The 56,055-nt window shown below is 71.8% G+C and carries 48 protein-coding genes (1 of these 48 only partly in view); 28 read left to right on the top strand and 20 right to left on the bottom strand.

Translation table 11 applies throughout. The annotated features are described in order from the left end of the window. Window positions 1–421: 421 nt before the first annotated feature. Entirely contained in the window at window positions 422–916 is a 495-nt protein-coding gene (locus tag AC5JJ1_RS19090) for a phosphatase PAP2 family protein (RefSeq protein WP_495786695.1), read from the bottom strand. 425 nt (window positions 917–1,341) lie between these two features. Further along, window positions 1,342–2,751 (bottom strand): sensor histidine kinase, encoded by a 1,410-nt coding sequence (locus tag AC5JJ1_RS19095; protein WP_495786696.1) that lies wholly within the window; start codon window positions 2,749–2,751, stop codon window positions 1,342–1,344. Window positions 2,752–3,429: 678 nt separating this feature from the next. Between AC5JJ1_RS19095 and AC5JJ1_RS19100 the strand changes: the two genes are divergently transcribed. Beyond that, window positions 3,430–4,518 carry a molybdopterin-dependent oxidoreductase gene (locus AC5JJ1_RS19100; RefSeq protein ID WP_495786697.1) on the top strand — a complete coding sequence of 363 codons (1,089 nt, stop codon included), beginning with the start codon at window positions 3,430–3,432 and terminating at the stop codon, window positions 4,516–4,518. A 340-nt stretch (window positions 4,519–4,858) separates the two neighbouring features. Here the strand turns inward: AC5JJ1_RS19100 and AC5JJ1_RS19105 are convergent, their stop codons facing one another. Continuing rightward, window positions 4,859–5,023, bottom strand: coding sequence for a hypothetical protein (locus tag AC5JJ1_RS19105; RefSeq protein WP_495786770.1), 165 nt, complete (start codon window positions 5,021–5,023; stop codon window positions 4,859–4,861). 578 nt (window positions 5,024–5,601) lie between these two features. On the opposite strand from AC5JJ1_RS19105, the gene AC5JJ1_RS19110 reads away from it, so the two are divergent. From AC5JJ1_RS19110 to AC5JJ1_RS19135, 6 genes are all read left to right on the top strand, one after another. Beyond that, a complete protein-coding gene (locus AC5JJ1_RS19110) occupies window positions 5,602–5,766 on the top strand; it encodes a hypothetical protein (protein ID WP_495786698.1) in 165 nt (54 codons plus the stop codon). 36 nt (window positions 5,767–5,802) lie between these two features. After that, window positions 5,803–5,937, top strand: a complete 135-nt coding sequence (locus tag AC5JJ1_RS19115; protein WP_495786699.1) for a hypothetical protein — start codon at window positions 5,803–5,805, stop codon at window positions 5,935–5,937. A 38-nt stretch (window positions 5,938–5,975) separates the two neighbouring features. After that, window positions 5,976–6,203 carry a hypothetical protein gene (locus tag AC5JJ1_RS19120; RefSeq protein ID WP_495786700.1) on the top strand — a complete coding sequence of 76 codons (228 nt, stop codon included), beginning with the start codon at window positions 5,976–5,978 and terminating at the stop codon, window positions 6,201–6,203. Between the two features lie 882 nt (window positions 6,204–7,085). Continuing rightward, window positions 7,086–7,523: a hypothetical protein gene (locus AC5JJ1_RS19125; protein WP_495786701.1), complete on the top strand. Its 438-nt coding sequence runs from the start codon at window positions 7,086–7,088 to the stop codon at window positions 7,521–7,523. Window positions 7,524–7,705: 182 nt separating this feature from the next. Next, window positions 7,706–8,722, top strand: coding sequence for a calcium-binding protein (locus AC5JJ1_RS19130; protein WP_495786702.1), 1,017 nt, complete (start codon window positions 7,706–7,708; stop codon window positions 8,720–8,722). Window positions 8,723–8,974: 252 nt separating this feature from the next. Further along, a complete protein-coding gene (locus AC5JJ1_RS19135; RefSeq protein WP_495786703.1) occupies window positions 8,975–9,082 on the top strand; it encodes a transposase in 108 nt (35 codons plus the stop codon). 1,429 nt (window positions 9,083–10,511) lie between these two features. On the opposite strand, the gene AC5JJ1_RS19140 is transcribed toward AC5JJ1_RS19135, so the two are convergent. From AC5JJ1_RS19140 to AC5JJ1_RS19155, 4 genes are all read right to left on the bottom strand, one after another. Beyond that, complete coding sequence (locus AC5JJ1_RS19140) at window positions 10,512–11,090, bottom strand: methyltransferase (protein WP_495786704.1); 579 nt, start codon at window positions 11,088–11,090, stop codon at window positions 10,512–10,514. Between the two features lie 90 nt (window positions 11,091–11,180). Then, on the bottom strand, window positions 11,181–11,528 hold the full coding sequence (locus tag AC5JJ1_RS19145; protein WP_495786705.1) for a methyltransferase family protein: 348 nt from the start codon (window positions 11,526–11,528) through the stop codon (window positions 11,181–11,183). 288 nt (window positions 11,529–11,816) lie between these two features. Then, entirely contained in the window at window positions 11,817–12,005 is a 189-nt protein-coding gene (locus tag AC5JJ1_RS19150; protein ID WP_495786706.1) for a hypothetical protein, read from the bottom strand. Then, a complete protein-coding gene (locus AC5JJ1_RS19155) occupies window positions 12,005–12,442 on the bottom strand; it encodes a DoxX family protein (RefSeq protein WP_495786707.1) in 438 nt (145 codons plus the stop codon). The genes AC5JJ1_RS19150 and AC5JJ1_RS19155 overlap by 1 nt, the downstream gene beginning before the upstream one ends. Before the next feature lie 297 nt (window positions 12,443–12,739). On the opposite strand from AC5JJ1_RS19155, the gene AC5JJ1_RS19160 reads away from it, so the two are divergent. From AC5JJ1_RS19160 to AC5JJ1_RS19170, 3 genes are all read left to right on the top strand, one after another. Continuing rightward, window positions 12,740–13,432: a hypothetical protein gene (locus tag AC5JJ1_RS19160; protein WP_495786708.1), complete on the top strand. Its 693-nt coding sequence runs from the start codon at window positions 12,740–12,742 to the stop codon at window positions 13,430–13,432. Window positions 13,433–13,941: 509 nt separating this feature from the next. Beyond that, on the top strand, window positions 13,942–14,931 hold the full coding sequence (locus AC5JJ1_RS19165; RefSeq protein ID WP_495786709.1) for an NADP-dependent oxidoreductase: 990 nt from the start codon (window positions 13,942–13,944) through the stop codon (window positions 14,929–14,931). Window positions 14,932–14,979: 48 nt separating this feature from the next. Next, window positions 14,980–15,177, top strand: a complete 198-nt coding sequence (locus AC5JJ1_RS19170) for a hypothetical protein (RefSeq protein WP_495786710.1) — start codon at window positions 14,980–14,982, stop codon at window positions 15,175–15,177. A gap of 288 nt (window positions 15,178–15,465) precedes the next feature. On the opposite strand, the gene gyrB is transcribed toward AC5JJ1_RS19170, so the two are convergent. The 3 genes from gyrB to AC5JJ1_RS19185 all read right to left on the bottom strand — a co-directional run bounded on the left by gyrB (window position 15,466) and on the right by AC5JJ1_RS19185 (window position 19,615). Further along, a complete protein-coding gene (gene gyrB / locus AC5JJ1_RS19175; RefSeq protein WP_495786711.1) occupies window positions 15,466–17,916 on the bottom strand; it encodes a DNA topoisomerase (ATP-hydrolyzing) subunit B in 2,451 nt (816 codons plus the stop codon). Window positions 17,917–17,980: 64 nt separating this feature from the next. Next, window positions 17,981–19,159: a DNA replication/repair protein RecF gene (gene recF, locus AC5JJ1_RS19180; protein WP_495786712.1), complete on the bottom strand. Its 1,179-nt coding sequence runs from the start codon at window positions 19,157–19,159 to the stop codon at window positions 17,981–17,983. 21 nt (window positions 19,160–19,180) lie between these two features. Beyond that, the gene (locus tag AC5JJ1_RS19185; RefSeq protein WP_495786713.1) at window positions 19,181–19,615 is read right to left on the bottom strand and encodes a TIGR02300 family protein; all 435 of its coding nucleotides are present in this window, start codon (window positions 19,613–19,615) and stop codon (window positions 19,181–19,183) included. 17 nt (window positions 19,616–19,632) lie between these two features. On the opposite strand from AC5JJ1_RS19185, the gene aroA reads away from it, so the two are divergent. The 5 genes from aroA (at window position 19,633) to AC5JJ1_RS19210 (ending at window position 26,266) form a co-directional block, all read left to right on the top strand. After that, window positions 19,633–20,982, top strand: a complete 1,350-nt coding sequence (gene aroA / locus AC5JJ1_RS19190) for a 3-phosphoshikimate 1-carboxyvinyltransferase (RefSeq protein ID WP_495786714.1) — start codon at window positions 19,633–19,635, stop codon at window positions 20,980–20,982. Beyond that, a complete protein-coding gene (gene cmk / locus AC5JJ1_RS19195; protein ID WP_495786715.1) occupies window positions 20,979–21,632 on the top strand; it encodes a (d)CMP kinase in 654 nt (217 codons plus the stop codon). The genes aroA and cmk overlap by 4 nt, the downstream gene beginning before the upstream one ends. Before the next feature lie 252 nt (window positions 21,633–21,884). Beyond that, window positions 21,885–23,603, top strand: a complete 1,719-nt coding sequence (gene rpsA, locus AC5JJ1_RS19200) for a 30S ribosomal protein S1 (protein WP_495786716.1) — start codon at window positions 21,885–21,887, stop codon at window positions 23,601–23,603. Between the two features lie 217 nt (window positions 23,604–23,820). Further along, complete coding sequence (locus AC5JJ1_RS19205) at window positions 23,821–25,431, top strand: tetratricopeptide repeat protein (protein WP_495786717.1); 1,611 nt, start codon at window positions 23,821–23,823, stop codon at window positions 25,429–25,431. 55 nt (window positions 25,432–25,486) lie between these two features. After that, on the top strand, window positions 25,487–26,266 hold the full coding sequence (locus AC5JJ1_RS19210; protein ID WP_495786718.1) for an enoyl-CoA hydratase/isomerase family protein: 780 nt from the start codon (window positions 25,487–25,489) through the stop codon (window positions 26,264–26,266). On the opposite strand, the gene AC5JJ1_RS19215 is transcribed toward AC5JJ1_RS19210, so the two are convergent. Beyond that, window positions 26,253–27,464, bottom strand: a complete 1,212-nt coding sequence (locus tag AC5JJ1_RS19215; RefSeq protein WP_495786719.1) for an MFS transporter — start codon at window positions 27,462–27,464, stop codon at window positions 26,253–26,255. The genes AC5JJ1_RS19210 and AC5JJ1_RS19215 overlap by 14 nt on opposite strands. 227 nt (window positions 27,465–27,691) lie before the next feature. Here AC5JJ1_RS19215 and leuC point away from each other — a divergent pair, with 227 nt between their 5' ends. Genes leuC through AC5JJ1_RS19235 form a run of 4 tightly spaced genes read left to right on the top strand, consistent with a single transcriptional unit; the run spans window position 27,692 to window position 30,553 of the window. Beyond that, window positions 27,692–29,107 carry a 3-isopropylmalate dehydratase large subunit gene (leuC, locus tag AC5JJ1_RS19220; RefSeq protein WP_495786768.1) on the top strand — a complete coding sequence of 472 codons (1,416 nt, stop codon included), beginning with the start codon at window positions 27,692–27,694 and terminating at the stop codon, window positions 29,105–29,107. 1 nt (window position 29,108) lies between these two features. Further along, window positions 29,109–29,714, top strand: a complete 606-nt coding sequence (gene leuD / locus AC5JJ1_RS19225) for a 3-isopropylmalate dehydratase small subunit (RefSeq protein ID WP_495786720.1) — start codon at window positions 29,109–29,111, stop codon at window positions 29,712–29,714. After that, complete coding sequence (bla, locus tag AC5JJ1_RS19230; protein ID WP_495786721.1) at window positions 29,711–30,367, top strand: class A beta-lactamase; 657 nt, start codon at window positions 29,711–29,713, stop codon at window positions 30,365–30,367. The genes leuD and bla overlap by 4 nt, the downstream gene beginning before the upstream one ends. A gap of 39 nt (window positions 30,368–30,406) precedes the next feature. Further along, window positions 30,407–30,553 (top strand): hypothetical protein, encoded by a 147-nt coding sequence (locus tag AC5JJ1_RS19235; protein ID WP_495786722.1) that lies wholly within the window; start codon window positions 30,407–30,409, stop codon window positions 30,551–30,553. A gap of 185 nt (window positions 30,554–30,738) precedes the next feature. Here AC5JJ1_RS19235 and argJ read toward each other — a convergent pair whose 3' ends face one another. Next, a complete protein-coding gene (gene argJ / locus AC5JJ1_RS19240) occupies window positions 30,739–31,974 on the bottom strand; it encodes a bifunctional glutamate N-acetyltransferase/amino-acid acetyltransferase ArgJ (RefSeq protein ID WP_495786723.1) in 1,236 nt (411 codons plus the stop codon). Between the two features lie 16 nt (window positions 31,975–31,990). Continuing rightward, window positions 31,991–32,911: a peptidylprolyl isomerase gene (locus tag AC5JJ1_RS19245; RefSeq protein WP_495786724.1), complete on the bottom strand. Its 921-nt coding sequence runs from the start codon at window positions 32,909–32,911 to the stop codon at window positions 31,991–31,993. Between the two features lie 244 nt (window positions 32,912–33,155). Between AC5JJ1_RS19245 and secA the strand changes: the two genes are divergently transcribed. From secA to AC5JJ1_RS19265, 4 genes are read left to right on the top strand one after another with little or no spacing between them, the layout of a single operon-like run. Further along, window positions 33,156–35,873, top strand: a complete 2,718-nt coding sequence (gene secA, locus AC5JJ1_RS19250) for a preprotein translocase subunit SecA (protein WP_495786725.1) — start codon at window positions 33,156–33,158, stop codon at window positions 35,871–35,873. 38 nt (window positions 35,874–35,911) lie between these two features. Further along, window positions 35,912–36,526: an RluA family pseudouridine synthase gene (locus AC5JJ1_RS19255; protein WP_495786726.1), complete on the top strand. Its 615-nt coding sequence runs from the start codon at window positions 35,912–35,914 to the stop codon at window positions 36,524–36,526. Next, complete coding sequence (locus tag AC5JJ1_RS19260; protein ID WP_495786727.1) at window positions 36,508–36,891, top strand: hypothetical protein; 384 nt, start codon at window positions 36,508–36,510, stop codon at window positions 36,889–36,891. The genes AC5JJ1_RS19255 and AC5JJ1_RS19260 overlap by 19 nt, the downstream gene beginning before the upstream one ends. Before the next feature lie 52 nt (window positions 36,892–36,943). Beyond that, window positions 36,944–37,585, top strand: a complete 642-nt coding sequence (locus tag AC5JJ1_RS19265; protein WP_495786728.1) for a hypothetical protein — start codon at window positions 36,944–36,946, stop codon at window positions 37,583–37,585. Window positions 37,586–37,588: 3 nt separating this feature from the next. Here AC5JJ1_RS19265 and AC5JJ1_RS19270 read toward each other — a convergent pair whose 3' ends face one another. Genes AC5JJ1_RS19270 through AC5JJ1_RS19280 form a run of 3 tightly spaced genes read right to left on the bottom strand, consistent with a single transcriptional unit; the run spans window position 37,589 to window position 45,131 of the window. Beyond that, a complete protein-coding gene (locus AC5JJ1_RS19270) occupies window positions 37,589–38,083 on the bottom strand; it encodes a YaiI/YqxD family protein (RefSeq protein ID WP_495786729.1) in 495 nt (164 codons plus the stop codon). Beyond that, on the bottom strand, window positions 38,080–40,029 hold the full coding sequence (gene pbpC / locus AC5JJ1_RS19275; protein ID WP_495786730.1) for a penicillin-binding protein 1C: 1,950 nt from the start codon (window positions 40,027–40,029) through the stop codon (window positions 38,080–38,082). Before pbpC ends, AC5JJ1_RS19270 begins: the two co-directional genes overlap by 4 nt. Further along, the gene (locus AC5JJ1_RS19280) at window positions 40,029–45,131 is read right to left on the bottom strand and encodes an alpha-2-macroglobulin (RefSeq protein ID WP_495786731.1); all 5,103 of its coding nucleotides are present in this window, start codon (window positions 45,129–45,131) and stop codon (window positions 40,029–40,031) included. Before AC5JJ1_RS19280 ends, pbpC begins: the two co-directional genes overlap by 1 nt. Window positions 45,132–45,422: 291 nt before the next feature. On the opposite strand from AC5JJ1_RS19280, the gene AC5JJ1_RS19285 reads away from it, so the two are divergent. Genes AC5JJ1_RS19285 through AC5JJ1_RS19295 form a run of 3 tightly spaced genes read left to right on the top strand, consistent with a single transcriptional unit; the run spans window position 45,423 to window position 49,993 of the window. Further along, the gene (locus AC5JJ1_RS19285) at window positions 45,423–46,550 is read left to right on the top strand and encodes an efflux RND transporter periplasmic adaptor subunit (protein ID WP_495786732.1); all 1,128 of its coding nucleotides are present in this window, start codon (window positions 45,423–45,425) and stop codon (window positions 46,548–46,550) included. A gap of 21 nt (window positions 46,551–46,571) precedes the next feature. Next, window positions 46,572–49,664 (top strand): efflux RND transporter permease subunit, encoded by a 3,093-nt coding sequence (locus AC5JJ1_RS19290; protein WP_495786733.1) that lies wholly within the window; start codon window positions 46,572–46,574, stop codon window positions 49,662–49,664. Then, entirely contained in the window at window positions 49,661–49,993 is a 333-nt protein-coding gene (locus AC5JJ1_RS19295) for a DHCW motif cupin fold protein (protein ID WP_495786734.1), read from the top strand. Before AC5JJ1_RS19290 ends, AC5JJ1_RS19295 begins: the two co-directional genes overlap by 4 nt. On the opposite strand, the gene AC5JJ1_RS19300 is transcribed toward AC5JJ1_RS19295, so the two are convergent. From AC5JJ1_RS19300 to AC5JJ1_RS19310, 3 genes are read right to left on the bottom strand one after another with little or no spacing between them, the layout of a single operon-like run. After that, window positions 49,994–51,433: an MDR family MFS transporter gene (locus AC5JJ1_RS19300; protein ID WP_495786735.1), complete on the bottom strand. Its 1,440-nt coding sequence runs from the start codon at window positions 51,431–51,433 to the stop codon at window positions 49,994–49,996. Between the two features lie 10 nt (window positions 51,434–51,443). Further along, window positions 51,444–52,448 (bottom strand): NADPH:quinone oxidoreductase family protein, encoded by a 1,005-nt coding sequence (locus AC5JJ1_RS19305; protein WP_495786736.1) that lies wholly within the window; start codon window positions 52,446–52,448, stop codon window positions 51,444–51,446. Then, window positions 52,448–53,407, bottom strand: a complete 960-nt coding sequence (locus tag AC5JJ1_RS19310) for a Bug family tripartite tricarboxylate transporter substrate binding protein (RefSeq protein WP_495786737.1) — start codon at window positions 53,405–53,407, stop codon at window positions 52,448–52,450. Before AC5JJ1_RS19310 ends, AC5JJ1_RS19305 begins: the two co-directional genes overlap by 1 nt. A 65-nt stretch (window positions 53,408–53,472) precedes the next feature. Between AC5JJ1_RS19310 and AC5JJ1_RS19315 the strand changes: the two genes are divergently transcribed. Next, a complete protein-coding gene (locus tag AC5JJ1_RS19315) occupies window positions 53,473–54,609 on the top strand; it encodes a CaiB/BaiF CoA transferase family protein (RefSeq protein ID WP_495786738.1) in 1,137 nt (378 codons plus the stop codon). Window positions 54,610–54,636: 27 nt separating this feature from the next. Further along, window positions 54,637–55,989 carry a tetratricopeptide repeat protein gene (locus AC5JJ1_RS19320; RefSeq protein ID WP_495786739.1) on the top strand — a complete coding sequence of 451 codons (1,353 nt, stop codon included), beginning with the start codon at window positions 54,637–54,639 and terminating at the stop codon, window positions 55,987–55,989. Here AC5JJ1_RS19320 and AC5JJ1_RS19325 read toward each other — a convergent pair. After that, window positions 55,981–56,055, bottom strand: the 3' end of a protein-coding gene (locus tag AC5JJ1_RS19325) for a fumarylacetoacetate hydrolase family protein (protein ID WP_495786740.1). The gene runs 702 nt beyond the window's last position; only the last 75 of its 777 coding nucleotides appear in the window; its start codon lies off the right edge, out of view; it ends in the stop codon at window positions 55,981–55,983. The two genes, AC5JJ1_RS19320 and AC5JJ1_RS19325, sit on opposite strands and share 9 nt — an antisense overlap.

A 56,055-nucleotide genomic window follows, 5' to 3' on the forward strand; every position in this document is an offset into this window, starting at 1 on the left:
GTCCTGCCGCAACGCATTCAGAGTACAGGAGTTCTTCATGGACGGGCTCTTAGGCACCTGGGGTCCCGCCGGTCCTGTGGCCAGGGCAGGAACCATCGGCCCGTAATCCCCCGCAACCATCGGTGTTCCGTTGTCGTTTGGTCGCCCACTGCGCAGAGCGTCGGACCTGACCGGGTCCACCGAACATTCCGGCGGGTTCGGCGCCGGTCCTCGGAGCCACCGGCGCCGATGGTCATCGAGCAGAAGGCGGCGCTGTTGGTCGACCATGTTATGAGGTCGCTGTAGGGGCAGCTCGGCATCGCTTCGATGGGTAGTTGGCCAGAAGCTCGCCGGACCGCCTACTTGGACACCTGCTCGGCGGCGGCAGGAAGTAGGACACGGCCGCCGGGTCGTAGGTCTGCGGCTGCCAAATCCGTTTAGCTCAGCCGCCCGCGCCGGGGCCTGACCCATCAGGCCAGCGCAGGCGATGCAGGACCGCCTCCAGCCCGACGCCGATCGCCAGGCCCGCGCCCACGTCGGTCAGCCAGTGCGCGAGCAGCACCAGCCGCGTCGCCGAGAGTCCCAAGGCGACGCTCCAGACGGCCGGGCGCCAGGGCGCCGAAACCCACCGGGTCAGCGCCGCTGCGATGGCGCCCAGGTGAACCGCGTGCCCAGAAGGGAAGGCGTTCCGCGGCTTGCCGGACCGCGGTACGCCGCGGCGTGGCTCGCCCACCACGCGGCGGTCCGGCCGCTCCTGGTCCACCAGCTGCTTCAGCAGATGCGGCAAGGCGGCGGACGCGGCGGTGGCGAAAGCCAGGTGGTCGGCCCGCCCGCGAGTGCCCGCGTCCCGGGTCAGCAGCCGGACGCCTATCCAGCCTAGGCCAACCATGCCCAGCAACAGCTTCTCATCCGCCGCCAAGGTGACGACCTGTGCCACGCGCTCCAGCGCGGGCGTGGCTACGCGCGCGCTGGAGCGCGCCAGCCTGAGGTCAGCCGCGGTCGGGGGGAGGGCAACCAGTCCATTTCTAGGCATGCCCGTGCTAACGGCGGAGGCGCGGCGGGCGTTCCGCCTCGGCATCCTGTGACGGTTTGGCGGCGGGAACGATGGCATCGCCCGGAGCACCCTAGCACGCGCGTCCAGTCTGGTCCGTAAGAGTGGTCCAGCACGCCCAGCTCTCAGGAGATGCGCGGTGCGCGTGACGATGGGGCGCTGTTGGGGACCAGACGTCAGTGAGTGAGATGGGCGTCGAACATCTGCATGGTGACACTGTCGTGCACGGGACGTCGCCGCCACAGGGACAGGCGCACATCTGCCTTGCCACGGCGGCCTCGGTTTCCTGAGCATTCCCCCGTATGGCAGCGTCAGTTGGCGGTGGCGGTGGCGTGGTGCGGCGTCTTCACCGTCACCATGGTGCCCTCGTCGGGTTTTGACCGCAGCGTAACCTCGGCACCGATCTGCTTTGAGAGCGAGCGGATGACCTTCGAGCCAAGCCCGCTGTCCCCAGCGTCGCCCGCAGTGCCAACACCCTGGTCCGCGACGTTGACGACAAGCATGCCGCCGACGGCAATGGCGTCCACGGTGATCTGCCCTTTGCGGTCTGGGTAGGCGTGGCGAAGCGCGTTGGTTACCAACTCGCTGACGATGAGGGCCAGCGGTATGGCGCGCTCCGCATCCAGTTTCAGGCCGCTCTCGGACCCGCAGCGCATCTCGAGCGCGGGGTTAAGCTGGCCGAGGCTGACGCAGAGGTCCCGCAGGGTGTCGCTGAAGTCGACCGTCCGCAGGTCCTTGCTCTGCTGGAGCGCCTTGTGCGACTGCGCGACCGCCTCGACGCGGCCGATGGCTTCGCCCAAAGCCTCGGCCGCTTCCGGTTCGGCAACCTGGGCGCGCTGCAGCCGCAGCAGGCTCACCACGAGTTGGAGGCTGTTCTTGATGCGGTGGTCGGCCTCGCGCACGAGCATGTCCCGCTCTGCCAGCGCCTCCCGCAGGCCGGCCTCCTGGCTCCGCAGGCGCTCTTCGACGAGGGCGCGGTCGGTGATGTCGATCAAGGTCCCGACCAAGCGGCGGCGCCCGCCGATGGAGACGACCCCGCCGCGCGACAGGATGCGCCGGTCTGGGCCGTCTGGCCGCGGCACGCGGTACTCGGCGGCGAAGGGGGCGCCGGTCGCCTCGGCGTCGCGCAGGGCTTGGCGGAGCGCGTCTTGATCATCCGCATGCACCGCCGCCTGCCACTCCTCCGCCGGGCGCTCGCGGCCATCGTCGGGGATGCCATGCAGGCCATGCGTGCTTCCGGAGGCGCGCACCCGCAGGGTGTGGAGGTCGACCTCCCATGTGCCGACATCGTCCAGGCCGAGCGCGGTGTCGAGCTTGGTCCCCGCGCTGTCGGCAGCGACGAGGGCGCCGCGCAGCCTGGACGTGATCCAGAGGATCAAGCCACTGGAGAGCAGGAACATCGCAAGGCTGACCACGTCCCCGGCCTCCATCGGCCCGAAGGCCCACCGGGGAGGCAGCCAAAGGAAGCAGGCGGCGGCGGCGCCTAGGATGACGACAGCGCTCCCGGCCGCAGCACCGCAGAACAGGCCAGCCAGCACAACGGCAGGAAACAGGGTCACGAACGGCGGGACGCCTGGAAACGGCAAGTCTATGGCACCACGTATCGAGAGAGCCGCCCCGAGGACTATCGAGGCGACGGCGTAGGCCCGACGGCTGCGGCTCCGGACGAGCCAGCGCGCCCAGGCGACGTCGGCCGGGCCGCCGCCTCCGGTGGCTCCCATCCGGTCTATGCTCGCTCCCGTCTCCCTCACCGATGTCTCCACGGCGGCCTATGTATGCCGAAGGATCTGGCCTCCACATGCGGCTTCGCCAGTTACAATACGCCAGCGGAAGCCTGAACGGCCAGTTCCGTTGCGCCGCACTTCCACCCCCTGGTGGCGCGACCCGCCGCCTGTCCTTGCGTTGGTGGTGGTTCGCCTTGTGCAAGCCCATTCTGGCCTGATCGCGGTCCTTCAGGGCAGAATGTGGCACCTTTTTTTATGCCCAGCCCAATCTTAAACCGCGACTTCCCCACTCCCGATGGACCGGGTCTATCAGGGACCGATTTGGATGCCCGACTTCGCAGGAAGGGACTGGCGATGTCGCCACTGGCGAGGTGTTTGCCTTTCCATACGGCAGTAAGGAGTATTACCAACTCTCACTGGATTACCGCATCGAATACAACTGAGGCACAGCCAAGTGGATGTCAGAAGACGACTGCATGCGCTCCAGCGTGACCTGAGACGGCAGAAACTTCACACCGTGGCCGAAGGCGTTAATCGGCCCCGGAGCATACTGTGAGATCGACTGACCGGGTTCGGCGCGACGCCTGCCGAACACGGCAGGGCAACCGAATGAGGGGCAGGTTTGCACCCTAACGCCTGCAGCGCGTTATCCCTGACGGCATCGAGGAGCGCCCCATGTCCACCTTCGACTGCAAATCAGACCTCATCGTGCATTCGACGGAGCCGTTCAACGCCGAGCCGTACCCGCAATCCTTGGTCGCCAGCTACATTACCCCGCAATCGATATTCTACGTCCGCAGCCACGGCGACATCCCGCAAATTGAGGGGGGCTCCTACCGCCTGGCGGTCAGCGGGCTGGTGAAGCGGCCGCTCGACCTGTCGATGGAGTTGCTTCGTCACGAGTTCCCCCGCCGAACCGTCACCGCCGTGATGCAGTGTGCGGGCAACCGCCGGGGTGAGTTGCTGCAGGTAGGGCAGGTGGCTGGCGACCCCTGGTCGATCGGTGCCATCGGCAATGCTCGGTGGACCGGCGTGGCACTCGCCGATGTGCTGCGGGCGGCTGGTGCCGAGGATGGCGCAAACCTGCATGTGGCCTTTGCCTGCCACGATCAGTGCGAAGGCGAAAGTGGAAGTTATCGTTATGGCGTCTCGATCCCCATGGCCAAGGCGATGTCACCCGAGGTTTTGCTGGCCTTTGAGATGAATGGCGAGGCGCTGGCGCCTGAGCACGGCTTTCCGCTACGCGCGGTGGTGCCGGGCTTTGCCGGTGTGCGTAGCGCCAAGTGGCTTTCCAGCATCACCGTACGGGACCTCCCGAGCGACGCCCCCCCGCAGGCTCACGACTACAAGCTGTTCCCGCCCGACATCCGGCAGGACACGGCGGGCAGGGCCACCGGGATCACCATCAACGAGATGCCGCTGAATGCTGCCATCGGCGAGCCTCGGGCCTTTCCCGACCTGGAGGCGGGCGCCGTTGTGCTGCGGGGCTGGGCGGTCGCGTCAGCCAGGCAGGTCGCGCGGGTCGATGTGTCGCTTAACGGTGGCCGGACCTGGCAGCAGGCGGAGCTGGAGCATGACCTGACGGCACCCTGGGGGTGGACCTTGTGGCGCCTACAGGCCGACCTGCCGCCAGGAGAGCACGAGTTGGCGGTGCGCGCCTGGGACAGTGCGGGCCAGACGCAGCCTGCCTCGCCGGACGATACTTGGAACTGGAAGGGCTACCTGAACGCTTCTTGGCACCGGCTGCGGGTCAGGGCGAGCTAGGTGGCTGGGCAGGCTGGACAACGCACGCCCCCAAGGTTGCCATCGAAGCAATCCGACGCCTAATGACTGGAGGGGTATGGGCACCTGGCCACTAAGCCCACAGGCATTGCTGGATGCAGGCTGACTTCTGCAGATAATCGGTATCGGCGGTGTCCTCGATGGTCGAGGCGATGGTGGGCTCCGCGGAGGCGTAATGCGTCGGCCGCGTTAAGTTCTATGTCCTCTGCATTCAAAGCCATCTGCTCTCAAACCCCAGCGCGGGAGCTCGGCCTGCTTTACGAATCCGCGCTTATGGCGGACGAGGACTGGATCTACTCCGCTTTAGTGGAGAGGCATTGGGTCAGGCAACGGCCAATTTCTCAAACTGTGCAGGGCTTGCAAAGTCAAGCGCGGGATGGCGGTGAATGGGGTTGTAGAAGCCATCGATGTAGCGGCCGATGGCAGCCGTGGCGTGGCCCTCCTGCGCGGCGCGCAGGATCCGAGACAGGTCGTCGTCGAGTTCCATCGGTTGCTCTTAAGGTGCTCGACACGCGCGCCGAGGCTTGCAGGGGCAGCCTCCACCAACGGCGGCACCAGCGCAAATCAAGCGCCGGGCGAGGATCCGTCCGGCCGACGCCGGGTCCGTGAGGCGGCCCGCGACGAGGGCATCGCGCGTGGGCACCCGCATGTGTTCGCGACACCGTGGCGGCGGCGATCCACGGATTTGTAGCCTCGCGCCACGTGGCTCCCGCGTGGCGCCGCGGAGGAGGACGCGGCCATGGGGACGAGGTTTTCTCCGCGGTTGCGGTCACGCCTGCGCCGAGTGGCTTGCCCGGCGGCCATGGCCCTGCCGCCAAGCCCTGGTGGCGGCGCAGCCGGTGGACCTCCGCTACCGGCTCGCGCAACCCGCCCACGCCAACGAGGATCCGGACGTCTTCGTGTCGGCGGGAGGGGCCGTGGCCCGCGATTGGAGGACGGCGGCGGGCCGCCGGGGAAACTGACCCGCCCGGCGACACCCCGGACCGAGGCAGGCAACGGCGCCGCCCAGGCTCCCGGGCCGCGGTTGGGGCGGCGCTGGATCGAGGCAAGGGCATGGAGGCGCACATGAGCGGCAAGCTGGTCACGGAAGATCTCGGGGCAGCGTGCATCAACGAGTTCGCTAGGCCACGCCTGCTCGTGGATCTCGCCTCGCGGCCCGACCTCTCAAGGCTGCGGGAGATCGTGTCCGGAGCGTGGCCGGGGAAGGAGCTCATCGCGGGCACGGTGTGAAGCTGCATCCGCTGGTCGCCCCAGCTCGGTCGGCCGATGACGCAGACGCTCGCCGAGGGGCTGAAGGTGAGGCACGGCATAAAGCAGACCTTCAAGAACGAGGTGGGCGGCAAGGTGGTCGACGTGAAGGTAAAGGCACCCCAGACCGGCGGCGCCGCGCCGCGCCGCTGACGTGGGACGGCGTCGATCCGGAAGGGAAGCTCTCGGTCTTGTTCATGACCCACGGCCGTTCCAGGGTGCCGAGCGCCATCTTGGGTCCCGTCGAAAACGCCAACAAGTTCGCGTTCGAGTTAGCGCCGGGCATCGAGTGGACCGGCCCGGACAAGTTCGCTATGGCGCGTCAGCTGGTCTTTGTCCCGGCGGAGGCAACCGTCATCCTTGAGAACGACGTCGCCATCCTGGATGTGGAGATCGGCGCGCAGCGGCTTGGCGGCTAAGGCCGGACGGGCCTCGCACCCGGCCGCGGGTCCAGCGGGGTGGCCAGCGCGGCCCCGGGTGGCCAGCCGACCCTCGTGCCGACGCGCGGGCGCGCGTCAGCGGAGGGCTGGCATGTCGACGAGGGCGACCGCGGACATCACGGGCGCGACGAAAGCCGCCAGCACACCGACAGCCGCCCATTTGGCCACTTTCCAAATGCCAAACCCCCGCGGAGCCGGGGGAGGCTGGCACGGTCCCTCTCCACGGCCAGGGCCACCGGGCGGAACCTGCCGCTCCTGGGAGCCGAGGTTCCGACCCGGCTCGCCCGCGCGGCCGGTCACGGCTTCCGGCGCTCGCTCCGGGCCTGGGACCGCAAATTGAACCTGGGGCCATGGCGACGGAGGCGATGGGGAAGGTGTCGGCCATCGAGCCCAACGTGCTCGACGCCATCCTCGCCGCGGGCGGGTGGAGCGTGAAGGCCGACAACAACGGCGGCGACGAGCGCCTGCCGGAGGAGCTGGTCCGCCGCCTGGTCGGCGGGGCTGGCCAGGGGTCGCCGACGCAGGAGTTCATGGAGCGCTGCGGCCTGCTGACGCTGACCCTGTCGGTCGCCGAATGGTGCGTCGCCTGGACGTCGGCCGGGGTGCCGCCGGATCCGGCGGATCAGGGGTGGAAGAGGCCGCCCAGCATCCGGGCCGGGAAGCACCTCATGAGCTACGCCCTCGGCGGCATCGGCCTGCCGCACATGGACGTCGGCGGCGCGGTGCGCTTCTTCCGGGCGGTCTCGGAGCGCGTCCCGGCGGCGAAGGCGGTTCTCGCCCGGCTTTCCCCCGGGCTTCCACTACGACACCGTCCGCGCCCGGGGCGGGACCTGCGCCGCGCACTTGGAGCAGGCGGTCATCATGGCCGACCTCGACGGCGTGCCCTTCAGGCATGGCGCCGCGGCGCTCGCCGCATCCGACTACTGCTCGCGCTTCAACGCGGCGGGCGCGCTCGACGCCGAGGCGTGGCAACGGCTCAGGCACTGGTGCCGGGTCGGCCTGCGCCGCCGGGACATCCAGGAGTGGGTGATGCTGGACTGGCTGAACGGCACCTTCGCCGAGGCGGTCAACGCGGTCCTCGCTCGCCCCAGCGGCACGCTGCGGGAGGCGACGGTCGTGGCCCGCATCCTGAACTCGTCGAGGGGTGCCATGAACGAGGCGCTGCGGGCGGCCGGGGACGAGACGGACCCGGAGCGGCGCATCGGGGCGGAGCTCGACGAATACGCCAAGGGCAGCGAGACCCGCGCTGGGCGCCGCGGCGTCATGCAGCGGCTGAAGACGGTCATGGCGGCCGTCTGAGGCGAGGCTCCAGGCCGGGCGGGGGCGCGCTGCCCCGCGCGTGCGGCATTCGCGCCGAACGGCGAGCCCACGCCAAGGTGAAGCGCCGGGTGTATGAACCTGAATATACTTCCCGCCTGACGGCGCCGAGTACTTCACTACAAGAACAACCGACCGTGTCGCCCGTCGGGAGGACCCAAGGAATGGCCAAGACATTGCCACGCCTGGTGCTTGGCACCGGGGCGGCGGACGCGCTGTTCGGCGGCGACGGCGAAGATGTCGTCCGTGGCCTGGGCGGGGACGACACCCTGGACGGCGGCGGCGCGAGCGATTTCGTCTCCGGGGGAGCCGGTGCGGACCAGCTTCGAGGCGGCGACGGCGACGATCTGGTTTCCGGCGGCGCGGGGAACGACACGGTCACCGGCGACAGGGACAACCGCGACACCTTCCCCGACCTCGAGCCCGGCACCGGCAACGACGTCCTGTTCGGCGACGCAGGGGACGATCTCGTCCTCGGAGGGCGCGGGAACGACTTCCTGTCGGGCGGCTCGGGAGACGACAACCTCCTTGGCGGGTCCGGCAACGACACGGTCTCGGGCGGCGCGGGCAACGACACCATCTACGGGGGCCGCCCGGCGATCGTCTTCGTCGACGGGGCCGAGCCCGAGGACGAGCCGGACGTGCTCCTGGGCGGCGCTGGCGACGACGACATCCGCGGCGGCCGGGGCGACGACGTCCTGCGGGGCGGGAGCGGCGCCGACGCGCTCGGGGGAGGTTTCGGAGTCGACACGCTCTGCGGCGGCCCGGGCTCGGACACCTTCGCGTTCGGGACGCGCGAGACCAACTTCTTCCAGAGCAGCCGGGGCGTCGTGGACACCGGCCTCGGCGAGGCCGCCGACGTCATCCAGGACTTCCAGCAGGGACAGGACAGGATTGACCTCTCGGAGCTGAACAGCTTCTCGTTCCGCTTCATCGCCATCGGCGACTTCGCTTACGAGTTCGTTGGCCGGGCCGCGTTCTCGGGCGACGCGCCGGAGGCGCGCTACGACATCGTGGACGGCCGGACCGTCGTCCAGCTGGACGGCGTCGCCCCCCTGGTGGTGTCGCTGCCCCAGCCCGGCAGCCCGGGAACCGTCGAGGTGCCGACGGACGGCGTCGCCGACGCCGAGATCGTCCTGGACGGGGTCTTCCAGCTCACGGAGGGTGACTTCATCCTGTAGCGCTGGCTGCGCCCGGGGCCGTCTCTCCCCACCGAGACCCCTCGGGTCCGCCCGCGTAGGATCCTTAGCTACCGCATCCAGATTGCTCCGGCGAGAACCACTTGCCCTTAAGCCTCGGTAGCGCCCGCAAGTGAGCTGCGCCCCTGAACTGGATCCGGGATTGGTGAGAGAGTTGGCCTCCTGAGGGAGGTCAGGGTGCCAGGGAAGCGTTTGAAGCCGGAACAGATCATTGGGGTGTTGCGGTAGGCCGAGGTGGAGCTGGCGCAGGGCCGGACGGTGGGGGAGGTTTGCCCCGGGCTGGGGGTATCGGAGGCAAGTTTCTACCGCTGGCGGCCCTCGCCTTTGGCTTGGCCGTCGTAGCCGTCTTCGGCATCCAGCTGGCCGCCAGAGAGCGGGACGTCACCGCGGCCGGACCCGCACGCTCCCGGCAGGCGGAGCTGGCTGCGCCCCGAATGGCAGCCATCGTGGCGGGGGTGAGGGAGGCTGGCGTGCCGCGCACGCCGCCGCAGACCGCCACCCGGGAGGCTTCGAGCCTGTCGCCCCGCGAACCCGGCCGCGACCACCACGATGCAAGGAATGCCGTGACCGACATGGACCGGCCGTCGGAGAGCCTCGTTGATGCGGAGACCTCCCTGCGCACCGGGGGCGAAGAAACACAGTGGACGGACGTTCAATCGCCGCCGACCTGCTTACCCATTGCGGCTGCGCGCGGGGCGGCCCAGAGCCACCATTGCCGCAGGTGCCAGCGCCACAAGGCGCCGAGCCGCAAGCGCCGCAGTGGTCGACGAATGGCCCGGCTTTGGTCGGACTCTCGGTGCCGCCGGTCGCGGCCCGTGCCGCGACTGCTCCACCAGGCCGAGCGGCGCCGGTATCAGACCTCCCTCCGATTGCGGAACCGGTTCGTGAACCCGCGCTGGAGGCGGCAAGCCTTGTTCAGAACCGGATGGGGATGGCGGACAGGGTGTCCGTCGTGGCGTCGGCACCCGCGTCCTTCCGGGTCTTCACCCATCAGTCCATGAACGCGAGGGGCGATGCAGCGGAAGCGTTGGTGCGTCGGCTCGGGCGCTAGGGCGTGTCCGTGGCGGGCATCAGGTCGGTCCGAGCCGCCCCTTCCGCACCCGAAATCCGCTACTTCCACAAAGCCAACAGGGCGGCAGCCATGGACTTGGCCCGGCAACCGGTGGGTCCAGCTTGGCACGTGCGGGATTTCCTGTCTTACGCGAAGCCTCCCCGACCTGGAACGCTGGAGATCTGGCTGCCGAACGGCATGGCCTTCGGTACGAATTGAAGGTGGCGCCTCCTCCTGCGGCCTCGAGGGGCATGTCTGGAAACGAGCCAGGCTTCGTGGAAGAGCGGCCCCGAAATCCTCGGCAACCCGCGCCGTCACCGCGCAAAGCCGCGTCACAGTTCTTGGCGGGCTCCCGTCACAGGCCGACAGACGAGAGTAGTACCCCAGAAGCTCCGGGGAGCGGTTTTGGCCAGGGCGCCTCCCGCCATCGTCCCGAGCGCGATCTGTAGTGAAGTTCCGCGCGATCCGTAGAGGAAGAGGCCGTAGCATTCTGAAGCCAGACGGCAATTCGGCTCCGAATTCTTGAAGATTCCAGAGAGCTTTTCGCGAACGGTTCCCGACTAGCTACGCCGGGTTAGCCAGTTGAGGCATCCGCGCCATACCGGCCGAGCCATGGCTCCAGCCGGGTTCGGCCAAGCCCCCGGCGGCACCTCGGCCCGACGCGTTCCGGTCGGGGTCTTCGCGGGGAGCGAGGCCGGGTTGCCGGGCCTCCCGACCGCCTTATGCCTGCAACTCGATCAGCCGCTCCTGCGACGGCGGCAGCGGCACCGCAGCTCCGGCATGCAGGCCCGCTTCCCGCGCCATCGCAGCGTACTCCGGCTCGGTGAACGCGTCGCCGTGCTGCGTCGTGGCTACCATCATGAAGGCGAAGCTGGCTGGGATCGGGGGCGTTGCCCGGTCCTCGTTCGGGATGAATTCGACGATGGCCGCGCGCCCGCCCGGGGCCAAGCTGTCGCGCACGCGCCGCAGCAGCGCCACGCACGTCGGGTGATCGAAGTGGTGCAGAATGTTCGCTAGCAGGACCAGATCGTAGCCGCCGCCCCAGTCCATGGCGAAGGCGTCGCCCGCCAACGTCCGGTGACGCCCGCCGACCCCGGCTCGCTCGGCGTTGCGGGCGGCCACGGCGACCACATCCGGCCAGTCAACCGCGACGACGCTAGCCTCGGGGCATGCCTGCGCCACGGAGATCCCGAACATGCCCGCGCCTGCGGCCACGTCGAGCACCCGCCGCGGCGGCGCGGGCCAAGTGGCGAGGTGGGCCGCCGTCGCCTTCGCCGCGGCGATGGTGAACGGGGTCATGCTCTCGGCAAACGTCACCCAGACGGGGTCTTCGGGGGTCGTGTTGGCCAACCCGTCCGAACCGCCGCGGCGGATGTATCCGACCGGGTCTTAGAGGAACAGTCGGAGGAGCTCTGGCCCGGCCAGGAAGCGGACGATGCTGGCCATGGAGTTCGGAGAGGCAGCGTCGATGAAGGTTCTGGCGACCGGCGCCTGGTGCCAGCGAGTGCCGGACTTCTCAAGAAAGCCGAGCACGGTCAGGTAGTCGCAGAGAATGCGCACCCCGCGAGGCGAGGCGTTGACCCGCGCGGCGATGATCTCGGCGTCGGCGCCCTTGGGTCCGATCGCCTCGAACAGGCCGATCTCGACGGCGGCCCTGATGGCCGCGGTCTTCTGGTAGCCAAGGACGGCGTCAACGAACGCCATCGGCGTGGGCGGTGGCGCGACCTCTTCAGCCATTGGTGCCTCCCGGCCCGGACGTGCTTGCTGCCCTCGGGCGCTGCCCGGATGGGCCTCCCCGGGCCGCCGCGGCCGAGCGAAGCCTAGCGGCGGCTGCGGCACCAACTCAATCACACAAGTGGCCGAACATCGGCCCGGCTGGCGGTCCCGGAGTGCCATGGCCAGTGGGTACCTCCAATTTGGCATTGACCAATAGTTCTCATCGGCTCCGCCGTCGCCGTCAGCCCGGTCGGGCCCGACCCTGGTAGATGGAGGTCAGCGGCTTCGGGCCCGGCAGGTAGCCGGTCTTCAGGTGAGCTCCAGCACCCGCCCCGAAGCGGAACGCCCGACCTGTTGGCGATAGGGCACGAGCTCCCGGTGCCGCATGGCGAGCGCCAGCAGCCGCGGCAGGACGGACCGTTCATAGGCGGGCGTGCTCGTGCTGCCTTGACCGGAATCCGGGGCCACCTTGGACGGCAACCCCGGCCGGACGAGCATCAGCTGACGATGGCGCCCCGCCCGACGGCGAGCGACTTCCGCTCCCTCGAGTAGTCGAGGCTCCAGACCCCGCCGCCCGCTGCGGCCATGTAGAGGAACACGAAGCAGTACAGGATGGCGGCGTCGCCGCCGTTCAACGCTGGGAAGAGGTTCCGCGGCGCGTGGCCGATAAAGTAGGCGAAGGCCATCTCGCCCGCGAGGACGAAGGCCACCGGTCGCGTGAACAGGCCGAGCAGCAGCAGCACGCCGCCGACAACCTCGATTACCGCCGCGAACCAGAGCAGCGAGAAGATCTCCGGTCCCATTCCGCTGGCGCGTGGCGGGAATCCGAACAGCTTCTGGGTGCCGTGCTCAAGGAAGATGAGCGCGGCGACGATGCGGAGAACGCTGAGCAGGCGGGGCGCCCATTCGGCGGCGAGGGTCTGGGTCTTCAGCAAGATGGGTTCCTGTTCGTTGCGGATGTCGTCGGCTAGGGCAGTCGAGCTTGCCTGCCTGGACCACGTTCTCTCCGAAAGCGGGCCAGAACGCCATGCGTCGCCCTTTAGCCGGGTTGCCCGCCCGGCAAACCAACCTGCCGTCGCTTCCGTAAACGTTCACCACAACGGCGAACCTGCCCCGGGGTCACCACCTCCCATCATGGCGAAGTAGCGACGAAGGCGGGTCGCCATCCAGAACGTATGCTCTAAGATCCTTTCTCGGGGGCTGCGCGCCGCCTCGATCGAAAATGGACGGCTATGGCCACCGTTAGATCCCTTGCCCGCATCGGCGCTGTCGCCTTTGTGGTCGGCGTGGTTCTGCTCCTCGTGTCCACGCTGCTGCACCCGCTCTGTGCCGACCCGGCCGACGCGCCTGCGGCCTTTGCTGAGTATGCCGCGGCCCCCCATTACGTCTGGACGCACCTCGGCCAGCTCGCAGGGTTCTGCGGCTTAAGCGCGGGCTTAGTGGCTCTCGCGGCCACGCTCGAGCCAGGATGGGCGGCCGCCTGGGGCCGCATCGGCGCGGCGGGCGCGGTGGCTAGCGTGGCGGTAGCCTCGGTGCTGCAGGCGGTGGACGGGGTGGCTCTCAAGGCCACGGTCGACCGCTGGGCGGCGGCCGAGGGTGCGGCGCACCTGCTCGCCTTCGAGGCAGCTCTCGCGCTGCGTCAGCTTGAGATTGGCCTTGCGGGCGCCTCAAGCATTCTGTCCGGCGTGACCCTGGGCACCCTCGGTCTCGCCGTCCTCCGGAGCGCCCGCTACCCAGCCTGGCTCGGGGTGGCTGGTCTCATCGATGCCCTTGGCCTGTTGATGGCGGGGGCTGCGCAGGCGTCCACGGGTTTCTCGAACGTGGCAATGGCGCTGAGCATGCTGTCGAGTTCGGTGCTCCTCGTGTGGGCGTGCCTTGCTGCATTCCTCATGTGGCGGTTGGCGGCTTCGGAGGGCGAAAGCTGAGACAAGACAGCGTGCATCACGACCGCGCCATGCTGAACCGAAAGTCGGCGAGGACGCTTTTCCCACAAGCCCGCCCGGCTGGGCAGCCCGCCACCTTGAAGCGGTATCCGAGCAGCCGCAAGGCGTTGAGCGTGACCAGCATCGTGGCGCCGGTGTCGGCCAGGACGGCGGGCCTGAGGCCGGGTCATGCCGACCACCCTCTGCAGGGGACCCTTGGGGTGATGGCCTTCACATTGGTTACGTGCCTGCTCGGCACCCTCTCATGACTGCCCAGGGCGGCCGCCAAGTCGGGCAGGGTCAGCCTGCCGTGTGCCCGCGAAACACGGAACCGGTATAGGGGATGCCGGGGTGGCCGAAACTTTGCTCCAACCCGGCTGGCGCGAGGCCATGCGTCGGGTCGATGGGATGGACCTCCATGTGATGGAGGCGGCTCTGGCGGCAGCTGAACAGGAAATCGTAAAAGCGCTTCAGTCCGCCCAAAAACCAAAGTTCACTTGAGGGGGAATGCAATGGCACGCGGCTGGTACCTGAAGTCTCGCCCAGAGGGCCTGCCGACCCTCGACAACTTCGAACAGCGGCCGCTGCCGCTTCCTCCGCTGGAGCCAGGGATGGTCAGGGTCCGGAATCTCTGGCTCTCAGTCGACCCGTACATGCGCCCCCGGATGACCGAGGCGAAGAGCTACGTCGCGCCCTATACGCTCGACGCGCCGCTGGATGGCGGTGCGGTCGGCGAGGTTGTCGAATCCAGGGCCGATGACTTCTCGCCCGGAGACCTCGTGTCGCATCGCTTCGGCTGGCGCGACGAGGCCGCGGCCCCGGCCGAGGCGTTCACGAAGCTGCCCGCGAGCGGACTGCCGCCGCAGGCCTACCTCAACACGCTCGGCATGATTGGGGCGACCGCCTACTTCGGGCTGCTCAGAGTGGCGGAGGCGAAGGCGGGTGAGACCGTATTCGTTTCCGCCGCGGCCGGAGCGGTGGGATCGACCGTCGTGCAGATTGCGAAGGTTAAGGGGATGCGTGTAATCGGGTCGGCGGGTGGCCCGGAGAAATGCGCGCTGGCCCGCGAGTTGGGTGCCGATGCGGCGATCGATTACAAATCGCCTGGTTTGCTCGCCGACAAGGTGGCAGCCGCCGCCCCGGAGGGCATCGACGTCTACTTCGAGAATGTCGGCGGCGAGCACCTCGATGCCGCGCTTGCGCAGGCCAGGGAGGGCGCTCGCTTCGCGATCTGCGGCATGATCGGCGCCTACAACAGCACCGAGCCGGTCGCGCTGCACAACCTGTTCCGCATCATCGCGGCGCGCATTCGCATCCAGGGCTTCCTCGTGAGTGATTTCCGCGACCGCTTCAGTGATTTTCAGAGGGACATGGGGCAGTGGATGGCGCAAGGGCGCATCTCCAGCCGTGAGACCGTGATGGACGGCCTCGAAGCGATGCCCATGGCGTTTCTGGCCCTGTTCTCCGGTCGCAACACGGGGAAGATGCTGGTCCGGCTGTGAGCGCGGCGGCGCCCCCGGTTCTGGGTCGGGCACCTGAGACAACGGCGCATGCGCCGCATCGATTCCCTGCGCCACGAGGAGCAGGCGGGCGGGGTCGTCCGATGCCCACCGCAGCAGGTCAGTGGCGTCGAACGGATCCTCGGAGAGAGCCCCCGCCACCGCGCGTCGGGCCTCGGCCTTCAGCTGCCGGGAGGGCGCGGCGAGCGCGGGAAGATCCTTGCCCTCCAGCCGTCTCCAGATTTCTGAGAAGAGATCGGAGGGCGTGTCTGTCATCGCATTCCAAGGAAGCTGCCGGACCGGCGCCGGAGGGCGGCAATCCGAGCTTGGGACGGCGCGGCGCCCCTCGGCCCGAGCCGCTGGCAACGGCGGCCACGCCCCGATCGCCATTCGGGTCGAGGTTGCGGCCTATGTTGACGAAGACCCAGCGTGGGCGCGCGGGGTTGTTGTCAAGGACAAAGTGGCGGACGGCGGTTTTGCCGCCCGCCAGGGACCGCTTTTCGGGAAAACGGACAGCTATTTGGGGTTCCTACAGCTCTAGACGTCCAAGTTCGCCACCTTCAGCGCATTGTCGACGATGAACTCCCGTCGCGGCTCGACCACGTCGCCCATCAGCGTCGAGAAGGCCTTCTCCGCCTCCTCCACGCTGTCGACCTTCACCCGCAGCAGGGTGCGGACCGCGGGGTCGAGCGTCGTCTTCCAGAGCTGCTCCGGGTTCATCTCGCCGAGGCCCTTGAAGCGCTGGATCGTCAGCCCCTTGCGGCCCTGCTGCAGGATCCGCTCGAAGGCCGCGACCGGTCCCTGCACCGGGGCGCTCGTGCTGTCGAGCTGCAGCACCGCCTCGCCACCGCCGAATTCGCGGGCGAGGGTCTCACGCCGCTCGTCCAGCCAGCGCGCCTCGGCGCTGCGCAGCGCGGCCGGGTTCAGCGCATGCCGCTCGGTCACGCCGCGGACGATGCGGGAGAGGATGAGCCCATCCGCATCCGCCGTCGCCTTCCAGCCACGCTCGCTCGGCAGCGCCAGCGCATCGAGCCGCGCGGCCAGCACCTGCGCCGCGGCCAGCGCCCGCTCTGGCTCCAGCGTCAGCGCGCCGGCGACGGCCGCCTGCTCGACGATGTCGCTCGGCACGGTCGCGGCTAGGCGGCGCACGCGGCTCGCCATCTGGCGCAGCACCTCCATCTCCGCCCGCAGCTCCGGCCCGGCAAGCTCCCGCCCATCGGAGAGCTTGAGCGTGGCGCCGGAAAGCGCCTTCTCCAGCAGGAAGTCCTCGAGCGCGCGGTCGTCCTTCAGGTAGCGCTCGTCATTGCCGCGCTTCGCCCGGTAGAGCGGCGGCTGGGCGATGTAGAGGTGGCCGCGCTCCAGCAGTTCCGGCATCTGCCGGAAGAAGAAGGTGAGCAGCAGGGTGCGGATATGGCTGCCGTCCACGTCGGCGTCCGTCATGATGACGATGCGGTGGTAGCGCAGCTTGTCCGCGTCGAACCCGCCCTTGGCCGGCTCGCCCGGGCCGATGCCGGTGCCGAGCGCGGTGATGAGCGTGCCGATCTCGGCGGAGGACAGCATCTTGTCCATCCGCGCCCGCTCGACATTGAGGATCTTGCCCTTGAGCGGCAGGATCGCCTGATTGGCCCGGTTGCGGCCCTGCTTGGCGGAGCCGCCCGCGCTGTCGCCCTCGACGAGGAAGAGCTCGCACTTGCTCGGGTCGCGCTCCTGGCAGTCGGCGAGCTTGCCGGGCAGGGTGCTGAATTCGAGCGCGTTCTTGCGACCGACCTTGTCGCGGGCCAGCTGCGCCGCCTTCCGCGCCGCGGCCGAGAGCACGACCTGCTCGAGGACCGCCTTGGCCTCCTTCGGATGGGTCTCGAACCAGTGGGAGAGCGCGTCGGCGACGGCCACCTGCACCACCGGCTGGACCTCGGAGGAAACCAGCTTGTCCTTGGTCTGCGAACTGAACTTGGGGTCCGGCACCTTCACCGAAATGACGGCGGTCAGCCCCTCCCGCATGTCGTCGCCGATGAGCTCGACCTTCTCCTTCTTCGCCAGCTCCTCGGCATATTTCATCACCACGCGCGTCAGGGCCTGGCGGAAGCCGGCCTGGTGCGTGCCGCCGTCACGCTGCGGGATGTTGTTGGTGAAGCAGAGCGCCAGCTCGCGCGGCGAATTGTTCCACCACATCGCCAGCTCGACGCGGATGCCCTCGCTCTCCTTGCTGATGGCGGCGATCGGCGGGCGGAACAGCGGCTCCTTCCCCTGGTCGAGCCACTCGACGAAGGCAGTGAGGCCGCCGCGGAACTGGAAGAAGACCTCCTGCGCCGGGACGTGCCGGTCGTCCTTCAGGGCGATGGCGAGGCCGGAATTGAGGAAGGCGAGCTCCCGCAGCCGCCGCTCCAGCACGGCGAAGTCGTACTCGACCTTGGTGAAGGTCCCGCTTGAGGGCTTGAAGGTCACCTCGGTGCCGGTGCGCTCGGCTGAGGGCCCGATGATGCGCAGCGGCTCGGTCGTGTCGCCATGCTCGAAGCGGATGAAATGCTCGGTCCCGTTGCGCCATATCTTCACCTCCATCCATTCGGACAAGGCGTTGACCACTGCGGCGCCGACGCCGTGCAAGCCGCCGGAGACCTTGTAGGAGTTCTGGTTGAACTTGCCGCCGGCATGCAGGCGGGTCAGCACCACCTCGGCGGCGGAGACCCCCTCCTCCTCATGCATGTCGACCGGGATGCCGCGCCCGTCGTCGCGCACGGTGACGCTGCCGTCGCCGTTGAGGGTGACCTCGACGCGGGTGGCGTAGCCGGCCTGGGCCTCGTCGACGGCGTTGTCGATGATCTCGAAGGCCATGTGGTGCAGGCCCGAGCCGTCATCGGTGTCGCCGATATACATGCCGGGCCGCTTGCGGACGGCCTCGAGGCCCTTCAGGACGGTGATGGATGCGCTGTTGTAATCGGCGCCCGACACCTCGGTCGGGGTGGATTCGGCGCGCGCGGCGTCATGGTTCATGCCGGCGGCAAGCTCCTCGATTCATCGCTGTGGGGTCGATACTCTATATAGGGATTCCCGGCGCTTACGACACGGGTAAATCGCTATCCGGAACGAGTACGCCGGGCAGGGCCCGGAAGCCCTCGGCCGTGCCGCGCAGCGGGGCGAAGATGGCGGCATCCGTGCCAGTGAGGAAGGCCTGGGCCGGCAGGGCCGCCAGCGCCTCGAACAGTGCCTCCCGCCGCCGGGCATCCAGATGGGCCGCCACCTCGTCCAGCAGCAGCAGGGGGGCGAAGCCGCGGGCATCGGCGATCAGCCCGGCATGGGCCAGCACCACGGCGATCAGCAGGGCCTTCTGCTCGCCGGTGGAGCAGAGCGCGGCCGGCAACTCCTTCGGCGCATGGGTGAAGAGCAGGTCGGCCCGGTGCGGCCCCTCGAGCGTCGCCCCCGCTGCCGCATCCCGCCCGCGGCTGGCCGCCCACCCTTCCCGCAGCCCGTCCTCCACGGCCAGCGCCGGCGCCCCATCCAGCGCCGCCGCGGCCGTGCATTGCAGGTCGAGCCGGGCGGCCGGGAAGGCGCCGGTGATGCCGCCCTGCAGCGCCGCGTTCAGCCGCCCGACCAGCCCCCGCCGGGCGGCGGCGGCGGCGACGCCGTGGCGCGCCATGGCATCCTCAAGCCCCGCGAGCCAGGCCGGGTCCACCCCCCTGCCCTCGCGCCGCTCCTGGGCCAGCAGCCGGTTGCGCTGGGACATGGCGTTCTCGTAGGCGGCGACCTCGCGGGCATGGTGCGGCTCCAGCGCCCAGACCAGCCGGTCGAGGAAGCGCCGGCGGTCGCTGGCCCCGTCCTGGAACAGCCGGTCCATCTGCGGCGTCAGCCAGACCAGCGCCACCCGCTCGGCCAGTTCCGCCTGGCTGCGCACCGGGGCGCCGTCGAGGCGGAAGGTGCGCCGCTCGATCGGCCCGCCCTCCGGCGTGCCGGTGCCGATGTCGAAGTCTTGGTAGGCCGCGCTGCTGAACCGCCCGGCGACGGCCCAGGGGAGCGGCCCCTCCCCGGCCTGCCGGGCGCAATCGGCCATGCGCGCCCCGCGCAGCCCGCGCCCGGGGCCGAGCAGGCTGATGGCCTCCAGCAAATTGGTCTTGCCGACCCCGTTCTCGCCGGAGACGATGACGATACGATATCGGAAAGAAACGGTCAGAGCCGGATAGGTGCGAAAATCCCGCAGCATCAGCCGGGTCAGCAGCAGGGCGGGCGGCGGCGCCGTCATGGCGCGCCGCCCGCGCCGGGCTCAGGTTTCCTCGTCGCGATCGCCTTCGACCTCGATCTCCTCGCCGATCGCATCGGCCTCGTCATCGAGCTCCTCGGCGTCCTCGACCGTCTCATCGGCCTCGACATCCTCCAGCTCGACATCCTCGGCATCGGCATCCGGCACGACGGCCCGCTTCTTGAGCTTGTCGTCCACCGGCAGGCTGCCCGCGGCGCGGCGGAGGCGCGGCTGCTCGGCCGGCTGCTCCGTGCCGCATTTCGGGCAGATGGCCGGTGCTCGGGTCAGGTCGTAGAACTTCGTGCCGCACGCGACGCAAACACGTTTGAGGCCCAGTTCGGGCTTGGCCATGGGGAAAGCCTCGTGAGGATCTGGCCGCCGGCACGCAGTGTTGGTGTGGCGGCTGCGCGCCGGCGGCTGAAAACGGGTCACGCGCATTGCCACGCGGGGCCGGGCCATGTCAAACGGCCGGGGCCATGTCCCATGACCTCCCTCCGCGGCCGCTCCGCGCCGGCGCCCCTCCGGCGCCGCTCTCCGGCACCCATCGCGTGCCGGGAGACAAGTCGATCAGCCATCGCGCGCTGATGTTTGGCGCCCTCGCCATCGGCACGACCGAGATCGAGGGGTTGTTGGAGGGCGAGGACGTGCTCCGCACCGCAGCCGCCATGCGGGCCCTGGGCGCGACGGTCGAGCAGCGCGGCCCCGGTGCCTGGCGCGTCGCCGGGCGGGGCATCGGCGGCCTGGTGGAGCCGGCCAATGTACTCGACATGGGCAATAGCGGCACCGCGGCCAGGCTGCTCTGCGGCCTGCTCGCCGGCCACTCCATTTTCTCCGTGATGACAGGCGATGCCTCGCTCCGCCGCCGCCCGATGCTGCGGGTGACCGACCCGCTCTCGGCCACGGGGGCGAGCTTCTGGACGCGGGAGGGCGGCCGCCTGCCGCTGGCCGTCCGCGGCGCCGCCGACCCGCTGCCGCTCGACTACCGCCTGCCCGTCGCTTCGGCCCAGGTGAAGTCGGCCTGCCTGCTCGCCGGCCTCTGCGCCCGCGGCACCACCCGCGTGGTGGAGCCGGAGCCGACCCGCGACCACACGGAGAACATGCTCCGTCATTTCGGCGCGACCGTCCGGGTGGAGGATACCGCCGAAGGCCGGGTGATCGAGCTCGAAGGCCAGCCGGAGCTGCGCGCCGCCCCCATCCTCGTCCCCGGCGACCCCTCCTCCGCCGCCTTCCTGCTGGTCGCGGCGCTCCTGGTTCCCGGCTCGCAGGTGACGATCGCCAATGTCGGCCTCAACCCGCTGCGGACCGGCCTCTTCGCCACGCTCCGTGAGATGGGCGCCGAGCTGCGCATCGAGAATGCGAGGGTCGAGGGCGGCGAGCCGGTCGGCGACCTGGTTGCCACCCATGGCCCGCTCCGGGCCGTTGAGGTGCCGCCGGGGCGTGCCCCCTCGATGATCGACGAGTATCCGGTCCTGGCCGTCGCCGCCGCCGCCGCCACGGGCACCAGCCGCATGCGCGGCCTCGCCGAGCTGCGGGTGAAGGAGAGCGACCGCCTCGCCGCCACCGCCGCGATGCTCGCCGCCAACGGCATCGCCGCCCGCATCGAGGGCGATGATTTGCTGGTCGAGGGGACCGGCGGCGCCATCCCCGGCGGCGGCTTGGTCGCCACCCATATGGACCATCGCCTGGCGATGAGCGCCCTGGTCATGGGCCTCGCCGCCCGCGCCCCCGTTGCGGTGGACGATGCCGGCTTCATCGAGACCAGCTTCCCCGGCTTCGCCGCGCTGATGAACCGCGCCGCCGGCGGCGAGGCGATCCGCCCCGCATGAGCCTCGTCATCGCCGTCGACGGGCCGGCCGCCGCCGGCAAGGGGACCCTCGCCCGCCGCCTCGCCGCCGCGCTCGGCCTGCCCTATCTCGATACCGGCCTGCTCTACCGCGCGACCGGCCGCCGCGTGCTCGACCGCGAGGCCGACCCGCATGACGCCGCCATCGCCGCCGCCGAGGCCACCGCCCTCCGCCCGGAGGACCTGGACCGTACCGATCTCCGCGGCCCGGCCGCCGACATGGCCGCCAGCACCGTCGCCGCCATCCCCGCCGTCCGCGCCGCCCTGCTCGACTGGCAGCGCGAGTTCGGCCGCCGCCACGGCGCGGTGATGGACGGGCGCGACATCGGCACCGTCGTCTTCCCCGAGGCGCCGGTGAAGCTCTTCGTCACCGCGAGCCCGGAGGAGCGCGCCCGCCGCCGCTGGCTGGAGCTGCAAGCCCGCGGCGTCGCGGCCGACCAGGCCCAGGTCGCCGCCGAGATCCTCGCCCGCGATGCGCAGGACTCCAACCGCCCCGTCGCCCCGCTCCGCCCCGCCGAGGATGCCCTCATACTCGACACCACGACGCTTGATGCCGAGGCGGCTTTCACCCGAGCATTGGCTATGGTGCGAGACCGGCTGAATCTTCTTGACGTCCGCGAGCTGAAAGCCTAGCCAAATCCGCCCGCGCGCTTGGAAAGGCCGCGGTGCCTGTGGCTGAGGGATTACCATCACGGTAACGTGGGGTGTCCGCCATCCAGGGCCGGGACCGGGCGGGCCGATACGCTGCCCAAGGCACAGGGTCGAACGCGCCTCCATCCGCCCGACAGGGACGGCCCGGCGCCCGATCAAGCCGTGCCCGGCGGATCGCCGGGGGCGCAGGACCACAGCCCGCCTCTCGCGGGCAGTTCGGGACAGACAGACCGCATGGCATCCGCCACAACCCTCGCGCCGGGCGCGGGGATCGAAGACTTTGCCGCAATGCTCGACGAGACCCTGGGCCCCGATACCGGCTTCGCCGGCTCGGTCGTCTCCGGCCGCGTCATCCGCATCGATGACGACTTCGCCGTCGTCGATGTCGGGCTGAAGAGCGAGGGGCGCGTCCCCCTCAAGGAATTCGCCCCGCAGGGGCAGAAGCCGGAAGTGCAGGCCGGCGACGTGGTCGAGCTCTTCGTCGAGCGCTACGAGGACCGCGACGGCTCCATCGTGCTCTCGCGCGAGAAGGCACGGCGCGAGGAGGCCTGGACCAACCTCGAGAAGGCCTACCAGGCCAACCAGCGCGTCAACGGCGTGATCTTCGGGCGCGTCAAGGGCGGCTTCACCGTCGATCTCGGTGGCGCCGTGGCCTTCCTCCCCGGCTCTCAGGTCGATATCCGCCCGGTGCGCGATGTCGGGCCGCTGATGGGCAGCCCGCAGCCCTTCCAGATCCTCAAGATGGACCGCGCCCGCGGCAACATCGTGGTCAGCCGCCGCGCTGTCCTTGAGGAGACCCGTGCGGAGCAGCGCTCGGAGCTGATCCAGGGCCTAAAGGAGGGCATGATCCTCGACGGCGTGGTCAAGAACATCACCGACTACGGTGCGTTCGTGGACCTCGGCGGCGTCGACGGCCTGCTGCACGTCACCGACATCGCCTGGCGCCGGATCAACCACCCGTCCGAGGCGCTGACCATCGGCCAGCCGGTGAAGGTGCAGGTCATCCGCTTCAACAGCGAGACCCAGCGCATCAGCCTCGGCATGAAGCAGCTGATGTCCGACCCGTGGGATGGCGTCGCCATCAAGTACCCGGTGAACGCCAAGTTCAGCGGCCGCGTGACGAACATCACCGACTACGGCGCCTTCGTGGAGCTGGAGCCGGGCGTCGAGGGCCTCGTGCATGTCAGCGAGATGTCCTGGACCAAGAAGAACGTCCATCCGGGCAAGATTGTCGCCACCTCCCAGGAAGTGGACGTGCTGATCCTCGACGTGGACGAGCCGAAGCGCCGCATCTCGCTCGGCCTGAAGCAGGCCCAGGGCAACCCGTGGGAGCTCTTCCTCGAGGCCCATCCGCCGGGCTCCGTGGTCGAGGGCGAGATCCGCAACATCACCGAGTTCGGCCTGTTCATCGGCATCGGCCCGGAGATCGACGGCATGGTCCACATGTCCGACCTCTCCTGGGAGGAGGCCGGCGAGGCGGCGATGGCCAAGTTCGAGAAGGGCCAGGTTATCAAGGCCAAGGTGCTCGACGTGGATGTCGAGAAGGAGCGCATCTCCCTCGGCGTGAAGCAGCTCGAGGCCGACCCGGCCGCGGAAGTGCTCGACAAGGTCCGCAAGGGCGATGTCGTCACCTGCGTGGTCACCCAGGTGCAGGCCAACGGCATCGAGGTCCGGGTCGAGGACGTCCTCACCGGCTTCATCCGCCGCGCCGAGCTGGCGCGTGACCGCGGCGACCAGCGCCCCGACAAGTTCGCCGTGGGCGAGAAGGTCGATGCCAAGGTCACCGCCGTGGACCGCGCCGCCCGCCGCCTGGCCCTGACCATCAAGGGCAAGGAGATCGAGGAGGAGCGCGAGGCGATGAAGGAGTACGGCTCCACCGACAGCGGCGCCTCGCTCGGCGACATCCTCGGCGCGGCCATCCGCCGCCGCCGCGAGATGGCCGGCGAGGAGTAGGATCCGGCCTGCCGCAAGGCGGGAGGACGAGACAGGCCGGCGGGGAAAACCTCGCCGGCCTTTTTCATGTTGCAGCGAAGGGTTCGGCGACTCCACACGGATGTGATGGCAGCTTCCCGATTTCGCTAACGGGCCGCCAAGGGCAAGGATTACGGATTCCCCCTAGCGGCGGCGCCAGGACGCTGCGCCCGGCCGCCAAGCAAGAAGGGAGGAAGACATGTCCCGTCGCCTCGCTGCACGCCTTGCCCTGCTGAGCGGCATCGCCCTTGCGCCCCTGTCGGCGGCCGCCCAGCAGCACGACCACAGCCATGCCGGCACCCCGCCCGCGCCGGCGACGCTGGGCGAGATGGATTTCCCGATCAGCTGCGCGCCGGCGGTCCAGGCCGGCTTCAACGAAGCGATGAAGCTGCAGCACTCCTTCTGGTACCAGGCCGCCCGGCAGGGCTTCGACCAGGTGCTGCGCCAGGACCCGGATTGCGCCATCGCCCGTTGGGGCCGCGCCCTCACCCTGCTGAACAATCCCTTCACCCCGCCGGTCGCGGCCAATCTGCGGGAAGGCCGCGAGGGGCTGGAACAGGCGCAGCGCATCGGCACGCAATCCGAGCGCGAGGCCGGCCTCATCGCCGCCCTGATGCAGCTTTTCGCCGGCGATGACGGCCCCGGCCACCGGGCCCGCATCGGCCAGTACGAGCAGGCCATGGCGCAGCTGCACGAGCGCTTCCCGGACGACCCCGAGGTGGCGATCCAGTATGCGCTCGCGCTGGACATGGCGGCGCCGCCGACCGACAAGACCTATGCCCGCCAGCTCCGGGCCGCGGCCATCCTGGAGCGGGAGGCCGCCCGGCAGCCGAATCATCCCGGCGTGGTGCACTACCTGATCCACACCTACGACACGCCGGCCCTGGCCAGCCGCGGCGTCGCCGCGGCGGAGCGCTATGCCGCGCTGGCCGCGGATGCGCCGCATGCGCTGCACATGCCGTCCCACATCTTCACCCGGGTCGGCCGCTGGGAGGACTCGATCGAGACCAATCGCCGCTCCGCCCAGACGGCCCGAGCGCGGGAGGAGACCTTCGACGAGATCCACGCCATGGACTACATGGTCTATGGCTACCTCCAGACCGGCCAGCCCGGCGCGGCGCAGCGCGTGGTGGCGGAGCTGCGCCGCCTCGACCACTGGATGCCGGACCGGCCGATCGGCGGCTTCGCGCTGACCGCCATGCCGGCCCGGTTGGCCCTGGAGCGGGGCGACTGGGAGGGCGCGGCCAGGCTCGGCACGCGCCGCTTCGGCGTGCCCTATGTCGATTCCATCACGCATTTCGCCCGCGCCTTCGGCGCCGCCCGCGCCGGCCGGCCGGATGACGCGACGGCGGATGTCGAGGCCCTGAGGGCCGCCGCCGCCGCCCTGCAGGGCCGCGACGCCTATTGGCAGGAACAGGTAGACATCCACCGCGTCGCCGCCGAGGGCTGGGTCGCCTTCAGCCGCGGCCAGCAGGACCAGGGCCTTGCCCTGCTGCGCGAGGCGGCCGAGCGCGAGGGCCGCACCGAGAAGCACCCGGTCACGCCGGGGCCGCTGATGCCGGCGCGGGAGCAGCTGGCCGAGATGCTGCTGCTGATGCAGCGCCCGGCCGAGGCGCAGCGCGAATTCGAGGCGGTGCAGCAGACCGAGCCGCGGCGCTTCCGGGCGGTGAACGGGGCCGCCATGGCGGCCGAGCAGGCGGGCGACCGCGAGGCGGCCCGGCGGCATTACGGCCAGCTGCTGGAGATCGCGGCGCGGGCCGAAACCCCTCTGCCGGAGCTCGACCGGGCCCGGGCCTTCCTCGTGCAGTAAGGCGGAGCCGGGCGGGCGGCTTTCATCGGCCGCCCGCCCGGTGCAAGCTCGGCCCATGTCGAACCCCCTCCTCGTCGAGCGCTCCGGCGCCATCACCCGCCTCCGCTTCAACCGGCCGGAGCGGCTGAACGCCATCGATGCCGCCATGGCCGCCTGCCTCCGCGAAGCGGTGGACGCCCTGCCGCAGGACCCGGACCTGCGCTGCGTCGTGCTCTGCGGCGCCGGGCGGGCCTTCATGGCGGGCGGCGACATCGCGGCCTTCCAGGGGCCGAAGGCGCTGGCCGAGATCCGGCACATCCTGCAGCCGATGCATGAGGCGGTGGCGGGGCTGGCCGCCCTCCCCGTCCCGGTCCTGGCGAGCGTCCAGGGCGCGGCAGCGGGCGGCGGCCTGTCGCTGGCCCTCGGCGCCGACTTGGTGATCGCGGCGGAGGATGCGCGCTTCGCCCTCGGCTACCTCAAGCTCGGCACCGTGCCGGATTGCGGCGGCAGCTGGGTGCTGCCGCGCCTGCTCGGCCTGCGTGGGGCGATGGGGCTGGCACTGCTAGGCGACGAGCTCGACGGGCGGGCGGCGCTCGCCGCCGGCATGATCAACCGGGTGGTGCCGGCCGGCGAGCTGGAAGCGGCGACCGAGGCCCTGGCGCAGGAGCTCGCGGCCGGGCCGACGGCCGCCTTCGGCCGGGCCAAGGCGCTGTTCCGCGCCTCGGTCGGGCGGGACCTCGGGACGCAGCTCCAGGCGGAGGAGGAGGCCTTCCTCGCCTCCGCCGGCACCGCGGATTTCGCCGAGGGCGTCGCCGCCTTCCTCGGCCGGCGGAAGCCGGGCTTTACGGGGCGGTAGCCACCGGCCGCTTGAAGCGCCGCTCGCCGACGAAGGCCATCGCCATCGTCGCCAGGATGAAGCAGACCGAGGCGGCGAAGACCAGCAGCGGCCGGCCATGGTCCATCAGCGCGCCGTAGATCATCGGCCCGACCGCGCCGCCGATGTTGAAGCCGGTCGTCACGATGCCGAAGACCCGCCCCACCGCGCCGGGCGGCGCCGCGGCGCGCACCAGCATGTCCCGCGAGGGCATGATCATCCCGGAGAAGAAGCCGGCGAGCCCCATCACGCTCACCAGCACCACCGGCCCGAGCGGCACCAGCCCCACCACCGCGATCAGCGCCCCCGTCAGCCCGAAGCCGAGGGCCGCCACGTCGCCATGGCGCGTGGTGCGGTCGGCGATGACGCCGCCCGCCAGCACGCCCAGGGCGCTCAGCAGCAGGAAGGCGCTGAGCGCGACATTGGCGGCGGCGAAGTCCACGCCCCGGCCGTTCACCAGCGCGACGACGGAGAAGTTCTGCACGCCGCCGAGCGAGAGGGCGAGAAGGGTGAAGAAGACCGTCAGCATGATGACGGCCGGCGTCAGCACGGATCCGGCCGGCGCCTCGGCCGCCTTGGCCAGGGCGGCGCGGGGGGCCGCCGCCTCGTCCCTGGCCAGGGCGAGCGGCAGGGCGGCGAGGATCGCAAGCCCGCCGGCCGCGCCGAGCGCCGCCTCGAGCCCGGCGAGGCTCGACAGGCCGAGCATCAGCGCCGGCGCCATCGCGCCACCGAGATAGCCGGAGAAGGTGTGGATCGAGAAGGCGCGGCCGATCCGCGCCTCGCCGATGGTGCGGCCGAGGATCTCGTAATCCGCCGGGTGGTAGACGGCATTGGCGAGGCCGAGCAGCGCCGCCGAGGCCAGCAGCACCGGGTAGCTCGGCATCGCCGCCAGCAGCACCAGGGCGAAGGCGCCGAGGCCGAGCCCTGCCACCAGCACCCGGCGCGAGCCGTAGCGGTCCACCGCATAGCCGAGCGGCGCCTGGGTCACGCCGGAGACGATGTTGTAGAGGGTCAGCGCCAGCGCCAGCTCGACGAAGGAGACGTCGAGCCGGTCCCGCAGCAGCGGGAAGAGCGGGGGCAGGACGAGCTGGTGGATATGGCTCACCATATGCGCGCCCGAGACGAGGATGAGCGAGCGCTTCTCCGGCCTGGTCCAGCTGGCAGCTTGCATGGCGGGCATGTCCCCGTTTCCCTGGCCCTCAGATGGGGCCGTGGCGCAGCATCGCCAGGATCGGCGGCGGGGGAAAGGGCCGGCTCGGCAGGGCTGCCCCTACCGCCGCGCATCGCGCCGCGGGGCCCTTCCTGTGGCGCGCCGCCATGCCCGCAGGCGATGCCGGCCCCGGCGATCCGCACTGGACCGTCCCCCTCCCCCGCCGCAGGATCGCGGCAAAGCCTGCGGGGGAGCCCATGGCCGGCGCGCCGAGGACGATGTTCGAGAAGATCTGGGAGCGCCACCGCGTCCTCGAGCGGGAGGACGGGCAGACCCTGCTCTATGTCGACCGCCACCTGGTGCATGAGGGCGGCGCCGCGGCCTTCGAGGCGCTGCGCCGGCGCGGGCTGAAGCCGCGTGCGCCGGAGCGCATCTTCACCGTGCCGGACCACTACGCGCCGACCGACAGCCGCCGCCTGGGCGACATCCGCGACCCGCGCCACCGCGCGATGATCGAGCTGCTGGCGAGCAACGCCGCCGAGCACGGCATCCGGCATTTCGCGCTGGGCGGGCCGGAGCAGGGCATCGTGCATGTGATCGGGCCGGAACTCGGCCTCTCCCAGCCGGGGATGCTGATCGTCTGCGGCGACAGCCATACCAGCACCCATGGGGCGCTGGGGGCGCTCGCTTTCGGCATCGGCAGCACCGAGGTCGCGCATGTACTGGCGACGCAGACGCTCTGGCAGCGCAAGCCGAAGACCATGCGCATCACGGTCGATGGCCGGCTCGGCGAGGGCGTCTCGGCCAAGGACGTGATCCTGGCGATCATCGCCCGGATCGGCGCGGCGGGGGCGAACGGGCATGTGATCGAGTATGCCGGCAGCGCCATCACCGGCCTTTCGATGGAAGGGCGGCTGACGCTCTGCAACATGTCGATCGAGGCCGGCGGGCGGGCCGGGATGGTGGCGCCGGACGAGGCGGCCTTCGCCTATCTCGCCGGCCGCCCCTACGCGCCGCAGGACTGGGAGGCGGCGCTGGAACGCTGGCGGGCGCTGCCGGGCGACCCGGGCGCCGCCTTCGATGCCGAGGTGGCGCTGGATGGCGGCGCCATCGAGCCGATGGTCACTTGGGGCAACAGCCCGGAGGATGCGCTGCCGATCAGCGGCGTGGTGCCGGGCCCGGAGGCCGCCGCCGATGCCGAGCGGCGGGAGGTGATGGCCCAGACACTCGACTATATGGGCCTCGCCCCGGGGATGCGGCTGGTGGGCCTCTCGGTCGATCGGGTCTTCATCGGCTCCTGCACCAATTCGCGGATCGAGGACCTGCGCAGCGCCGCCGCGGTCGCCCGCGGGCGGCGCGTGGCCGAGGGGGTCGAGGCCTGGGTCGTCCCCGGCAGCGAGGCGGTGAAGCGCCAGGCCGAGGCGGAAGGGCTGCACGAGGTCTTCCGCGGCGCCGGCTTCGCCTGGCGGGAGGCGGGCTGCTCCATGTGCGTCGGGATGAATGGGGACATCGCCCGGCCGGGCAGCCGCGTCGCCTCCACCAGCAACCGGAATTTCATGGGGCGGCAGGGCCCGGGGGCGCGGACGCATCTGGTCAGCCCGGCCATGGCCGCCGCCGCCGCCGTCTCCGGCCATTTCACCGATGTGCGGCGGCTGCTGGCGGGGGGCGGCTGAGATGGAGGCCTTCAGCCGGCTCACCTCGGCGGCGGTGCCGCTGCCGCGGCCCAACATCGACACCGACCAGATCATCCCCGCGCGCTTCCTCTCCCGGCCGCGGGATGTCGACCATGGCGCCTTCCTCTTGCACGATGCCCGGCGGGTGCCGGGCATCGGGGCGCAGGACCCGCACTTCCCGCTGAACCGGGAGGAGTGGCGGGGGGCGCGGATCATCGTCGCGGGGCGGAATTTCGCCTGCGGCTCCTCGCGGGAGGCGGCGGTCTGGGCGCTCTTCGATACCGGCTTCCGCTGCGCGGTAGCGCCTAGCTTCGGCGACATCTTCCGCAGCAACGGGATGAAGAAGGGCCTGCTGCCGGTGGTGCTGCCGGCGGAGGCGGTGGCGGCGCTCGCCGCGCGGGTCGAGGCGGCGCCGGGGGCGGAGGTCACCGTCGACCTTCGGGCGCTGGAGGTCACCTTCCCCGACGGCGCGGTGCATGGCTTCGAGGTCGATCCCTTCGCCCGCCACTGCCTGCTGGAGGGGCTGGACGAGATCGGGTTGACGCTGTCGCTCGAGGATGAGATCGCCGCCTTCGAGCGGCGCTACAGGCGGGAGAACATGCGGTGAGGCGAAGGGCGGTACTGGCCGCGGCGGCGGCGCTGGCGATGCCGGCCGCGGCGGCGGAGGGCCTGGCGGCGCTCGAGGCGCGGCAGGGCGGGCGGCTCGGCGTCGCCATCCTCGATGGCGGCACCGGGCGGGTGACGGCGCATCGTGGGGAGGAGCGGTTCGCGCTGTGCAGCACCTTCAAGTTCCTCGCGGCCGGGCTGGTGCTGGCGCGGGTCGACCGGGGCGAGGAGCGGCTCGACCGGCACATCGCCTATGGGCGGGAGGCGCTGGTGCCCTACTCGCCGGTGACCGGGCCGGGGGCGGAGGCGGGCGGGCTCACCATGGGGGCACTCTGCGACGCGGCGGTGACGCTCAGCGACAACACGGCGGGCAACCTCATGCTCGCCAGCTTCGGCGGGCCGGAGGGGCTGACGGCCTGGCTGCGCGGGATCGGCGACCCGGCGACGCGGCTCGACCGGTGGGAGCCCGAGTTGAACCTGGTGCCGGCGGGCGAGGCGGGGGACACGACGACGCCGCTCGCCATGGTCGGGACGATGCGGCGCCTGCTGCTCGGCGAGGCGCTGTCGGCGGCCTCGCGGGAGCAGCTTGCGGCCTGGCTGGTCGGGTGCAGGACGGGCGATGCGCGGCTGCGGGCCGGGCTGCCGCCCGGCTGACGGGTCGGCGACAAGACGGGGACGGGGCCGGCGCCGCTGGTGCCGACCTGCGACGTCGCCATCGCCTGGCCCCCGGGGCGGGCGCCCATCCTCGTCGCCGCCTATCTCGAAGGTGCGCGGGGGAGCAATGCGGCGCGGAATGCGGTGATCGCCGAGGTCGGGCGGATCGCGGCGCGGGTGGCTTGAAATCTTGAGGGATGCGCCAGGCAAGGCGTTGTATTCGCTGCAAAGCCGAGGCGGCTTTGAGGTTTTGAAGGACTGAGGACCCGTCGCGCGCAGGGGGCACGGCCGGGGCGCAATTCGCTCCTAGGCTGATCTTCCTGGTACCAGGGCGGGGGTCCGCAGGCAAGGATCCCGTGGCGGGGCGGCCGTCAGCTCCGGTAGGAGCCGTTGATGTCGATGTAGCCGTGGGTCAGGTCGCAGGTCCAGACGCGGGCCTTGCCGCGGCCGAGGCCGATATCGACGGTGATCTCGATCTCGCGGCCCTTCATATGGGCGACGACCGGGGCCTCGTCATAGCCGGGGACGACGCCGCCCTCCTGCGCCATCCAGGTGCCGCCGACGGCGATGCCGAGCTTGTCGCGGTCGGCCGGCTCGCCGGACTTGCCGACGGCCATGACGATGCGGCCCCAATTGGCGTCCTCGCCGGCGATGGCGGTCTTCACCAGCGGCGAGTTGGCGATGGCCATGGCGATGCGGTGGGCGGACCGGGCGCTGACGGCGCCGGTGACGTCGATCCGGATCAGCTTCTGCGCCCCCTCCCCGTCGCGCGCCACCTGGAGGGCGAGGTCGAGCAGGACCTCGTCCAGGGCGCGGGCGAAGTCGCGCAGCGCGGCGCCGCCCTCGGCCGGGACGCGCGGGTGCCGCGCCTGGCCGGTGGCGAAGAGCAGGACGGTGTCGCTGGTCGAGGTGTCGCTGTCGACCGTGATGCAGTTGAAGGAGCGCGCCGAGCCCTTGGACAGCAGGGCCTGGAGGGCGGGGGCCGGGATCTTGGCGTCGGTGGCGAGGAAGCTCAGCATGGTCGCCATGTCGGGGGCGATCATGCCGCTGCCCTTGGCGATGCCGGCGATGGTCACGGTCGCGTCGCCGATGGTGGCGGTCCGGAGCGCGGCCTTGGGGAAGGTGTCCGTCGTCATGATCCCCCGCGCGGCATCCGGCCAGCGCTCCGGGGCGAGAGCGGCGTGCAGGGCGGGAAGGGCGGCGGTCAGGCGCTCATGCGGCAGGGTCTCGCCGATGACGCCGGTGCTGGCGAGGAAGACCTCGCGCGGCTTGCAGCCGACCAGCGCCGCCGCGGCCTCGGCGGTGGCGGCGGTCGCGTCGCGGCCGGCCTTGCCGGTGAAGACATTGGCGTTGCCGGCATTCACTACCAGCGCCCGCGCCTTCCCGGCCTTCAGCGCAGCGCGGCACCAGTCCACGGGCGCGCCCGGGCACCTGTTCCGGGTGAAGACGCCGGCGACGGTGGTGCCGGGGGCGAACTCCATCATCGTCAGGTCGGCGCGGCCCTTGTAGCGGATGCCCGCCGCGATGACGCCGAGGCTGACGCCGGCGACCGGCGGCAGCTCCGGCATCGGTTGGGCAAGCGGAGAGACGGGCAGCGGGCCGGCCATGGGCGTGGGCTTTCCCTCAGCGGCGTTGGGGTTGCGGGCGGGCCGGCGCGGCGGCGGGCGGCGAGGCTGCGGGAGGCGCCGCATTATCCAGCATGGAGGGGGCGGGCTGGTCCATCCGCTCCACCTTGGCGGCGTCGCGGGCGCGGGCGACCACTTGCTGCACCTGCTCCTCCAGCATCTTCTGGCGGAGTTGGTTGCGCGTCTCCTCGAAGCCCGGGACCGGGGCGGAGCGGCGCTCCTCCGCCTTGATGACATGCCAGCCGAAGGAGGTACGGACCGGGGCCGGCGTCACCTGGCCGGCCTGGAGGCCGAAGGCGGCCTCGGCGAATTCGGGGACCATGTCGCCGCGCTTGAAGAAGCCGAGGTCGCCGCCGTTCTGGGCACCCGGATCCTTGGACCGGCGCTTGGCCACATCGGCGAAGTCGGCGCCGCCGGCGAGCTCGGCGATCACCGCCTTCGCCTCGGCCTCGGTCTGGACGAGGATGTGGCGGGCATGGACCTCCTCCTCGCCCTGGCGGCGGCCGGCCTCCTGGTCGTAGCGGGCGCGGATGGCGGCGTCGGTGACGGCCGGCGTCACCTCGCGGGAGAGGTAGGCCTGCTGCAGCTCCTGCTCCTCGGCGCGGCGGATGCGGCGCTGCACCTCGGCATCCTTGTCGAGGCCGGCCGTGCGGGCGGCGTTGGTCAGCACGCGCTCGGTGATGGCGCGGTCGACGAGCTGGCGGACGACCTCGGGGGGGAGCATCTGCATCAAGGCGGGGCCGGGCATGGCGCGCATCTCGGGCGGCAGCACGTCCTGGGCGGTCGCCATCACATCCGAAAGCCGGACCGGGCTGCCGTCCACCCGGGCGAGGACCGGGTCTTCCGCCTGTGGGGCCGGCTGGGCGAGCGCGGCGACGGGCAGAAGCAGGGTGGCCGGGAGGAAGGGGCGGAAGGTCATGCGGCAGGGGGGCTCCGGAAAGGCGGCGGACAATGCCGGATGCGGGATGGGGGGGCAAGCGCGCCAGCGTTGACCTGGACGCGCCGCTTGCCTATCTGTTCCGCGCGCCGGGGTCGCGCCCCAAGGTCGTACCAAGGACGCTGCCCGAGGCCTCGGCCTCGGCCCCATCCGGCGGCCCCTGGAGCCACGCCACCGCCGAGGCCCGCGCGGCCACCCCGCGCCATCCCGGAGACACCAGGTCCGCATGTTCGCCCGCATCGCCCGCGCCCTGTTCGGCACCACCAACGACCGGGCGCTGAAGCGCCTCCAGGCCCGCGTGCCGGAGGTCAACGCGCTGGAGCCCGCCATCGCCGCCCTGTCGGATGCGGCGCTCCAGGCCAAGACCGCCGAGTTCCGCGAGCGGCTCGCCCGCGGCGAGGAGCTCGATTCGCTGATGCCGGCGGCCTTCGCCACGGTGCGGGAGGCGGCGAAGCGGGTGCTCGGCCTCCGGCATTTCGACGTGCAGCTGATCGGCGGCATGGTGCTGCACGAGGGCAAGATCGCCGAGATGAAGACCGGCGAGGGCAAGACGCTGGTCGCCACCCTGCCGGTCTACCTCAATGCCTTGTCGGGCAAGGGCGTCCATGTCGTCACCGTGAACGACTACCTGGCGAAGCGCGACAGCGAGTGGATGGGGCGGCTCTACCGCTTCCTCGGCCTCTCGACCGGCGTGATCGTCCACGGGCTGAACGACGAGGAGCGGCGCGCGGCCTATGCGGCCGACGTGACCTACGGCACGAACAACGAATTCGGCTTCGACTACCTGCGCGACAACATGAAGTACCGGCTGGAGGAGATGGTCCAGCGCGACTTCAACTATGCGATCGTCGACGAGGTGGACAGCATCCTGATCGACGAGGCGCGGACGCCGCTCATCATCAGCGGACCGTCGGACGACAGCTCCGACCTGTACCGCCGGGTGGACGAGGTGGTGAAGCGGCTGGTCGAGGACACCGCCACCTTCGACAAGGACGAGAAGCAGCGGACGGCGAACCTCACCGAGGAGGGGTCCGAGCGCGTCGAGCGGATGCTGGGCGAGGCGGAGCTGCTGGAGGAGGGCAACCTCTACGACTTCCACAACGTCACGCTGGTCCACCACGTGAACCAGTCGCTGCGGGCGCATGTGCTCTTCGCCCGCGACGTGGACTACATCGTGCGCGACGACAAGGTCGTCATCATCGACGAGTTCACCGGGCGCATGATGGAGGGGCGGCGCTACTCGGACGGGCTGCACCAGGCGCTGGAGGCGAAGGAGCACGTCACCGTCCAGCCGGAGAACCAGACCCTCGCCTCCATCACCTTCCAGAACTACTTCCGCCTCTACCCGAAGCTCTCCGGCATGACCGGCACGGCCTCGACTGAGGCGGACGAATTTGCCGAGATCTACAAGCTCGAGGTGGTCGAGATTCCGACCAACGTGCCGGTGGCTAGGCGCGACAGCGACGACGAGGTCTACCGGTCGGCCACCGAGAAGTACGAGGCGGTGATCAAGCTGATCGACGAGGCGCGGACGCGCGGCCAGCCCTGCCTGGTCGGCACCACCAGCATCGAGAAATCGGAGCTGATCGACGCGCTGCTGAAGAAGCGCGACATCCCGCACAACGTGCTGAACGCGCGCTACCACGAGCAGGAGGCGACGATCATCGCCCAGGCCGGGCGGCCGGGCTCCGTCACCATCGCCACCAACATGGCGGGGCGCGGCACGGACATCCAGCTCGGTGGCAATGCCGAGATGCTGGCGCGGCAGGAGACGGGTGCCACCGAGGGGCCGGACTACGAGGCGGCGCTGGCGCGGCACAAGGCCGAGGTCGAGGAGGCGCGGGCCAAGGCCAAGGCGGCCGGCGGGCTCTTCGTCATCGGCACGGAGCGGCATGAGAGCCGGCGCATCGACAACCAGCTGCGCGGCCGCTCGGGCCGGCAGGGCGACCCGGGGGCGAGCCACTTCTTCCTCTCGCTCGAGGACGACCTGATGCGCATCTTCGGCAGCGACCGCATGGGCGGGATGCTGCAGAAACTGGGGCTGAAGGAGGGCGAGGCGATCGTCCACCCCTGGATCAACAAGGCGCTCGAGAAGGCGCAGAAGAAGGTCGAGGCGCGCAACTTCGACACGCGCAAGAACCTGCTGAAATACGACGACGTCATGAACGACCAGCGGCGCGAGGTCTATGCCCAGCGCCGCGCCTTCATGCAGGCGCCCGAGGTGGTCGAGACGGTCGCCGAGATGCGGCGGGAATGCATCGAGGCGATGGTCTCCGCCGCCATCCCGGAGAATGCCTATCCCGAGAGTTGGGATGTCGAGGGGCTCGAGGCCAAGGTGCGCGACCAGCTCGGTCTCGAGCTGCCCGTCGTCGCCTGGGCCAAGGAGGAGGGCATCGACGAGACGCAGGTCCGCGAGCGGATCGAGGCGGCGGCTGAGCAGCACTATGCCGCCAAGGCCGCCAATATCGGGCCGGACCTGATGCGCGTCGTCGAGAAGTCGCTGCTGCTGCAGATCTTCGACGCGGTGTGGAAGGAGCACCTGCTGGCGCTCGACCACCTGCGCCAGGGCATCGGGCTGCGGGCCTATGGGCAGCGGGATCCGCTCAACGAGTACAAGTCGGAGGCCTTCGCCCTCTTCAACGCCATGCTGGCCGACATGCGCGAGCGGGTGACGAGCGTGCTGATGCGCCTCGAACTGCAGCCGAACGCGCCGCCGCCGATGCCGGAGCCGGTGCGGGTGATGGACCTGCGCCACCCCGAGCCGGCCATGGGCGAGATGGCGATGGCGGGCGGCGGCTTCGAGCCGGCGCCGCTGCTCGCCCCGCCGCCGGTGGCTGAGGGCGTCAACCCCTCGGACCAGGCGACCTGGGACCGCACGCCGCGCAACGCCCCCTGCCCCTGCGGCAGCGGCAAGAAGTACAAGCACTGCCACGGCAAGGTCTGACCGACCCGGCGGCGCGGCTGCTCCATCGCGACGAGGCCGTGCTGATCCTCGACAAGCCGGCGGGGATTCCGGTGCATGCCGGGCCGCGTGGCGGGCCTTCGGTCGAGGACTGGCTGCCGGCGCTGGCCTTTGGCAAGCGGCGCATGCCGCAGCCGGCGCATCGGCTGGACCAGGACACCGCCGGGTGCCTGGTGCTGGGGCGGACGAAGCCGGCGCTGGCGGCGCTCGGGGCGCTGTTTGCCGCGGGGCGCGTATCCAAGACCTATTGGGCGGTGGTGCGGGGCGGGCCGGAGGCCGAGGCGGGCGAGGTCGACGCGCCGCTGCTGAAGCGCAGCACCGCCCGGGATGGTTGGTGGATGGCGGTCGATCCGGCCGGGCAGCCGGCGCGGACCGGCTGGCGGGTGATGGGGCGCGGGCCGGGCATCGCCTGGCTGGAGCTGGCACCGCGGACGGGGCGTACGCATCAGATCCGGGTGCATTGCGCGCAGCTCGGCTGCCCGATCCTCGGCGACGGGCGCTATGGCGGGGGCGAGGGGCGGATGCATCTGCTGGCGCGGGCGATCGCCCTGCCGCTCGACCCGCCGGTGGCGGCCACGGCGCCGGTGCCGCCGCATATGCGCGAGGCGATGGCGGCGTGCGGCTGGCGAGCGTGATCCCGCTGGTCCTTCTGCTGGTGCTCGCCGGGCCGGCGGCGGCGCAGCGCAGCGGCTGCGGGATGGGGCTCGGGCTGGAGGCGTTGCGCGGGGCGGAGGCGGCGCTGCGGGCGGGCGTTGCGGCACCCTCGCTGCTCGGGGGACGGGCGGCGGCGGCGGAAGCGGCCGGGGCGCTCCGCGAGGCGGCGGGGCGGCTCGGGCAATGCGGCTGCGGGCAGGCGGCGGGTCACGCGCAGGAGGCGGAAGGGCTCGCCGAGGCGGCGCGGGCCGGGGACAGCCTCGATGCAGTCCGGCGCGGCCTCGACCGGGCGCAGTTCTCGGCCCGGCTCGCACGGGAGAGGCTCGACCGGCGCGGCTGTTCCTGAACGGGGGCCGTGGAGCGGCGTTGAGGCGGAGATGCGGTCAAGGATCGAGCCTATGCCAGTGACCTCTCCCCGGAACCGATGGATCGCCATCGGCGCTTGCCTGGCCCTGCTGGGTGGCCCAGCGGCCTTCGCCCAGGGCGGCGGCGGCGGTGGCGGAGGCGGGAGCGGCGGCGGGGCTGCGGGCGGTGCCGGCGGGGCGGCCGGTGCCGGCATGAGCGGTGGCATGGGCGGCGGGACGACCGGGGCGCCGGGCCAGAGCATGGGGCAGCGCGGCAACAACCAGCAGGGCAATGCCAATCTCGGCAGCGGAGGGACCGGCGGAAGTGCCGGCGGCAGCGCGGGCCAGGGCAGTGCCGGCCAGGGCCGGGGCAACGGGAGCTTCGGCAACGCGCAGGGGCAGCAGGGCCAGAACCAGGGCTTCGGCAATGGGCAGGGTCAGGGCCAGTCGAACCAGAGCCAATCGAATCAGGGGCAGCAGAGTCAGGGCCAGCAGAGCCAGGGCCAGCAGAGCCAGAACCCGACGGCCGGCCTTCGCGGCCGGGTCGAGCAGCAGCAGCGGGCTGCGGGCGTCAGCGGGCCGCCGGAGCATGAGCGGCGGCAGCTGGAGGACCTGAACGCGCTCTCCCGCCAACTCACCCCGCCGGGCACGCCCGTGCCGGCGCCGCATGTCGAGGGCACGCCGCGGGGGCGGTAAGCCTTATTCGAAGGAGACCCAAGGGCGTGAGGCCGGGGCGGCGGCGTCGCGCCGGGCCGCGGCGATCTCGGCATCGAGCGCGGCGAGGAAGCGGGAGCGGTCGGCCTTGGTGAGCGGCGCCGGGCCGCCCGTCACCTGGCCCATGTCGCGCAGGCCCTGCGAGATGGCCCGGCCCGCCAGCGCGCCGCCGATATTGTCCGTCGTCCAGGGGCGGCCCTTGAAGGACAGGGCGCGGGCACCCTTCGCCAGGCAGCGGCCGGCGAGCGGGATGTCGGCGGTGATGCAGACATCGCCGCGGGTGGCGCGCTCGGCGATCCAATCGTCGGCGGCGTCGGCGCCCTCGGGGACGAGCACCATCTCCACATTCGGCAGGCCGGGCGGGCGGACGGGGCGGCTGCCGTTGGAGACGACCTTCACCAGCAGGTTCAGGCGCGCCGCGACGCGGAAGGCCTCCTCCCGCACCGGGCAGGCATCGCCGTCGATATAGAGCACCGTCACCGCACCCGCACCTCCGCCCGCGCCGCGCTGCCGGCGGCATCCAGCACCGTCACGCGGTAGAAGCCGGGGCCTTCGGGCACCCAGGCGGCCTCCCGCTTGGCCGGCTCGGCCGGCAGGGGGCGACCATCGACGAGGAAGGTCAAGGGGCGGCGGCCACCCGTGGCGCGGAGGGTGACATGCCCCTCCCCCTCCTCCAGCACGGCGCCGGGCGGGGGGAAGGTGAGGCGGAGGCGGTCCAGCATCTCCGCCATGGGGGGCGCGGCGGCGCGGACAGGGAGGCCCCCGCGCGGCGCGGGCGGCAGGCGCTCGAAGATGCGGGCGAGCAGGGGAAGCGCGGTGCGAGCGCCCGTCGCGCCGGGCAGCGGCGTGCCATCGGGCCGCCCGACCCAGATGCCGGCGACGTGCCGGGCATCGAAGCCCATCGCCCAGGCATCGCGGCCGCCCCAGCTCGTCCCCGTCTTCCAGGCGATGCCCTGGGGGCCGCCGCCGGGGAAGGGATTGACCAGGATGGCGGCGGCGAGGCCGGCGGCGCGCGGGTCGAGGACGCGGCGCGGGATGGGGTCGGGCCCCGGCTGCGGTCGAAGGGGCGCCGCCTCGCCGCCGCTGCCGAGCGTGGCGTAGAGCCCGGCCATCTCCCGCAGCGTCACGCCGAGGCCGCCGAGGGCGAGCGGCAGGGAGGGGTCGGCCCCCGGCGGCAGGCGCGGCGTGGCGCCGGCTGCCTTCAGGGCGGTTGCGAAGCGGAGCGGGCCGAGCTCGCTGAGCAGCGCGACGGCAGGGAGGTTCAGCGAATGCCGGAGCGCATCAGCGACGGTGATGCGGCCGGCGAAGCCGCCGTCGAAATTCTCCGGCGCATAGCTGCCGAAGCGGCGCGGCAGGTCGGCGAGCAGCGTGTCGGGCGCGGCGATGCCGGCCTCGAAGGTCAGCGCATAGAGCACCGGCTTCAGCGCCGAGCCCGGCGAGCGCACGGCGCGGGTGAGGTCGAGCGCGCCCGCCCGCCTCTCCGCCCCGAAGGCGCCGCCATGGAGGGCACGGATCTCATGCGTGCCGATCTCGGCGACCAGGATGGCGAGGGAGGCGCGCTCCGGCAGGCCGGCGAGGGCCGTCGCCGCCACCTCCTCCACCGCGCGCTGGAGGGGGAGGTCGATGGTGCTCGGGATGCGGTGGGCCGGGTCGCCGCGGGCCAGCTCGCGCACCAGGTGCGGGGCGAGGCGCGGCATGGGCTGGCGGGCGACGGGGACCGGCGTGGCGAGGGCGTAGTCGGTATCGGCCGGGGTGATGCCGGGGGCGCCGGCGGCGCGCGCCGTCAGCAGGGCATTGCGGGCGAGGCGGGCGCGCTCCGGATGGCGATCGGGGCGCGTTGCCTCCGGCCGGCGGGGGATGGCGACGAGAAGGGCGGCCTCGGCCGGGTCGAGGCGGCGGGAGGGGCGGCCGAACCAGGCGAGCGAGCCAGCGCGGACGCCCTCGATATTGCCGCCCATCGGCGCCAGGGTTAGCCAGATGCCGAGGATCTCGTTCTTCGAGAAGCGGGCCTCGAGCTGGAGGGCGCGAAGGACCTCGATCGCCTTGCTGCGGAGCGTCCGCGGGCGCGGCTCCAGCAGGCGGGCGGCCTGCATGGTGAGTGTCGAGCTGCCGGAGAGGATGCGGCCGGCGCGCGCCCATTGCAGGCCGGCGCGGGCCAGGGCCAGGGGATCGACGCCGGGATGCCAGCGGAAGCGGCGGTCCTCCGCGGTAACCAGCAGGTCGATCAGGTGGGGCGGGACATCGGCGGTGGAGGTCGCTAGGCGCCAGGTGCCGCCCGGGGCCGGAAGGGTCGAGAGGGTGCGGCCGTCGCGGGCCAGCACCTCCTGCCCGACCGCCTCGAGGCGGGACAGGTCGGGCGGGAAGGCGCGGTCGAGCGCCCAGGCCCCGCCCGCCAGCAGCGCCAGCGCGGCGAGCCAGCGCCGCATCACTCGGCCGGTAGCACCGCGATCCGCCCGGTATTCTGCCGGGCGAAGACCTGCGGCCGGTACATGTCCTCGACCTGGGCGCCGGGCAGCTCGAACCGCCCGGCGGTGACCGCGCGGAGGCGGACGGCGATGCGGAAGTCGGGCGCCTCCGGCGTCAGGTCGAGGGCGGCGGCCAGGCGGTCATCGAGGGCGGGGGTCGCCGCCGTCTCGGTGAGGGTGCCAAGCCAGGGCATGCCCGCGACCTCGCCGGCCGAGAGGCGGCCGACGATCTCCCAGCCCGCCGGCAGGCCTTGCTGGAGGATGGCGCGATGCGCCTCCCTCGTCTCGGCCCGGCCTTCCAGCAGCAGGACGAAGACGGTGTTCTGCTTCAGCGTGTCGAGGTTCAGCGGCTGGCCGGCGAGGTCGAAGAAGCGGCGGGCGATGCGCATGCCCGCCCGCCCGGCCGGCGCCGGCTGGGCCGGGATGCCGGTGACGGAGAGGCTGGCCCAGACCGGCGCGTCGGAGAGGTTGCGCGCCACGCCCGGCGCCTGGAGCGCGACGGCGAGGATCGGCGCCGGGGCCTGCGGCGTGCCGTTGACGGCGACGCGCACCGGGCGGCCGTCACGGCCGAGGGCGGCGGCGGCGGTGACGCCCCAGGCCTGTTCCTGGGTATTGGCGGATTGCGGCGTGAGCTCCGGCCCGGGCAGCGTGCCCTGCAGGGCCGAGAGGCGCTCGGGCAGCAAGCCGCTTTCCTTCAGCAGGGCAGCCAGCGCCAGGGCATCACGGGCTGCGCTGCCGTAGTCATAGGCCCAGGCGCGGCGGGCCGGCGTCGCCAGCGCGGCAGCGAAGGCGGCCTCGGCGCGCGGGCGGTCGCCGGCCCGGGCGAAGGCGGCGCCGAGCTGGGCCTTGGCGAGCGGCGTCGGCAGCTGGTCGAGATCCTCCAGCAGGCGGCGGGCGGCGCCGAGCCGGGGGCGGCTGGCGAGCGACAGCACGTAGAGGCGGTAGGCCTGGGCGGCGCGCTCCTCCGGGTTGTCGGCCGAGACGTCCTCGGCCTGCTCGGCAATGGCCTTCAGCGCATCCTCGAGCGCGGCCTCGGGCACCGCGGCGCCGGCGGCGCGGGCGCGCAGCAGGGCCTCGGTCGCGTAGGCGCCGGTCCAGTACTGGATCTCGCCCTGGGCGGACCAGAGGCCGAAGCCGCCATCGAAGCGCTGCTTGTTCAGCACCCATTCGACGGCGCGCTGCAGGCGGGCGGCGCGCTCCTCGCCCGCCAGCCCGTCCACTTGGCCGGCGGCGAAGGCGAGGAGCTGGGAGGAGGATTGCTCAAGGCAGGCGAAGGGGTAGCTCTCCAGCAGCTTCAGCATGCCGCCGGCGTCGTAGCGCGTCGGGCCGCCGAAGCTCGCCGCCGCGCGCCAGGTGCCGGGGAGCCAGCGCTCGGCGGCCAGCGCCAGCGGGCGCTCCTGGTTGGCGGGGATCTCCTGCGCCTGGACCTCGGTGGTGACGGGGCGGGAGGAGCGGATGGTCATGCGGGATTCGCGGCTGGCGGTGAAGCCGCCGGGGCCGGCGACGGTGAGGCGCAGCACGCCCTGGCCGGCGCCGGTGGCGCGGAGCGTGCTCGTCGGCAGCGCGCGGGCGCCGGCGGCGAGGCGGGCCGTCAGGCGCTCCGGCCCGGCGAGGGCGATGGCGCCCTCGGCGGAGAGGGTTGCCGTCACCTCGCCCTCCGGCAGGTCGAGATTGCTGAGGAGGACGGGCAGCCGCGCCTCGTCGCCGGGGGCGAGGAAGCGGGGCAGCAGCGCCTCGGCGATCACCGGGTCGCGCACGGTCAGCGGCTTGCTCGCGGCGCCGATGCGGTTGCCGGCCCAGGCGACGGCCATCAGCCGCAGCTCCCCGGCGAAGTCGGGGATGTCGAGCGTGACCGTCGCGCTGCCGTCGGGGGCCACGGCGACGGGGCCGGAGAAGAGGGCGACGGTGCGCTGCGGGATGTCGATGGCGCCGACCGAGAATTCGTCGCCGCCCTGACGGAGGACGGCGAGCTCGCCCTCGGCGGGCGGGATGAGGCGGCCGTAGTCGTCGCGGATGTCGACGGCGAGGCGGCGGCGGCCCATGAAGTGCGGGACCGGGTCCGGGCTCTCGAAGCGGGTCAGGCGGAGGATGCCCTCGTCCACGGCGGCGAGGGTGAGGGTGGCCCCCTCCCCCGCATTGGCGAGCTTGATGGGGATGGCGAGGCTCTGGCGGGGGGTGATGCGCTCGGGCGTGTCGATCGAGACCTCGATGCGGCGCGAGCCGGGATCGACCTGCACCCAGGCGAGGCCGAGGGCACGGCCGGGCTGCCCTTGGCGGGTCTCGCCGGGGCGGAAGGCTGTCACCGTGACATAGGCGCCGGCGCCCCAGGCGGCATCGACCGGCACCTCCACCTCCGTCCCGCCCTCGGCGAGCTGGATCTCGCGGATCGAGACCAGGCGGCCGGTCAGCACCGCGAGGCTGGCCGGGCCGGAGAAGGGCGGGGTGATGCGGATGCGCGCCGTCTCGCCGGGCGCATAGGCGCGGCGGTCGGCGGCGACGTCGACCTTGTCGGGCACCTCCGGCGTCTCGCCACCGGCCCAGCCGGAGCGGAAGCGGATGGAGGTGATGGCCATGCCGCCCGGCTCCGCCACTTCCAGCCGGTAGCGGCCGAAGGGCAGGCGGCGGGCGAAGCGGGCGGGGGCGGAGGCCGGCACGGCAAGGTCGGCGCTGTCCACAGGCTCGTCGCGCCAGACCGTCTCGTAGCGGGGAGTACCGCCGCGGGTGACGATGCGCCAGTCCGGGCGCTCGCGCACCAGCCGGGCGCGGAGGCGAGCGGCGACGGGCCGCGCCTCCGGGTCGAGGGCGACTACCTCGAAAGCTGCCTCGGCGCCGGCATCGATGGCGAGGTCGGCGAAGAGCGGCTTGACGCCGATCATCCGCCCTGGGCCGCGCACCGCCAGGGTCAGCGAGGTGCGGGAGGCGCGGCCGCCCGGCTCGTCGATGGAGACCGAGAGCTCGGCCTGCAGCGGGCGCGTGGTGTCCGGCGCGCGCGGCAGGGAGAGGGCGAGGCTGCCGCGGCCCTGGTCGTCCAGCGCCTCGATGTCGAAGGGGATGAGGTCGGGGGCGAATTGCTCGTCGACCAGGCCGAAGAGGTAGTCCTTGTGCTGCGGGAAGGGCGAGCGGAGGGCCTGGAGGCGAAGCTCCGCGCTGCCCGTCAGGCCAGCGGCGGGCGCGCCGTAGAGAAAGCGGGCGTTGATGGGGAGGTTCAGCACCTGGCCGGGGATGAGGGGGCCGGCTGCGGGGCCGGCCTTCACCTCCAGCCGCTCGGGGACGAAGGCATCGACGCGGAACTCGGCGCGGCCGATGGGTGGGTCGTTGGGGTCGGCGAGGACTTCCAGCGTCCACACGCCGGCCGGGGCGCTGCTGCCGATCGGGATGGGCCAGAGGATGGCCGCACCCGGCGTGCGGTTGGGAACCGCCTCGGCATAGACGCTGCCGTTCGGGCGGCGGAGGCGGAAGCGGGCGGGCAGGTCGAGCGGGGCGCCGCCCCCGTCGCGGATGAGGGCCGCGGCCTGCACCGTCTCGCCCGGGCGGTAGATGCCGCGGTCGAGCCAGGCGAAGGCGTCGATGGCGCCGGGATGCTCGGCCCCCGTCGCGCCGCGGTCGGAAAGGTCGAAGGCGGCGCTGTCGAGGTCGAGCTGGACCAGGTCGTCGCCGCGCACGGCCTGCAGCGCCTTGGGCGCCATCGGGCCGGTGCCGCGCAGCAAGGGGGCGGCGAAGCGGACGAGGCCGTCCGGCCCGGTCTCGGCCTCGCCCAGGATGTCGTTGTTGCCGGCGAGCAGGCGGACCTGGGTGCCGGGCCGCGGCTGGCCGGCGCCGAGGCCCCTCACCTGCGCCGCGAGCCCCTGCGGGCTGCGCCAGGCGGTGATGCCGAGATCCGTCACCATGATGGGCAGGCCGGCGGCGCGGGCGCGGCTGCCGTCGGCGGGCTTGACCACCAGCGTGTAGAGGCCGGGGCCGGCGGCGCGGAGGGCCTCCGGCAGGGGGATGATCTGGCGCTGGAGGCGGTTGGCCTCGAAGCGGGGCAGCTCGACCCGGCCTTCCCAGACGGTGCGGCCCCAGGTGTCGGGGATTTCCTCCGCCGTCCAGCTGTCGAGGGCACTCCCCGGGCTCCAGCTGCGGCCGAAGGGGACGAGGTTGCGCTCCGTCACCCGCACCACCCGGAGGCTGAGCGCCGAGAGGTTCATGGTGCTGAAGCCGATGCGCGGCGCCTGGCCGCGCGGCAGCAGGAATCCGCTGGAATCGAAGATGATGCTGGCCGCCCGGTTGGGCATGGCGATGCGCAGCTCCGCATCGCGGGCGAGGCGCTGGCCCTCCTCGCCGGGCAGGCCGGCGCGGAGCAGCACCCGCGTGGTGGCGCCGTTCGGCAGGCCGAGGATGCAGAGCCGGTCTCCCTCCCGCGTCACGGCGAGGCCGGGGATGGCGGGCTCGGTCCGCACCCAGTCCCCCGGCTGCCAGTCGGTGCGGCGCGCGGGCGGGACGGTGAAGGCGAGGCAGGCGCGGGCGGGCTCCGCCTCGGGCTCGGTGTTGACGCGGGCGACGAGGAGGCCGGCGGCGCGGCGGGCATCGGCCAGCATCTGGCGGTAGCGGGGGTCGTTTGGAGCGCGCTCAAGGACGGCGTTCAGCGCCTGGAGCTGCTGCGCCGGGCGATCCAGCCGCTGCAGGGCCTCGGCCATGAGCAGCAGCGACGGGATCTCGGGCTCGCCGGCGGCGACGCTCTGGAAATTCATCCAGGCGGCTTGGAGCGCGCGGGCCGAGTCGGGCGGCGCCTTCTGGAGATGGGCGCGGGCGAGGGCGAGCCAATGCTCCGGCCTCGGGTCGCCGCCGGCGATGCGCTCTTCCCAGGCCTGGGCGGCGGCGGGCCAGTTGCCGCTGCGCTCGGCCTGGGCGGCGCGCTGCTCCGCCGCGCCGCGCTGCTGCGGCGTGGCGCCGGCCGGGAAGCGGCGGGTGAGGTCGCGCTGCCACGCCTCGGCATCGGCGGAGACGCCGGGCAGGTCGAAGCCCTGGGCGCGGAGGCCGGGCGGGAGGCAGAGCAGCCCGAGGAGCAGCAGAAGCAGGCGCATGCGGAAGGCATCCCAAAAGCCGGAGCAGCCTCGACCATGGCATGCCCCAGCCGTCATCGGGATGAAACTGTTGATGAATGCCGGAACCGTTGCGAGTCGCAGCCGTTCCGCCTCCGTGGCATGATGGTTGCTTGGATTCAGGTCGCTTCGGGTGCCTTGCCTGTAACGCCTCGGCATCCATTTCCTGTCAGGACTTCGTGGGGGCGGAGGCAATCCGGCGTATATGAGACGCCGCACTGCCCTGCCGGATGGCTGCCGGCCGTGCTTGCGGCCCTGGGAGAAACGAGACGGATGACGCGACGCCACCTGCCGCGCCTGCGGCGCCTCGCCTTCGTGACCCTGCTGGCCCTCCTGCCAGCGGGGGCGGCGCTGGCCCAGCAGGGCGGCGCCGTGCCCGTCACCACCGACCCGGTGCAAGTGGGGCCGGTGCCGGTCGAGATCCTGGCGAATGGCATCGTCGCCTCGGAATCGGTCATCACCATCCGCACCCGGGTGGATGGGCAGATCGAGCGGGTGCATGTGACCGAAGGGCAGATGGTGCGGCGGGGGCAGCCGCTCTTCACCCTCGACTCGCGGCAGGCCCAGGCGCTGCTGGCGCAGCAGGAGGCGCAGCTGGCCAGCAACCGGGCGCAGCAATCCCGCGCCCAGGCAGATGCGGTGCGCTACCAGTCGCTGCGCGGCGAGAGCTTCGCCTCGCAGCAGCGCTTCGAGCAGGCGCAGGCGGACGCGCTGGCCGCGGCGGCCAATGCCCGCGCGACCGAGGCGCTGATGCAGCAGACCCGCCTCGGCATCGAGTATGCGACCATCGTCGCCGAGATCGACGGCCGGCTCGGCGCCATCCCGCTGCGCGCCGGCAATTTCGTCCGCCAGGCGGAGAACACCGCCATCACGACGCTGACCCAGATGGATCCGATCCTGGTGCAGTTCGCCATCCCCGAGCGCTGGCTGCCGGAGGTGCAGGCGGCGATGCTGCGGGACCCGCCGCGGGTCGCGGTGCGGCCGGAGGGCGACACCGCGCCCCCGGCGGAGGGCAGGCTCGTCTTCGTCGACAGCGCGGTCGATACGACGACGGGGACGATCCTGCTCAAGGCCCGCTTCGACAATGCCGAGCTCCGGCTCTGGCCGGGGCAGTACGTCCAGGTCAGGATCTCGCCGCGCGTCGAGCCGGATGCGATCACGGTCGCCGGGCCTGCGGTGCAGACCGGGCAGACCGGCCGCTTCGTCTTCGTGCTCGCGCCCGACAACACGGCGAGGCGGCGCGACGTGACGCTGGTGCGGGTGGCGGGCGACCGCGCCGTCGTCACCGGCCAGCTGCAGCCGGGCGAGAAGGTGATCGTCGACGGGGCGCAGCGCGTCACCGAGGGCACGCGGGCAGTGGAGCGCAATGCCGCGCCGCAGCGCGTCTCCAGCGTCCAGTAGGCGGCAGGGGCACCGGGCAGGATGAACATCTCAGAACTCTGCATCCGCCGCCCGGTGATGACCGGGCTGCTGTCGATCGCCGCGATCATTGCCGGCATCATCGCCTATACGCGGCTGCCGGTGGCGGCCGTGCCGCGGGTCGACTTCCCCGTCATCACCATCTTCGCCAACTTCCCGGGCGCCAGCCCCGAGACCATGGCGACCAGCGTCGCCCTGCCGATCGAGCGTGAGCTGTCGACCATCGCGGGCGTCGATACCATGAGCTCGATCAACGGGCAGGACACGACGCAGATCACCGTGCAGTTCGTGCTGACGAAGGACATCGACGCGGCGGCGCAGGATGTGCAGGCAGCGCTGACCCGGGCCCAGCGGCGGCTGCCGGTCGACATGCTGGTGCCGCCCAACTACCGCAAGGTGAACCCGGCGGACGCGCCGGTGGTGCTGCTGACCGTCTCCGGCGGCGACAAGCCGCTCTACTACCTCAACGACCTGGTCAGCACGATCATCAGCCCCGCGCTCTCCCGCGTGCCGGGCGTGGCGCAGGTGCAGACCTATGGCGAGCAGCTCTATGCCGTGCGCATCCGGCTCGACCCGGACCGGATCGCGGCCATGGGGCTCGCCTTCGACACGATGCAGCAGGCCATCGCCCAGGCCAATTCGGCGACGCCCGTCGGGCTGATGAACGGGCAGCGCCAGCAGCTGACGCTCCGCGCCAACGACCAGCCGCAGGATGCGGCGGCCTTCGGCAACCTCGTCGTCGCCGGCAAGCCGAACTCGCCGGTGCGGCTCAACGAGATCGCCCAGGTCGCCGACGGGGTGGCGAATGAGCGCATCGCGGCCTGGCGGAACGACGACCGGGCGCTGGTGCTCGCGGTGCTGCGGCAGCCGGATGCGAATACCGTCGACGTGGTCGACGGGGTGAAGGCCAGCCTCCCGGCGCTGGAGGCGGCGCTGCCGCCGGGCGCGAAGATCAACATCATGCTGGACCGCTCGCTCTCGATCCGGGCCGCGGTGCATGACGTGCAGGAGAGCCTCGCCATCGCCATCGGGCTGGTGGTGCTGGTCTGCTTCATCTTCCTCCGCAAGCTGAGCGCGACCCTGATCCCGACCATCGCCGTGCCGATCAGCCTCTGCGTCGCCTTCGGGCTGATGTATCTGATGGGCTACGGCATCGACAACGTGACGCTGCTCGGGCTGACCATCGCCGTCGGCCTCGTCGTCGATGACGCGATCGTCGTGCTCGAGGCGATCATGCGCCATATCGAGGAGGGGATGGCGCCCATCCCGGCTGCCATCAAGGGCTCGCGGGAGATCGGCTTCACCGTGCTGTCGATCACCCTTTCCCTGGTCGCGGTCTTCCTGCCGATCCTGCTGATGGGGGGCGTGGTGGGCCGGGTGTTCAACGCCTTCGCGGCCACCGTCTCGCTCTCGGTCATCGCCTCCTGCATCGTCTCGCTGACGCTGACGCCGCTGATGGCCTCCCGGCTGCCGGCGCATTCGCATCCCGGCCTCGTGGAGCGGGCGCTGGAGCAGATGCTGAGCCTCATCGAGCGGTGCTACGGCGCGATGCTCGACTTCGCGCTGCGCTTCCGCTTCCTCGTCTGGATCGCCTTCTTCGCCTCGCTCGGGGCGGCGGGCTACATGGCGGTCGTCATCCCGAAGGGCTTCTTCCCGATCGAGGATACCGGGCTGCTCAGCATCAACACCGAGGGGCCGCGCGGGGCCTCCTACGCGGCCATGGTGGAGATGCAGAACCAGCTCTCGCAGAAGCTCCGGCAGAATCCGGCGGTGGCCAATGTCGTCTCCAATATCGGCGCGGCGGGCGGCTCCATCTCGATCAACCAGGGCCGGCTCTTCGTCGAGCTGAAGCCGGCGGACCAGCGGCCGGGCATCGTCCAGGTCATTCAGCAGCTCCGGCGGGAGACGAGCCAGATCCCGGGGCTCAGGGTCTTCGTGCAGCCGATCCAGAACCTCAATTTCGGCTCCCGCCAGACGCGCACGCTCTATCTCTACTCGCTCCAGGGGCTCAGGCTCGACGAGCTCTATGACTGGGCGCAGCGGATGGAGCAGCAGCTGCTCAAGATTCCGCTGCTGCAGGACGTGAACACCGATCTGCAGATCGACAGCCCCGTCGTGCAGGTGAACGTCAACCGGGACCGGGCGACCTCGCTCGGCGTCTCGGTGGATGCGGTGCGGCAGGCGCTGTTCTCGGCCTTCGGGGCGCGGCAGATCTCGACGCTCTACGGGCAGGCGAATGCCTATCAGGTGATCCTCGAGGCGCTGCCGGAGGACCAGCGGGACGAGACGGGGCTGGCCAAGCTCTATATCCGCTCCAATACCGGGCGGCTGGTGCCGCTCTCGGCGGTCGCCAGCATCGAGCGGAAGTCGGGGCCGCTCAACGTCTCGCACCAGGGGCAGCTGCCGGCGGTGGTCATCGGCTTCAACACGCCGCCGGGCGTGGCGCTCGGCGAGGCGGTGAACGCCATCCGCGCGGCGGAGCGGGAGGTGGGGATGCCGCCCACCATCGTCACCGGCTTCAGCGGCGCGGCGCAGGTCTTCCAGGAGGCGCTGGCCGGCCAGGGCGCGCTGGTGCTGGCGGCGATCGCCATCGTCTACCTGGTGCTCGGCGTGCTGTATGAGAGCCTGATCCATCCGCTCACCATCCTCTCCGGCCTGCCGGCGGCGGCGCTCGGGGCGTTCCTCACGCTCTACGCCTTCGGGCTCGACCTGTCGGTGATCGCGGTGATCGGCGTGCTGCTGCTGATTGGCTTGGTCAAGAAGAACGCCATCATGATCGTCGACGTCGCCCTGCAGCGGCAGCGGGCGGGGGCGACGGCCTTCGCCTCCGTCAGGGAGGCCTGCCTCGTGCGGTTCCGGCCGATCCTGATGACGACGCTGGCGGCCGGCGCCGGCGCGGTGCCGATCGCGGCCGGATGGGGCGCGGCGGCGGAGCTGCGGCAGCCGCTCGGCCTCGCGGTGGTCGGCGGGCTTGCCGTGTCGCAGGTGCTGACGCTCTTCGTCACGCCGGTGCTCTATCTCGGCTTCGACGGGCTGGCGCGGCGGCTGACGCTGAAGCGGCGGCAGGCGCCGATCGCGGCGGCGCCGGCGGAATGAGGATCCCTGCCCTCCCCTTCACCGTGACCGACTGGGCGGGCGTGGCCGAGACGCGCCATCCCGGCGAGACGGGCGAGGCGACCTGGCGCACGATCGAGATCGGCGACCTCCGGGTGCGGCAGGTGGACTATTCGCCGGGCTACCTGGCCGATCACTGGTGCGACCGGGGGCATGTGCTCTACGTGCTCGAGGGCGAGCTGGAGACGGAGCTCAGGGACGGGCGGCGCTTCGTGCTGCGGCCGGGGATGAGCTACCAGGTCTCCGATTTCGGCGATGCGGCGCATCGCTCCTCGACCCGCACAGGGGCGAAGCTCTTCATCGTCGACTGACTATTCGGCCGGGGCGCGCTTGGCGGTGACCAAGTGGTGGCCGCTGACCTCCTCTCCTGCATCCGGCGCCAGGCGCAGGAAGAAGGGGCAGGCGGCGAGCACCACCAGCGCGGAGATGACGAAGGCGACCGCGAAGTCCGGGACCGTCGCCAGGTGGCGGCCGGCCAGGGACTTGCTGACCTCGAGGCTCGTCGTCGCCAGGACCACGCCGAGGGCGGGGGCCAGCTGCTGCGCCGTGCCCGAGAAGCTGGTGGCGGCCGAGAGGCGGGGGCCGGGGATGTCGGCGAAGGAGAGGGTGTTCAGCGCGGTGAACTGAAGGCTGCGGAACAGCCCGCCGAGCGCCAGCAGGACGAAGATCGCCGAGAGCGGCCAGGCGGGGGTGAAGAGCGCGGCGACGGCGATGCCGGCGGCGGCCAGCACCGAGGTCGCGATCAGCACGGTGCGGAAGCCGAAGCGGCGGAGGATCGGCCGGGCGAGCGGCTTCATCGCAAGCGCCCCGAGGGCCGTTGCGAAGGAAACGAGGCCGGCCGCCGAGGCGGTCTTGCCGAAGCCGACCTGGAGCAGCATCGGCACGAGGAAGGGCGTCGCCCCGGCACCGATGCGGAACAGGCTGCCGACCATCACCCCCTGGCTGAAGGTGCGGATGCGCAGCAGGGAGAGGTCGATGGCCGGGCGCTTCGCCTGGCGGCAATGGCGGATGGCGGCCCAGCCGAACATCAGGCCGAGCACGAGCGAGGCCTCGGGTACGCCGTCGGTGACGACCCCGCGGCCGACGGTCTCGAGGCCGAACATGAAGAGGGCGAGGGCGAGGCCGATCAGCACCAGGCCGACGACGTCGGGCGGGCCGGGGTCGCCGGGCGGGACGTCCTCGATCTTCCAGGCGACGAGGGCGAGGCCGAGCACCCCGATCGGGACATTGATCAGGAAGACGGATTGCCAGCCGAAGGCGTCGGTCAGGAAGCCGCCCAGGGGCGGACCGCTGATCGGGCCGATCATGGCCGGCATGGTCAGCCAGGCCATGGCGCTCAGCATCTCCTCCTTCCGCACCTGGCGGAGCAGGAGGAGGCGGGCGACGGGGACCATCATCGCGCCGCCGAAGCCCTGGAAGACGCGAGCGGCGATCATCTCCGGCACGCCGGCAGCGCGGCTGCACAGGACCGAGGCAAGGGTGAAGATGACGATCGCCGCCATGAAGACGCGCTTGGCGCCGAACCGGTCGGCGACCCAGCCGGAGACGGGGATGAAGACGGTGAGCGCCACGAGGTAGGAGGTGATGGCGACGCCGAGCCGGGCGGGCTCCACCCCCAGATCGGCGGCCATGGCGGGCAGCGCCGTCGTCACCGCCGCACTGTCGAGATTCTGCATGAAGAGCGCGCTGGCGACGATGGCGGCGGTGAGGCGCGGGTCGGGCTTCGGCTTCGGCGCGCTGGTCTCGCTCATGCAGGTGGTTCTACGCCGCGTGCGGGCGCAGTACCACCCGGCCGCTGGCGCGGCGGCCCCGCACCTCCTCCATGGCCTCGCGGAACTGGGCCAGGGGGAAGGCGGCATGCACCTCCGGGCGCAGCTTGCCCTCGCCCCACCATCGGACGAGCTGGCCCCAGAGGGCGCGGGCGCGGGGGGCGTGGAGCTGGCGGTTGTCGCCGGGGGACCAGCCGACATAGGTGCCCCAGTTGAGCCCGGCGACGGCGATGTTCTTCAGCAGCAGCAGGTTCACCGGCAGCTGCGGGATGCCGCCGGCGGCGAAGCCGATGGTGACCAACGTGCCGCCATCGCCGAGGCAGCGGAGCCCCTCGTCGAAGACCGGGCCGCCGAGCGTGTCGAGCACGGCAGCGACGCCGGTGCCGCCGGTCGCCGCGAGGACGGCGTCGCGGAAGGGCTCGGCGCTGTCGAGGACGAGGTCGGCGCCGCGGCCGAGCGGCACGCCGCGCTTCGCCGCCCCGCAGCGGGCGATGACGCGGGCGCCGAGGGCGCGGGCCACCTCGACGCCTGCGAGGCCGACGCCGGCCGCGGCGCCATGGACCAGCACCCATTGGCCGGGGGCGAGCCTCGCCCGCCACATCAGGGCACCGGCGGCGGTCGGGTAGCTGATGGGCATGGCGACCGCCGGCTCGAGCGGCAGGCCATCGGGGATGGCGGTGACGTGGATGGCATCCGCCACCGCCTCCTCCGCCATGCCGCCCCAGTCGAGCACGGCGAAGACGCGGGTGCCGGGGCGCAGCGGCTCCGCCACGTCCGGCGCGCTCTCGGTCACCGTCCCCGCGATCTCCGTCCCCGGGGTGAAGGGCAAAGGGGGCTTCCGCTGGTACCTGCCGGCGACGACGAGCTGCGTCGCGAAGGAGACGCCGGCGGCCTCGACGCGGATGCGGACGCCGCCGGGGCGCATCGGCGGCGGGGGGATTTCCCTCAGCTCCAGCGCGTCGAATTCGCGCCAGGATTCGCAGACGACGGCGCGCATCAGTCGATCCTCACATTGGCATCGCGGACCAGGCGGCCCCAGCGGTCGTACTCGCGCCGGCAGAAGGCGGCGAAGGCGTCCGGGCTGTCGGCCACCGGGTCGGCGCCGAGGGCCGCCAGCCGCTCCCGCACCTCCGGCGCCTGGAGGGCGGCGGCGACGGCCCCCTGCAGGCGGAGGGCGATGGCGGGCGGCAGGCGGGGCGGGCCCCAGATGGCGTACCAGGTGGCGATCTCGAAGCCGGGGAGGCCGGCCTCGGCGACGGTCGGCAGCTCCGGATAGGCGGCGATGCGGCTCGCCGTGGTCACCGCCAGCGGGCGCAGCAGGCCGGCGCGGACGGCGGCGGCGCTGCTCGGGATGCTGTCGAACATCAGCTGGATGGTGCCGGCGATCAGGTCCTGCACCGCGGGGCCGGCGCCGCGATAGGGGACATGGACCATCTCCGTCCCGGTCATCAGCTTGAACATCTCGCCGGCGAGATGCAGCGCGGAGCCGTTGCCGGAGGAGGCGTAGGAGACGCGGCCGGGGTTCGCCTTGAGGTAGGCGATCAGCTCCGGGATGGTCCTGACCGGCAGGCCCGGGTTCACCACCGCGACGAGCGGCACCATGGCGATGTTGGTCACCGGGGTGAAGTCGGCCAACGCGTCGAAGGGCATCGAGGGGTTCAGGTGCGGGATGATGAGGTGGATGGAGGCGTTGACCAGGAAGGTCGCGCCATCCGGCGCGGCGCGGGCCACCGCCTCGGAGCCGATGACGCCGGAGGCGCCGGCGCGGTTCTCGACCACCATCGGCTGGCGGAGCTCCCCTGCCAGGCGGGTGGTGACGACGCGGCCGAGGATGTCGGTCGGCCCGCCCGGCGGATAGGGGATGACGAAGCGGACCGGACGGGCGGGCCAGTCCTCGGCCCGCGCCAGCCCGGGCGTGGCCAGCAGGCCGAGCGCCGCCCTCCGCGTGATCCGCATGCGCGCCCCTTCCCTCATCCGTGGTTCCGGGCAGGATAGGGCGCAGCGACGCGGGAGGAAACGCCATGCAGCCTTACCAGGGGCTCTTCGTGCTGGATGCCAGCCAGGGGATCGCCGGGCCCTATTGCGCGACGCTGCTCGCCGCCTGCGGGGCGGAGGTGGTGAAGGTGGAGCCGCCGGCTGGCGACTGGTCCCGCGGCCTCTCGACCCGGGAGGGCACGCAGAGCGCCATGCATGTCGCCTTCAACCGCGGCAAGCGGAGCGTGGTGCTCGACCTGCAGGAGGAGCGGGCCCGCGCGGCCTTCAAGGCCCTGGCGGCCAGGGCCGATGTGATGCTGGAGGCCTTCCGCCCCGGCGTCGCGCGGCGGATCGGCGTGGTGCCGGAGGCGGGCAAGGCCGATGTCGTCTTCCTCTCCATCTCCGGCTTCGGGCAGCAGGGGCCGCATTCCGAGCGGCCCTGCACGGACAGCGTGGCGCAGGCCTATTCCGGGATGGTCTCGCTCAATATCGGCATGGATGGCGTGCCGCACCGCACCGGCAACCTGATGACGGTCGACATGGTCACCGGCATCTCCGCCTTCGCCGCGGTGCAGGCGGCGCTGGCCGAGCAGGCGCGGGACCGGGTGGCGGCGGCGGCGCCGCGGCGGCGGGTTCTCGACGTCTCGCTGATGCAGGCGGCGGCGGCGCTGATGGCCTTCAACGTCGCCGAGCAGGGGCTGCTCGGGCGGGTGCCGCCGCTCGCCAATGTCCCCTCGGGGACCTATCAGGGCAGCGACGGGCGCTGGTTCATGGTGGCGATGCTGCGGGAGCCGGAATTCGCCACGCTCTGCGAGATCGCCGGGTTGCCGGAGGCGGCGGCGGACCCGCGCTTCGCCAGCTTCGCCGCCCGGGCGGAGCACCGGGAGGCGCTGCTGCCGCTGCTGCGCGGGGCCTTCACCCGCCGGCCCGCCGCCGAGTGGGTGGCGCGCTACCAAGGGGCGCGGATGCTCTGCGACCTCGTCAACACGCCGCTCGACTGGCTGGCGGACCCGCATGTGCAGGCGGTCGGCGCCGCGGTGCCGCTGGACCAGCCGGGGCTCGGCACCCTGCCCTTCCCCAGGCTGCCGGGGCTCGGGCCCTGGAGCGTGCCGGCGCCGGCGCTCGGCGAGCATACCGAGGCCGTGCTGGCGGAGCTTGGTCTCGCGGCCGGCGGGACCAGATAGGAACGGACGGCAGAGGATACTCACACGATGGAGAAAGACGTCCAGGGCCTGCCGATGACCGCCGCCTCGGCCGAGGCGGCCGCAGGCTACGGCCATGCGCTCGACGGTTTCCTGCTCTACCGGGCGGATACTTCCCAGCGGCTGAAGGCGGCGCTCAAGCTCGATCCCGAGAGCCCGATGCTGGTGCTGCTGAAGGGCACCTTCGCCATGCTGGCCGCCAACTCCGCCTTCGCCCCGGCGGCGGTGGAGGCGGCGGCGAAGGCGGGGGAGCTGGCCGCACGCGGCACGGCCCGCGAGCGGGCGCATGTGGCGGCGCTCGCGGCCTGGGCGGAGGGCGATATGGCGCGCGCGCTGGCCGCCTGGACGGGGATCATGGCGGAGCATCCGCATGACCTGCTGGCGCTGCGCCTCCACCACTACAACGCCTTCTGGCGTGGGCGGGCGGACATGATGCTGGCGGCCGTCAACGGCGTGCTGCCGCATTGGGGGCCAGACGAGCCGGGCTACCACAACGTCCTCGCCTGCCAGGCCTTCGCCAACGAGGAATGCGGCAACTACCTGGTCGGCGAATCCGCGGGCCGGGCGGCGGTCGGCATCAACCCGGCCGATCTCTGGGCGACGCATGCCGTCGCCCATGTGATGGAGATGCAGGGGCGGCGGGGCGAGGGCATCGCCTGGACCTCGGGGCTCGAGCAGCATTGGGACGGGGGCAACAACCTCACCCATCACCTCTGGTGGCACCGGGCGCTGTTCCACTACGAGCGGGGCGAGCACGACCAGGTGCTGGCGCTCTACGACCGCAATTTCCGCAATCTGGACAGCCCGGTGACGCTGGCGATGCCGGACCTCGCCATCGACATGCAGAACGCCATCTCCATGCTCTACCGCCTGCGGCTGCAGGGGGTGGATGGCGGGTGGCGCTGGGCGGAGCTGGCCGACAAGGCGGAGGCGCGGATCGGCGACTGCCAGCAGGGCTTCAACCTGCCGCATTTCATGATGGCGCTGGTGGTGACGGGGCGCTTCGAGGCGGCGGAGCGGATGCTGGCGGCGGTGCGCGACTATGCGCGCAGCCACAATGGCGGCAATGCCGCGATCATCGGCCAGTATGCCCTGCCGATCTGCGAGGCGGTGCTGCGGCATGGGCGCGGCGACTATGCCGGCGCGGTCGCGGCGATGCGGCCGGCGCTCGGCGGGATGCATGCGCTCGGCGGTAGCCATGCGCAGCAGGACGTGCTGGAGCAGTTCTTCCTCGATGCCGCCATGCGGGGGGGGCTCGAGGAGGATGCGCGGCTGCTGCTGGAGCGGGTCGCGGGCCGGCACCCGGTGCCGCCGGAGCGGCGGGCGGGCTACCGGAAGGCGGCGCGCGCCATCCTACATTGATGGGGCGTAGGCGTTCTCGAGGGCGCCGATGCCCTCGATCGTCACCGTGACCTGCATCCCCGGCCG

The organism is Belnapia sp. (genome assembly GCF_059504005.1).

Excerpts from the sequence above, each read along its gene's own strand:
- AC5JJ1_RS19300 (WP_495786735.1), bottom strand. The coding sequence starts at position 51,433 with ATGAGCGAGACCAGCGCGCCGAAGCCGAAGCCCGACCCGCGCCTCACC.
- pbpC (WP_495786730.1), bottom strand. The coding sequence starts at position 40,029 with ATGCGGCGCTGGCTCGCCGCGCTGGCGCTGCTGGCGGGCGGGGCCTGG.
- AC5JJ1_RS19280 (WP_495786731.1), bottom strand. The coding sequence starts at position 45,131 with ATGCGCCTGCTTCTGCTGCTCCTCGGGCTGCTCTGCCTCCCGCCCGGC.
- AC5JJ1_RS19245 (WP_495786724.1), bottom strand. The coding sequence starts at position 32,911 with ATGACCTTCCGCCCCTTCCTCCCGGCCACCCTGCTTCTGCCCGTCGCC.
- AC5JJ1_RS19285 (WP_495786732.1), top strand. The coding sequence starts at position 45,423 with ATGACGCGACGCCACCTGCCGCGCCTGCGGCGCCTCGCCTTCGTGACC.
- AC5JJ1_RS19210 (WP_495786718.1), top strand. The coding sequence starts at position 25,487 with ATGTCGAACCCCCTCCTCGTCGAGCGCTCCGGCGCCATCACCCGCCTC.
- AC5JJ1_RS19170 (WP_495786710.1), top strand. The coding sequence starts at position 14,980 with ATGCGCCGCATCGATTCCCTGCGCCACGAGGAGCAGGCGGGCGGGGTC.
- AC5JJ1_RS19205 (WP_495786717.1), top strand. The coding sequence starts at position 23,821 with ATGTCCCGTCGCCTCGCTGCACGCCTTGCCCTGCTGAGCGGCATCGCC.
- AC5JJ1_RS19095 (WP_495786696.1), bottom strand. The coding sequence starts at position 2,751 with ATGGGAGCCACCGGAGGCGGCGGCCCGGCCGACGTCGCCTGGGCGCGC.
- cmk (WP_495786715.1), top strand. The coding sequence starts at position 20,979 with ATGAGCCTCGTCATCGCCGTCGACGGGCCGGCCGCCGCCGGCAAGGGG.
- AC5JJ1_RS19305 (WP_495786736.1), bottom strand. The coding sequence starts at position 52,448 with ATGCGCGCCGTCGTCTGCGAATCCTGGCGCGAATTCGACGCGCTGGAG.
- rpsA (WP_495786716.1), top strand. The coding sequence starts at position 21,885 with ATGGCATCCGCCACAACCCTCGCGCCGGGCGCGGGGATCGAAGACTTT.
- argJ (WP_495786723.1), bottom strand. The coding sequence starts at position 31,974 with ATGGCCGGCCCGCTGCCCGTCTCTCCGCTTGCCCAACCGATGCCGGAG.
- AC5JJ1_RS19100 (WP_495786697.1), top strand. The coding sequence starts at position 3,430 with ATGTCCACCTTCGACTGCAAATCAGACCTCATCGTGCATTCGACGGAG.
- AC5JJ1_RS19125 (WP_495786701.1), top strand. The coding sequence starts at position 7,086 with ATGGCCGACCTCGACGGCGTGCCCTTCAGGCATGGCGCCGCGGCGCTC.
- AC5JJ1_RS19185 (WP_495786713.1), bottom strand. The coding sequence starts at position 19,615 with ATGGCCCGGCCCCGCGTGGCAATGCGCGTGACCCGTTTTCAGCCGCCG.
- AC5JJ1_RS19320 (WP_495786739.1), top strand. The coding sequence starts at position 54,637 with ATGGAGAAAGACGTCCAGGGCCTGCCGATGACCGCCGCCTCGGCCGAG.
- AC5JJ1_RS19290 (WP_495786733.1), top strand. The coding sequence starts at position 46,572 with ATGAACATCTCAGAACTCTGCATCCGCCGCCCGGTGATGACCGGGCTG.
- AC5JJ1_RS19150 (WP_495786706.1), bottom strand. The coding sequence starts at position 12,005 with ATGCTCGTCCGGCCGGGGTTGCCGTCCAAGGTGGCCCCGGATTCCGGT.
- AC5JJ1_RS19295 (WP_495786734.1), top strand. The coding sequence starts at position 49,661 with ATGAGGATCCCTGCCCTCCCCTTCACCGTGACCGACTGGGCGGGCGTG.
- AC5JJ1_RS19315 (WP_495786738.1), top strand. The coding sequence starts at position 53,473 with ATGCAGCCTTACCAGGGGCTCTTCGTGCTGGATGCCAGCCAGGGGATC.
- AC5JJ1_RS19110 (WP_495786698.1), top strand. The coding sequence starts at position 5,602 with ATGAGCGGCAAGCTGGTCACGGAAGATCTCGGGGCAGCGTGCATCAAC.
- AC5JJ1_RS19130 (WP_495786702.1), top strand. The coding sequence starts at position 7,706 with ATGGCCAAGACATTGCCACGCCTGGTGCTTGGCACCGGGGCGGCGGAC.
- AC5JJ1_RS19115 (WP_495786699.1), top strand. The coding sequence starts at position 5,803 with ATGACGCAGACGCTCGCCGAGGGGCTGAAGGTGAGGCACGGCATAAAG.
- leuD (WP_495786720.1), top strand. The coding sequence starts at position 29,109 with ATGGAGGCCTTCAGCCGGCTCACCTCGGCGGCGGTGCCGCTGCCGCGG.
- gyrB (WP_495786711.1), bottom strand. The coding sequence starts at position 17,916 with ATGAACCATGACGCCGCGCGCGCCGAATCCACCCCGACCGAGGTGTCG.
- AC5JJ1_RS19165 (WP_495786709.1), top strand. The coding sequence starts at position 13,942 with ATGGCACGCGGCTGGTACCTGAAGTCTCGCCCAGAGGGCCTGCCGACC.
- AC5JJ1_RS19145 (WP_495786705.1), bottom strand. The coding sequence starts at position 11,528 with ATGGCTGAAGAGGTCGCGCCACCGCCCACGCCGATGGCGTTCGTTGAC.
- AC5JJ1_RS19140 (WP_495786704.1), bottom strand. The coding sequence starts at position 11,090 with ATGACCCCGTTCACCATCGCCGCGGCGAAGGCGACGGCGGCCCACCTC.
- AC5JJ1_RS19310 (WP_495786737.1), bottom strand. The coding sequence starts at position 53,407 with ATGCGGATCACGCGGAGGGCGGCGCTCGGCCTGCTGGCCACGCCCGGG.
- secA (WP_495786725.1), top strand. The coding sequence starts at position 33,156 with ATGTTCGCCCGCATCGCCCGCGCCCTGTTCGGCACCACCAACGACCGG.
- leuC (WP_495786768.1), top strand. The coding sequence starts at position 27,692 with ATGGCCGGCGCGCCGAGGACGATGTTCGAGAAGATCTGGGAGCGCCAC.
- recF (WP_495786712.1), bottom strand. The coding sequence starts at position 19,159 with ATGACGGCGCCGCCGCCCGCCCTGCTGCTGACCCGGCTGATGCTGCGG.
- AC5JJ1_RS19105 (WP_495786770.1), bottom strand. The coding sequence starts at position 5,023 with ATGGAACTCGACGACGACCTGTCTCGGATCCTGCGCGCCGCGCAGGAG.
- AC5JJ1_RS19265 (WP_495786728.1), top strand. The coding sequence starts at position 36,944 with ATGCCAGTGACCTCTCCCCGGAACCGATGGATCGCCATCGGCGCTTGC.
- AC5JJ1_RS19160 (WP_495786708.1), top strand. The coding sequence starts at position 12,740 with ATGGCCACCGTTAGATCCCTTGCCCGCATCGGCGCTGTCGCCTTTGTG.
- AC5JJ1_RS19215 (WP_495786719.1), bottom strand. The coding sequence starts at position 27,464 with ATGCCCGCCATGCAAGCTGCCAGCTGGACCAGGCCGGAGAAGCGCTCG.
- aroA (WP_495786714.1), top strand. The coding sequence starts at position 19,633 with ATGTCCCATGACCTCCCTCCGCGGCCGCTCCGCGCCGGCGCCCCTCCG.